The organism is Yoonia sp. (assembly GCF_965660735.1).
Taxonomy (GTDB): domain Bacteria; phylum Pseudomonadota; class Alphaproteobacteria; order Rhodobacterales; family Rhodobacteraceae; genus Yoonia.
In genome coordinates this window covers 92,777-145,608 of record NZ_CBFIBD010000003.1, presented here as the reverse complement: position 1 = coordinate 145,608, position 52,832 = coordinate 92,777, and the positions used below count along the sequence as shown (strand labels likewise).

Here is a 52,832-nt window from a genome sequence, read left to right as displayed (position 1 = left end):
TGGTTTTCCATGGCGGCACCGTGCCCAGCGTCGGCGTTTACGGGATCGAGGGATCAAAGCCCGGCGCGGCTGCGACAGCTGTTTATCTATCGCACGCGGTCATCCCGGCCGACCGCACCGGCTATGGGCGGCTCTTGGCCAAATGCATGTTCAATTCCAAGCGGTTCTACTGCGCGTTGCTGGCGGCATTCGACGCAAACGATGACGTCATCCTGACCCCGTTCCAGCGCCTGCCCGCCGAACGCGACGGCGGAACCCCAAGCGAGATCGCAGCGCAGCGCGCCATGATAGCCCGACAGATTGTTCCGGTCGCCGATGACCCGCTGGTGGAAAAACTGCTGCACGATCCCGAACTGATGACACTTTTCCAGCAACTTGGATCCGATCAGACGATCTGTGCCTATACGCTCAACTTCAGAACAGCAGATGGTATCAACCGCGATCTTGCACTGATGAACGCGCTGAACGACGCGGTTTTCAAGGCCCTGTCGGTACAGGAATTCGGCGGTGACAAAGTCCCCGACGCCCCGCTGTTCGTCACCGCCTCTGAGTTCGCGCCAGACACCTACGGGCAAGCGTTCGTTGACCACTACGTAACACGCTGCGGTGCCACGCCTGTGCCCGGCATGTCGGTCAAGTTCATCACCTCGACCCAGCAGAACCCTTTCATGACCTCGACAGCAGACGGCGACCTGACCCCCATGCTTGCCGAAACGCTCAGGCAAACGGCCAGCGATCTTGCCGGCCAACTGCGGCGCCGGCACGGGCTGCCGGACCCGACGTAACACACCCTTGATCCGATCCGTTCAGAAAGGACGCAGCAATGCCCCACCACGACACGACACACGGCAGCGGCAAACATCAGCGGCCCGCCAATTTCATTACGAACCATGCGCACCAGCACGCCTTTGTTTTGCTAGGGGACGCGACGATCTTTGCGGTGCACATGACGCAGTATCATCACGAAGAACATAAGTATCAGCTGGTCCTGAAATTATCGCTGCCGCCAGACGCCAAGTCGCAACTTGATGATCTGCGCACGCGGTTTCCATTGGATACATTCATTCTGTGCAATGGCGACGCCGATGACGACCTGTTCATGATCCCCGACCTTCCTGCCGGTCGTCGCCCCACGTTCAATGCCAACATCTTTCAGGGCCTGCCCGCCTTCAGCGCCACTGACGAGGCAGACCCACATTTCTTTCCGTGGGACAAGGCGCGCACGACCCCGGTCATTGTGGATGTCACGGTATCTGTGGAAAGGGTCGTCACCTTCCGCCCCTTTGCCCATCACGATACACAACCAGACTACGCGACCTATCTGCTGTGGGGCGAAGGCCAAGAGGCCCATATGACCAATCTTCAAACCGCACGACTTGCCTCGGGCAAGTTCGAACCGCCAATGTTCGGCCCCGATTTTGACCACGTCCTGAGCCTGCGCAAAGCCCCTTCATGGCTGGACGAGCCACTGCTGGAAGCCGGGGTCGTCGTCTCTGTCCCCGCATTGCGCCTGAACGATGCCAAGACCGGACTGCCCACAATACCCTGCGGCGCACCCTTCAATGACGGTCAGACGTTTAGCGTCCTTTATCGGGGAATGGGTGAGGGGCGGAACGTCGTCGCCGGCCGCACATTTCTTGCAGACACAGCCGTCTGCAACAGCGAGGGCATGGATGTCTGCCCACCGGAAGAATCACTTGTGATAAGTGCGACACCAAAGGAACTGATGAAATGAACACGTTGGCAGGCATGGGTGAATTCACCCGCGAAGACGGCAATGACGCACTGTGGTACCAGGTCTTTCAAGAAGGGCACCCGGTGCTGCTTGGCAAACAAAAACGGTTTTCCCTGCTACCGGGGGGATCACGCTGCAAGATGTGTTACGCACCATTGGCGGGCATCGGCGGATGGATCACCCGTCGGATGGGCCTTGAACCCTCATCGCGCAACCCGTTCTTCTGCAATGCCTGCGACGGTTTTCTAAAGGCCTATCCGGGTGGCGCAGAGGTTGACCTGTCGATCCTGTTTTGCGACCTGCGCGGTTCGGTATCCCTGTCGGCGTCGATGTCCCCAAGGGAATTCAAGCAACTCATCACGTTCATGCGCGAAACGATCATCCCAGTCCTGTGGCAGGCCGAGGGGTTTGTGCTTCAGTTCCAGGGGGATGCTGTCATTGGTGTCTGGCCCCCGGGTTTCAGCGGCAAGGATTACGCCAGCAAGGCGGTGAATGGCGGAATGAAACTGCCAAGGGCAATTGAACGGACACCTTTCAACGGAAGCGCCCTGCCCGTGGGAACCGCGATTCACACCGGACGGGCCTATCTGAGCACCGTCGCATCCCTGAACGGCGACATGCAGGAAGTGAGCGCCTTTGGCTTTGACGTCAATGTCGCAGCGCGGCTGGCATCCAGTGCAAAGGCCGGCGAAGTGCTGATCAGCGAGGCCGCACTCAAGGCGGCAGGCCGGACAATCGATGACGACGCCATGTGCAGCTATGAGCTCAAGGGGATTGATGAAAATATTCGCGCCACGCCGCTCAAGCTCCACTGACGGCTGCTGCTGGCGGATTCAGCTTGGCGCCGGATCCGCCAGGCGGGCAACAGTGACCACATTCCAATTCCAGACGAAAGTTCACTATGAATAGTTCCCTGACAGAGCCGCTTCTTCAAGGTGCCGGACTTGCGGGCGTCGTGCTCTATCTGGGATCTTATGCGCTTCTTCAAATTGGGCTGCTGCGGGGCAGTGGCTATGCCTATGCAACGCTCAACTTATGTGCGTCCAGCCTTGTTCTGCTTAGTCTGACCGTCGCGTTCAACTTGTCTTCCGCGATCATCCAGACATCGTGGATCATCATCAGTCTACTGGGGATTGCCCGCCTCGCATGGTTGAACAACCGTGTTCGGTTTTCAGACGAGGAATGGGATATGCTGCAAAAGATGTTCCCCGACATGCCGCGGCCGATGGCGCGGCGTTTTTTCAATCAGGGGAACTGGATCACGGCAGATAAGGGCACGACCCTTACCGAAGAAGGGCAACCGGTCGTAAATCTGTATTATCTTGCGAATGGGCAAGTGCAGGCTACGTCAGCCGGACAGGAAATTGCCGTCGTCAGCTCTGGTTTTCTGGGCGAAATGAACGTGCTGTCACGGGGGGCGGCGTCAGCAACGACGACGGTCGTTGCGGAATCGCGGCTGTTCGTGATCTCCGGCGTGGCCTTGCAACGCATGGCCGCGCGCGACTCTGATTTCCGTATCCTTCTGGAAGTCGGCATGAGCCGTGATACGGGCCGCAAACTGAAGCTGGCCAATCAGCGCCTGTCCACATCACCGGAGCAGATAACGTGACTGCGGGTGCTGTTATTCTGGCTCTCTGTCTGTTCCAGGTGAAACACTATCTGGCCGACTTTCAGTGGCAATCTGTTTGGATGGTCGAAACCAAGGGCCAATACGGCCATCGTGGCGGGTTGGCGCACGCAGGGCTGCATGGCGCGCTGTCGCTGCCTGTTCTCGTGGTGATTGCCGACTGGACGCCAGTGCTTTTCGCGGGCCTGTTGTTGTCTGAAATTATCCTGCACTACCACATTGACTGGCTCAAGGCGGGCGTTGTGGCGCGGCGAAACCTTGACGAACACGACGGTGCCTATTGGTATCTGCTGGGGCTGGATCAGGCGGCGCATCAGCTCACCTATCTTGCAATTCTCGCAGTGCTGGTCATGACGGGCGGCTGATGCCGTTCCACCAACTGCGCAAGGCGACCTTCATCCAGACAGTCGATCTGTCGAGAAAGCCAAACCCAAGATCTTTGCAGGTCATCAGCCCGAGCCGTTGAAATGTAGTGGCAAGGAATGCAAGGGGCTTGGCGGATGACAGGTCAGCCGGAAGGGACGTCATGGGAAACCGGATCTTCGGGAAAAGTGCGGAAAATCGCGCCGGTAGCGCGCTAGTTTGCATCCGTCGTCGATGCACAACCGCCGGCATGGTCGCAGGATACAGGATCAGCCTTCGGATTGCCCCGCGTCGTGCATGGGATCAAGGCGTGGATGGGTTGCCTCCATCGCGAGGACCAGCCAAAGCCCCGACAACGCCATTGCCGCACCAGTCAGCCAGAATCCGGCCTCCAGCATCCCGGACGCATCAGCGATCAGCCCCATGGCCAACGCACCAATGGCATAGCCCATATCGCGCCAAAAACGGTAAACACCTAGCGCCGACCCGCGCCAGGACGGGTGCGCGATGTCACCCATGGCAGCAATCAGCGTTGGATAAAGAAGAGCCATGCCAACACCGGTGACGGCGGCAGCTGCGGCCCAGCCTGTGATTCCGTCAAAAATCGGGAACGCGAGAACGCCGCCGGAACACAGGAAAAAGCCCACGACCGTGGGCCATTTGCGGCCCAATAGGTCCGACAGTGGCCCTGTCCACAGCTGGCTAGCGCCCCAGACAAACCCGTAAATGCCCGTGACCCAACCAATCTCGATCAGGCTTGCACCCTTCGCGACCATAAAGACCGGCACCAGTGCCCACATCAGCGCATCAACGAATTTTTCAATGCTGCCCGCCTGTGCCAGCACCATGAAGGTCCGATTTCGCCATGTGACAAGGGCGAATATCTGGCCGGTCGTCGGAACCTCGGGCCCATCAACGTAGCGCGGGCGCGGCCCCGTCGTCGTGCCCGACTTGTGCCGCGCCGCTTCGGCCCGGGCATAGGGAAGCGTCTCGGTAAAGGCCGCGATCCCGGACACCAACGCACAAAGGATCACGACGAGGCCAAAGACAAACAGGCTCAGTCGGGGATCGAAATAACTCGCCAGATAGCCCGTGACGAGACCGGCAAGCGCCACCCCGCCATAGCCCGCAAATTCATTGAAACCGGTGGCAATGCCCCGTTCCGTGCCTTTGACGATGTCCATCTTCGCTGTGACGGTCATCGACCAGGCAAAGCCCTGATTGATCCCCAATAGAATGTTCGCCGCCACGATCCAGCCCCATGACGGCGCCCAAAGGATCATGAACGGGATCGGCAGGGCCACAAGCCAGCCCCAGATCAGAACGCGGCGCCGCCCGACCCTCTCTGACAGGCGCCCCGAAACGAAGTTCATCGCCCCCTTTACGATCCCGAAGGACACGATGAACGCAAAGATTGCCGTCATCGAACCTTGAACAACACCAAACTCGGTTTCCGCCAATGCAGGAATCACGGTGCGTTGCACGCCGATGGTCAGGCCGACGAAGAAGACCTGCAATAGCTGTTCCAGAAACGGCCGCAGATTTTCGCGGATACCAAGGGCATAAGCCATAGCGTTGTGTGTTTCCCGGTGCTGTGCGAGTCAAGCGCATATCCCGGCGCAGACCGACAGCGCATTGAAAAGACGTCTGTCACGTGTTCGCGTGCCGACGCGGACTGTGCAGTTCTTCAGTTGATGGCGTCCAGGGTCAAGGTGCAATCCTGACGGCTGCGAAAGATCATTCAATTGGCCAGACCGGGCACATCAGGCACCCGGCATCAGTTCGGCCGCTGCAGCACCGGTCGCGATTTCCCTTGCCCGATCGCGCAAGGCGAATTTCTGGATCTTGCCTGTCGATGTTCGGGGAATATCCATAAAGATAAAGCGGCCGGGCACCTTGTAGGGTGCCAGTTGATCGCGGCACCACTGCCGCAACATATCGGCATCTACCTGCTGACCGGCGGCCAGCTCGATGAACGCACAGGGCGTTTCACCCCACTTTTCATGCGGCATTGCGACAACAGCGGCGACACCGACAGCCGGATGCCGGTAAAGCGCCTCTTCAACCTCGATGGAAGAAATGTTCTCCCCGCCCGAAATGATCACATCCTTTGATCTGTCCTTGAGCTGGATATAGCCGTCGGGGTGCATGACGCCCAGATCGCCGGAATGGAACCAGCCATCTGCAAAGGCATCTTGCGTCGCCTTGGGATTGCGAAAATATCCCTTCATCACGACATTGCCACGAAACATCACCTCGCCCATGGTCTTGCCGTCGCGCGGCACCGGCAGCATTGTTTCGGGGTCCAACACGTCCAACTGTTCCAACGGCAGATAGCGCACGCCCTGCCGCGATTTAAGCGCGGCCTGTTCGGCGGCGGGCAGATCAGACCAGTCCTGATGCCAGTCGTTGACGACCGCAGGGCCATAGGTTTCCGTCAGCCCGTAAAGATGGGTCACGTCGAAACCTGCGGTTTTCATGTCGGCCAACAGCTTTTCCGGAGGGGGGGCGGCGGCGGTAAAGAATTGCACGGTCCTGTCCAGATCGCGTTTCACATCGTCAGGCGCCGAGATCATCAGCGACATCACGATGGGCGCGCCGCACAGATGGGTCACGCCTTCGTCCGCAAGTGCGTTCCAGATTGGCGCAGCCCGCACCTGCCGTAGGCAGACATGGGTGCCGACAATAGCAGACATGGTCCACGGAAAGCACCAGCCGTTGCAGTGAAACATCGGCAAGGTCCACAGATAGACCGCGTGTTTCTGCATCGACGTTGTCAATGCATTGCCCTGCGCCAACAGATATGCGCCCCGGTGATGCGACACCACCCCCTTGGGGTCGCCAGTCGTGCCGGATGTATAGTTGATCGAAATCGCGTCCCATTCATCCAGTGGCATCAACCAGGCGAAATCGGGATCGCCGGTGGACAGAAACGCATCATAGTCGGCGGCCTCAAAGGGGGCGTGCGGTCCCGCAAATTCTGGGTCGTCATACTGGATCAGGACAGGCGTCACCGATGCAAGCGCCAGCGCCTCTTGGATCAGGGGCACAAATTCGCGATCCACGATCACCACCTTGGCCATGGCATGATCAAGCTGAAACGCGATGATGGCGGCATCAAGACGGGTGTTGATCGAATGCAGAACGGCACCGCACATCGGCACGCCGTAGTGGCATTCCAGCATCGCAGGTGTGTTCGCCAGCAGCGCCGAAACCGTATCACCCCGCCCGATGCCAATCTGTGCCAACGCCGAGCCAAGCTGCCGCGACCGGCGATAGAAATCGGCATAATTGCGTCGCATGCCCCCGTGAACCATCGCCGTATGATCGGGAAACACGCTGGCGGCGCGTTCCAGAAATGTCAGCGGTGTCAGCGGCTGATAGTTCGCGGGAGTGCGGTCCAGCCCGGTGTTATAGGGGTTCGTTTTCATCTGGTCAGGCATCCTGCCATTGCGGGGCGCGTTTTGCAATAAAGGCACCAATGCCTTCTTCGGCGTCATGTGCCAACATGTTGTCGACCATCACCCGCGCGGCATAGTCATAAGCATCAGGCAAGGTCATCTCGCATTGTTTATAGAACGCCCGTTTGCCGGTTGCGAGGGTCATGCTGGATTTTGACGCAATTTTGCGGGCCATGTCCATCACGGTATCCTGCAGGGTATCGACGGCAACGGCGCGATTGATCAACCCGATTTCAGCCGCACGGCTGGCGGGGATCATATCGCCCGTCAGCAGCATTTCCATCGCATGTTTGTCTGCGACATTGCGGGACAGGGCCACCATCGGGGTCGAGCAAAACAGGCCGATATGCACCCCAGGTGTGCTAAACCGTGCCGTATCGGCGGCAACTGCCAGATCGCAACTTGCCACGAGTTGACAGCCCGCTGCGGTCGCGACGCCCTTCACTTCTGCGATGACGGGTTTCGGACAATTCACGATCGCCTGCATGACACCGGAACATTGCGCCATGACATGCGCGAAATAGGCCTTGCCCCGATCAGCCCCGCTACGACCCGCAGTCATCTCCTTGAGGTCATGACCCGCACAAAAGGCCGGACCATGCCCCGCCAGAATGATGACCCGCACGCCGGGCTCGCCCCCTGCCGCGCCAAAGGCTGCACCAAGCTGTTTCAGCATCGCCTCGGACAGCGCATTGCGTCGCCCGGTGTCGTTCATGGTCAGACGCAAGATGCCTGCGTCATCCAGATCGCGCAGCAGAATATCGTCTTGTTGCATGCACTCTTCTCCTGTTCCGGAGTTAGCGGATATTGATTTCCACGTTATCAGCCAGCGTGTTGGCGATAAAACAATAGCGATGCGCGCGGTGCTGCATCTGATCCAATTCAGCAGCATCAACCGCAAAACCGGTATCAAAACGCACCACCGGATGCAGGTCGATGCGGGTCACCGACATTTGCCCTCTCACATTCTTGCCCAGATAGGCAACCGCGTGGTCGTGATAGCTGGCCACGGGCCAGCCGGCTTTGGCGGCGAGCGCAAGGTATGTCATCATGTGACAGCTCGACAGTGCCGCAGCAAGGGCCTGTTCGGGGTTCGTATGGTTCGGATCACCGCCCCAATCAGGGGCGGCATCCACTTGCATCTCATAGCTTTTGTTATACTGCACGGTATGGGCGTTTGTGTATTTGCCCGTTTGCAATACGGGTTCTGCGCGCTGCCAATGCAGTGCGATCGAAAGGTCGGACATCTGTCAGGTCTCTCTGGTTCGGGTGGTCAGGCGGCGGCGATTTGCTTTTTCGGATCATAGAACGGACGTTCCACGATCGTGGCCCGGGTGGGGCCATCGCTTGTCACGACTTCAACCTCGGCACCGATATGGGCGTATTCGACTGCAACCATGGCGAGTGCGATGTTCTGCCCAAGACGGGGTGAATACACCGCCGACGTGACCTTGCCCACGACATCCCCATTCTTGTTGATTGGCCAGAACCGTGTGTTCGGCCCCTTCAGCGGGGCACTGTCGATGATCAGGCCTATCTGCTTGCGGGTCGCGCCCTGTTCCTGGATGCGGCGCAATGCCGCCTTGCCGATGAAATCGGCCTCCATGTCGAGGTTCACAAGCCGGTCAAGCCCCAGTTCGTAGGGGTTCGTGTTGATGTCCGCGTCAGCATGATAGGACAGCATACCACCCTCGATCCTGCGGATGGATGAGGTGTGACCGGGTTTAAGCCCGTATGGCATCCCGGCCGCCATGATCCGTTCCCAAAGGGCGTCGCCTTGCGTGCCATCGCGCAGATAAAGCTCGTAACCCAACTCGCTTGACCAGCCGGTGCGCGACACGATCAGCGGGATCCCGTCAACCTCGACCTCGCGCAGCCAGTAATAGCGCAGGTCCATGATGCTTTCGCCAAACAGTTCCTGCATAATTTCACCTGACTTCGGGCCTTGCAGCTGCAGCGGCGACACGTCAGGTTCGCCGATCGTGACATCAAGGCCGGAATTCACCGCCACACCTTGCGCCCACAACAGAATGTCGCTGTCAGCCAGCGAAATCCAGAAATGGTTTTCGGCCAGACGCAGCAGGATCGGATCGTTCAGAATACCGCCAGCGGCATTGGTGATCAGAACATACTTGCACTGACCGACAGCCATCTTGGACAGATCGCGCGGCGTCAGCATCTGGACAAACTGTGCCGCGTTCGGGCCGGTGATTTCCACCTGACGTTCGACCGCTACGTCACACAGGATCGCGTCGTTCACCAGGTTCCAGAAATTCTGTTCCGGATCACCAAAGTCACGGGGGATATACATATGATTATAAACGGAAAACCCCTTGGCGCCCCACCGAACGGTCGCGTCAAAATAAGGAGATTTACGGATCTGTGTGCCAAACCCAAAGTCATCTGCTTGCATCATTTTTTCCACCCTTTCATGTCAAAGGCCAAACCGGCCATCGAGCGCCTCCGCCTGCCGTTCTTCTAGCAGCGTGACTGCACGTCATGCGGTCCGAAAAAGGGCAGGAAAACGCCTGAACGGACTATTTTTGGCCCATAGTCCAGTCTGTTCGGACGTGATGGATCACGCGCTGCCCTTTGCAGCCAGATGGGCCAGATTGGGCCGCGCCGACTTTACCGTCCGAGTCGCGATATATGTCATATAGCGGTCGATCCCCAATTCGGCGGCGACCATCGTTTCCATGAGGTTCTGAAACAACGCAAGACTGGGGCACACGGCCTTGATCACGTAATCCATCCCGCCGCCTGTCGCGATACATTCGATGATCTGGTCCTGATTTCTGACAAAACTTTCAAATCGGTCAAAATCCGCCCGCCGGTGATGGGTCAGCGATACCGTGACAACGACTTCGGTAAAGTCGCAAATTTTCTCGAGCGCAATGTCAGCGCGATATCCGCGGATAAAGCCCGCAGCCTTTAACCTGTCCAGCCGCGCCCAGCACGGCGTGGGCGAAATGTTGACGATTTCGGCCAGTTTGGTTTTGCTCAGTTGTCCGTATTGCTGCACCGCGCTGAGTATGCGGATATCAGCCGCATCAAGACCGAATTTTTTCATGCGTTGAAAGCCTTCACTGTGTCCTTGGCAACGGTGGCGATAGCAAATCGCAACTTGCGCCATCACCGCATTAATACGGTGCAAAATCCGAATGGGTGACTTGTTTTGCGACTACTTCTGCAACATCCGCGCCGATAACGCCCTTGCGGACTGCGCATGTCGCACGAACCCTCAGCCCGCTTGCGCAAAGCTGTGGTGCGCACGTTGGCACCGGGGATGGCCGCCGACGCCGGACAGCAATGACGATCAGGCGGTCCGGCGATACTGTCGCGGGTTCAATCCAGTTTTTCGCGCAACGCCTGGGCCAATTCCTCCAGGCTGTAGGGCTTGCGCAAAATTTTATGATGTGCTGCTTTCTCCATTTTGGTCGTCTGGATCCCTTTGGCGTACCCAGTGGCAAGAATGACCTTCAGGTTGGGGTTGATTTCGACCGCCCGATCGGCAAGATCGAAACCTGACATCCCACCCGGCATCACCACGTCCGACAGGACCAGATCAATGTCAGAGCGCGTGTTCAGTATCTTCATCGCCGCGAGGCCGTCTTCTGCGGCAATAACCTGATAGCCCAGTTCGTTCAGGCGGATCACCGTCAGGCGTCTGACAGACGGGTCATCCTCGACCACGAGGATCGTCTCGTTCTGGGACTTTGGGACCGTCGTGCGCACCTTGTCTATTTTTTCGGCGTCACAATTATCGACAATCGGCAGATAAATCGAAATCGTCGTGCCAAATCCGACCTCACTATAGATTGCAGCATGCCCACCCGATTGTTTGGCAAAACCGTAAACCATGCTTAACCCAAGTCCGGACCCCGCACCGGGGCCCTTGGTGGTGAAAAATGGCTCAAACGCACGATTGACGACATCTGGTGCCATGCCATGCCCTGTATCGGTCACGCAAAGCGCCACATAAGCCCCCGGCTTCACATCAACTTGGGTTGCAGTGTAATCCGCATCCAGGATCGCGTTGCGTGTCGCTATGCTGAGCGTGCCGCCGTCGGGCATCGCATCGCGGGCATTAAGGCCGAGATTCAGAATGGCGCTTTCGACCTGCCCCGGATCAGTCAGAGTCGGGCATAGATCATCGGCCAGATTTGTTTCAACCTTGATATTCTCGCCCAGCGTGCGCGCCAGAATAGGCAGCATGGCGGCCACCAGATCGTTCAGGTCGACAGGTTTCGGGGTCAGGGCCTGGTTGCTGGAAAATGCAAGCAACTGCGATGTCAGCTGTGCGCCAAGATTTGACGCCTCAAGCGCCTCGATGAGCAATTCGTGCTGTTGTCCTGTCTCCAGCTGCATTTCAAGCAATTCCAGATTGCCGATGATAATGGTCAACAGATTATTGAAATCATGCGCCATGCCGCCGGTCAACTGGCCGACAGCTTCCATTTTCTGGGCGCGGTTCAGGGCCTCGCGGCGTTTCATGTCTTCGGTCAGGTCGTGCAGGATCCCGGTGAAGAACCGATCGCCCTCGATCCACCATTCTGAAATCGTCAACCTGATCGGGATCTCGGCGCCATCACTGCGGCGCGCCTTCATTTCGCGGCTGACGCCAATGATCTTGCGCTCGCCCGTCCGAATATAATGGTCGATGTATCCGTCATGTTTGCTGTGGTCGGGTTCAGGCATCAGAACCTTGACGTTCTGGCCGATCATCTCTTCGGCAGCATAGCCAAGCATGACTTCTGCGGCAGGGCTGAAGCTGCCGATGATGCCATGTTCATCAATTGTAATGATTGCCTCGGGGGCGGCATCGACGATTGCCCGCAACCGGGCTTGCCGTTCTTCCAGATCATGCTGAACGGCCAGATACTCGGTCATGTCCTCAATCGCGAGAAGGATCAGATCGCCATCGTTGCTTTCTCCTTCAAGACGGCGGGCATTCAGGATCATCGTGCGCCGGCCCATCTTCGCCGTTTCGATCTGGATCTGATAGTTTTCAACTGTTGTCCTGTCGGGCAGCACCCGTTCAAGCAGTTGATGCAACTCGCGCTGATCCCACTGTCCTTCCTGCAAAACGAACAGGTTTTGTCCATCTGTCTGTTCTGCTGTCGTCTGGAACAGCCTGTGAAACGATCGGCTGGCCCGGACAATCTTGAAATGCTTGTCCAAGACCAGCATCGGTTCGCGCACGGTCGATACGATATTGTCAGAAAATCGCTGCGACCGCCTGTGTGCTTCCTGGATGTTCTTTATTTCGGTCACATCCGTAAAGGTGACGACAACCCCGTTGATCTGCCCGCTTTGCGTCTTGTAGGGCAGGATCCGCCGTATATACCAGCTGTCGTCCCGTGCTTTTACCTCCCGCTCGGACGGGGCCAGATCCGTCATGACCTGCCGGGCACTTTCCAACAGCGATGGATCGTCGATCTTGCCGGTAATATCGCTGATCGGTCGCCCCACGTCATTGGTGATCAGATTGAACAACTTGCGGGTTGCCGGCGTGAACAGCTTGATCTTGAGATCGCGATCAAGAAACAGCGTCGCAATACCCGAACTGGACAGCAGATTATTGAGATCGTCCGACACCGCGCGTTCTTCATCGACTTTCTGCTGTAACTGCGTATTCAGCGTCGTCAGCTCTTCGTTCAGCGATTGAAGCTCTTCCTTGGAGGTTTCAAGTTCTTCATTGGTCGATTGGAACTCTTCGTTCATCGACATGGCTTCTTCGTTGGCCGCTTTCAATTCCTCGGTGGAAAGTTCGAAATCCCGGATCGTGTTCTTAAGGTCTTGCCGCGTCGTTTCCAGTTCTGCTTCAAGCTGGCGATAGGCGGCACTGCCCTTTGAGACGTCATCGGGCGTCGCACTGCGTTCGATGAACGGCTGATCGGCAAACGCCACAAGAAAAAGCTGCGCGTCTTCGACAGCCATGGGATGTACGTCAATCTTGACCGGCACACTTTCCCCATCACGCGTGACGGCAGCGGTGCGCGTTACATCGGTATTTTGCTGGATAGCGGTGCGCACCGCACTGCCAAGCTGGGCCCGCATCCCGTCACGCGCCATCGCCAAAAGGTTCTGGTTCGCTTCGCCGATCGGCACCTTCAGATAGTCATCGGCAGGCCCTTGCACATAAAGACATTCCATTCGGGCATTGATCAGCACTGCCGCAGGCGCATAGCGCTCGATAAGAAGTTTCTGGCTAAGATCGGCAAGCTGCGGCCCGGAATGTTTTTCACGCGCGGGCAGGGCGGGCTCGATGGCGTCTTCATGCGGCCTGCGTTGCGACATGTAATCAAATGTCCGTTTGCGCAGCTCGCCGGCTCTTTCGTAAATACGGTATTTCTTGGATTTGGGACGGAAATACATTTCGTGATTATTAGCCGTTTCCGATGATCCCAAGAACAGAATACCGTGGTCGTTCAGCGCAAAGTGGAACATCTGGATAACCCGTTCCTGCGCCTTGGGGTTCAGATATATCAACATATTCCGGCAGGAAATCAGATCGATCTTTGAAAACGGCGCGTCGGCCAGAATGTTTTGATTGGCAAAGACGACTGTATCGCGCACCTCTGGAATGATCCGGTAGGTATGATCTTCCTTGATGAAAAACCGGTCCAGCCGTTCGGTGGCAACAGAATCCGCGATCGCATCAGGGTAAACGCCTGCGCGCGCGACCGACAGCGCCTTTTCATCCACGTCTGACGCAAAAACCTGTATCTTCACATCCTTGCGCAACTTCGAGACTTGTTCGAACAACAGGATCGTCAGCGAATAGGCTTCCTCGCCGGTCGCGCAGGCCGGCACCCAGACGCGGATCGGCTGCCCGGCAGGGTGGTTGGCCACCATATCGCGCAATACGTGCTGCTCCAGGTAATCAAACGCTTCCGGATCGCGAAAGAATGACGTGACACTGATCAGCATGTCGGTGCACAGCCGCTTGGCCTCGTCGGGGTTCTGTCGCAGTAACGCCAGATAATCAGCCGAATTATCCATGTGATGCAGGGCCATGCGCCGTTCGATCCGCCGCAACAGCGTGCCCTCCTTGTACATCTCGAAATTGATCGGTGTATAGGCGTTCAGCGTCTTGATGACATCCCGCAGCGATCCGCGGGCGCTTTCGCCCAAGGCCTTGGCGGCTCGGCCGTTGTCGATATAGGGGTGTCGCGCGTATTTCGCGATGAGCGCAGGCATATCGCCGACCTGCAGCACACGATCAACTGATCCGGTCTTGATCGCGCTGCGCGGCATGCCGTCATGGGATGCCTCGTGAGGGTCCTGCACCAGAACCAGGCCACCTTTTTCCTTGATGGTGCGGATCCCCTCGGACCCGTCGCTGCCGGTGCCGGACAGGATGATCGCAACAGCGTTGTGCTTTTGGTCCTCTGCAAGGGATCGCAGAAAAAAGTTGATCGGCAGCCGCAGGCCACGGCGTTCGCTTGGCGCGGTCAGGTATAATTTGCCATCCTGCACCCGCAAGAATTTATTGGGCGGAATGACATAGACATGATCCGGCTGGATCGGAGTGTTGTCGGCGGCAAAGGCGACAGACATTTTCGTCTGCTTCGCCAGCAAATCCACCATCAGGCTTTCATGGTCCGGGTCAGCATGGTGGATGACCACAAAGGCTGCACCGCTGCGCGGGGGCATCGCGTTGAAAAATCCGGTCAGCGCGTTCAACCCGCCAGCCGACGCCCCAAGCCCCACGACAGGCACGCCACGCATCGCAGATGTCTGGTGCTGGCCATCCGACCGAGCAGGTTCATTCTCGTTCTTTTGCGAGGGCTTGCCTTTGGGCTGCGCCTTGGATGTTTTCGCCATGCCGCCTGACCTTGGGGTTATCGGGTAAACGCCGGTCAACGATAGGCAGATTTTTCCACAGTTACCAGTTTGCAGATACCAGCGCCGGCACTTTGCACAAGGTACCGGTGCTTCATTCTTGCCATGTTCCAACCGGCAGTGCGCAGATCAAATGCCGATGCCCGCAAACCCCAGCACAAAAGTGCCTAAAGGGCGCCCCCGTCACCGCAGACCCCCAGTGCAACGGGCCCGGGTCGTGCCACGTCGATTGTCGTCTGCACATAGATCGGCGGGCGCGGCCCGGATTGAGAAAAGTCAACAAAGCCCCTCACTGCCTGCGCCACTGTGAAAAAGGCAAGGTGAACCCAGTTCTGCTGCCTCTTTTCGTCTGTGGCGGCCCGAAAGGATGTCATACAATGAAGAACCAGATCGTTCGCACAGCCATTTTCCCGGTCGCCGGTCTGGGCACACGGCTCTTGCCGGCAACCAAGGCGACGCCCAAGGAACTGTTGCCGGTCATCGACAAGCCCCTGATCCAATTCGCAATTGACGAGGTGCGCGCCGCCGGGATCGAACGGGTGATCTTTGTGACACATGCATCCAAGACAGCACTTTCGCGTTATCTGATGGATGATGCGCGTCTGCGCGAGCGCCTGATACGACAAGGCAAGCCGGGTCTGGCAGAGGTCTTGCGCGACACCGCGCTTGATCTGCACGACACCGACGTCATTTTCGTGACGCAACATGACCCCGACGGGTTGGGCGATGCGGTGCTGCGGGCGCGGGATTACGTGCTTGACGGCCCCGTCGCGGTCGTTCTGCCCGATGACCTGATCCTGGATGGCGCTGGCTGCCTGAGCGAGATGACAGCCGCCTATCCCGGCTGCGGGTGCGGGCACCTTGTCGCGACGATGCAAGTGCCAAAGGCGCAAACCGACAAATATGGTATCCTGTCCGTCACCCGGCAGGATGGCCGGATCGTTTATGCCCGCAGTGTCGTGGAAAAACCTGATCCCGAAAAGGCGCCGTCACAGATGGCTGCCGTCGGGCGGTATATCCTTGACCCGGCCATTTTTGATGCGTTGGCCCGTCAGGGCCCGGGCAAGGATGGCGAGGTCCAGCTGACCGATGCGATCACAAGCGGCGCGCCCACCGTCGGTATCGCGGGGTTTCGGTTTTCCGGGCGGCGGTTTGATTGCGGGTCAAAACGTGGCTTGCTTGCCGCGACGCTGTTTCGTGCAAGAGCTGACCCTGCCTACGCCGATATCATAGGCGAAGCCGCCCCGGTAACCAACTTCATCCCAGTCGGCTAGGATACCTGCACCCGGCGGATCTTGCCCTTGCCGGGGTAGGAAACGGTCGGCTTTTTCCAGGGCTTGCCATCCACGGTAACGCGTGCAGTTTCCTGCGCCGCCGCGCCACTTCCTGCAATCTCGATTTCGATCCGGCCACGCGGCCCGTCAAGCGTGACATGCGCCTGCGTCCATTTGTCTGGCAGGCAGGGGGTGATGCTGACCTCGCCGTTTCGGGGGCGGATCCCAAGGATGCCCGCAACGGCCAGTTGCCAGCTCCAGCCGGCGGCACCGGTATACCAGGACCATCCACCCTGTCCGATCCGCTCTCCCGCCCCTGACACGTCACCAGCCAGCACATATGGCTCGCGCATATAATGATCCGCAGCGGTCTTGCTTGCGGCGCGCCGGACCGGGATGATGATGTCGAAAACCTGATGTGCCTTGGTCCCGTCACCAAGGGCAACATAAGCCGCACCCAGCCACGTCGCCGCATGGGTATATTGCCCGCCGTTTTCACGGATGCCGGGGGGATAGGCCTGAATATAGCCGGGGTCGCGGTCGGTCCGATCAAATGGTGGGGTCAACAGCCGGACCAGGCGCGCCTCGGTGTCCACCAGATGATCTGCCGCTGATCGGATCGCCTTGCGTGCGCGGTCGTCAACCGGCCCGGTGTCCAGCACGGACCACGCCTGTGCAATCAGGTCGATCCGGCATTCCTCATTTTCAGCAGAACCCCATGGCACGCCTGCGTCGTCGATCGCCCGTAGATACCACGCCCCATCCCATGCGTGATCAGCGATGGCCCGGCGCAAACCCTTTGCATGATCCCGCCAGCGCGCCGCGTCCTGCGCAAGGCCCGCCGTTTCGGCCAACGGCGCAAAAAGCCCGATCGTCGCGATCTGGAACCACGCGAGCCACACGCTCTCGCCCTGGCCTTCGTCGCCGATCCGGTCCATCCCGTCATTCCAATCGCCAGCCCCCATCAGGGGCAACCCATGCGCACCGACAGTCATCATCCGGTCCAGCGCGCGCGCGCAGTGATCATACAGCGATGCCTGTTCGCCATGTGCGAACAGCGCATAGCGGTCATGTTCATCCGCCCGCAGTTCCGGCGCCTTCAGAAACGGGACCGTCGCGTTCAGTATATCCCTGTCGCCGGTGGCCTCGACATATCGGGCCGTGACATAAGCCAGCCAGATATAGTCATCTGAACAGCGCGTCCGCACGCCGCGCCCCTCTGGCGGATGCCACCAGTGCAACGCATCACCTGCTTCAAACTGATAGCTGGCCGCCAACAGAATATGTTCGCGCGCGCGGTCAGGGTCGCTGTGCAAAAGCGCCAGGACATCCTGCAACTGGTCCCGAAAACCATAGGCACCACCAGCCTGATAAAAGCCGGCGCGCGCCATGATCCGGCAGGCGCGGTTCTGATAGGGCAGCCAGCGATTGACCATCAGGTCGAACGCAGGATCGGGGGTCTTGACCTGCACGGACCCCAGCCGCTTGCCCCATGTGCCCTGCAATACCTGATAGGCGGTGTCGGCCTCGGCCGGATCCTTCCATCGCGACACGGCTGTTTCCAGGTCCCGCTGCTCCGCGACTTCGCCCAGCGCAAAAACCACTTCTGCGCTTTGGTCCGGACCGATGTCAAAATGCACCTGATAGGCGGCACAGGCATCGCTGCCGGGGGTAAACCGCCCGCCCAGATCCCAGCGCTGCAAGCCTTCGGGGGCATGGATGCTACCTTCGCGCCCCAGAAAATCATGCCGGTCGCCGCTGACACTATGCGCCTCGACCGAGGCAGTCAGAAAGGCCGCCCTTGATCCGAATTCGGGGTTCCACCGGTTCCGCCCGATGATCGCCTCCAGCGCCGGGTCAAAACGGCTGGTCACATGGGGCCCCGACACACTGCCCAATGCGCCCAGAATCCATTCCGCGTAATAGGTCGCAGACACCCGCCGCGCCCGGCCTGACCGGTTGGTCAGCCGAAGACGCACCAGCTTGACCGCAGCATCCACCGGCACAAAGGCACGCAATTCCTGTTCCAGACCGTGGCTGTTCTGCCGCCACGTCGTTTCCCCCGCCCCATGCCGGATCTCGCAGTCTTCACCATGGCCCAGCGGTGCCGGCGTCGTCGTCCAGACGGCCCCCGTGGCTTCGTCTCGCAGATACAGCACCTCGGACGGGATGTTGGCGACGGGATCATTTGACCAGGGTGTCAGGCGATGCTCTCCGCTGTTGCCGGCCCACGTCGCGCCAAAGCCGGCTTCGCTGACCAGACAGCCAAAATCATCATTGGCGATGACATTGCACCATGGCGCGGGCGTATGGGTGCCTGCCGACAGATGAATCACATAATCCCCGCTGTCGGGGTCAAAACCACCATAGCCGTTGTCAAACATCAGGTTATCTGGCCGTGATACCGGCGCAATGACATCCGCCGTCAGCGGCGCCCCCGAATCAAAGCGAGGCGGCATGACATGCGTTTCCAGCGCACGATCAAGCGTTTCGCGCAGCGAAGTGCCGTCATCGCGCAGCACCACATGGGCCGCTGCCTCCAGTCCGCAGCGCAGGTCAGCGTCGATCTGGTCGGCCGCCAGCAGATGGATGCCGCCGCGCTTGCCCAGCACGCTGTCGGCATGGGTGTCACGCATGATCGCAAGCACCCTTTCGCGTAGCGGCTCCTCATAGCCGGATACCGCGTCGCGCAATATGACCAGATCGATTTCAAGCCCCTTTGCCGCCCATAGCCGCTGCGCCCGGATCAGCAGATCAAGCAGGAACGCATCATCAGTCTGTCTGGCCTTCAAAAGCAGGATTGGCAGATCGCCAGAAATGCCAAAGCGCCATAACTCTGGTTGGCCGCCCCACGTCTGACCGTCATCAGGAGGGGCGCCACGCAGCGTGTGATTGAAATGTGACAAGAGCGACGACAGAACCTGCAATTTCGGCAGATGCACCGGATCAATGTCCAGTTTCTGCACCATGCGCCCGGTTTCGATCAGCGCATCACGAAACACGCGATCCACCGCCGTGGCAGGATAGCGGCTGGCGGTTTCCAGCACATCGGTCCGCGTTTGGCCGGTAATGGTCAAAAAGGACAGTTCTGTCACCTGCATCGGTTTCAATTGCACGCGGGTCTGGAGCGCCATGATCGGGTCAAGGGTCCAGCCGTCGCGCCGACCCAGCCCATCGGTCAGTGCTTTGGGCAAAGCGCCCGCGCGGTCGCGGCCCAGAAATCCGGCGCGATCCGTATCCCACGCGCGGAACGTGACGGCAGGATCATCTGACACGACCTTGTGCAACAGAACGGGTGGCCGGGTCTCGGGGCGGCGCGGGCGACGCTGAAACAGCAGGGCCTGATCCTCGGCCAGCCACGTGCTGTGAACGAACAGCTTGCTAAAGGCCGGGTGGCGTTCGTCTTCCAATGCGGGGGCAAGCACGACCTCGCCATAGGATGTCAGATCGACGGTGCGGTCCCGGTCGCTTTCGTTGATCAGCGTGACACGGCGAATTTCGACGTCGTCGTAGGGTGCCACAGTGATGTCCATCCGCGTGACGATCCCGTCGTGATGCCGCAGCAGTTCGACCATATGTTGATGAAAGACGCATTTCACCTCTGGGCTGTCACCGTCAGTTGGCGCCGCGCCAAGCGACCAGACGTGGCCTGTCCCGCTATCCCGGCAATAAATCCAGACGCCGTCAGAGGTGCGGGTGGGGTCGGCGCGCCACCGTGTCAACGCGTTGCCGTCCTGTGACAGCCCGCCACCCCCCGTCCCCGTCACCAGCGACGCCATGCGCCCGTTGCCCAGCACATGCACCTGCGGCACAGCGAAATCCGCCGATGGCACCCATGGTGCAAGCGACGGCACCGTGTCTGTCTGCGCAGGACGTTCCCATGCCTCATCCGCGCGCCCCCGTTCAAGCGGCACATCCCACGGCACACGTTCCTGCAACAAAAGATCCATCGCCTGCGCCGGTTTTTCGCGCAGGAACCTATGGATCATGACGTCACCCGCCGTTGCATTGACGATGGCCGCCAGCAGCATCCCCTGATGATGCGCCATATAGGTCTTGACAGGAACAAAGGGCAGGACCGGCGTTGTGCGGTCTGGCGTGTAATCCAGCGCGTCATAAAAGCCGTAACGCGTCATCGCGCCAAGCTCTGCCAGCCGGGCAAGGTTGTCCGCCGCGGCCTCGGGCCAGCCGCAAAGCGCAAGCGCTGAGCTATAGGGCGCGATGACAAGATCTTCGGTCAAGCCGCGCCTGATGCCCAGACCAGGCACGCCAAAGGCCTTGTACTGATAGGTGCCATGCGCATCCGTGGCCCCGAAAGCCGATTCCGATATCCCCCAAGGCACCCCACGCTCGCGGGCATAGGCGCGTTGGAAATCCACCGCCGTCAGTTCACTTTCGCCCAGCAGGGTGTCGCGGTAACTGGGCAGGAACAGGGGCGGCATAAGGTATTCGAACATCGACCCGTTCCAGGACAGGATCGACGGCTTGCCCTGCAACCGTGTCACCGGGCGGCTGAACGAAAACCAGTGCTCGATCGGCGCATCATGTTTGGCAATGGCGAAATAGCTCGCAAGCCGGGCCTCTGTCGCCAGCAGATCGTAATGGCTGTGGTCCATTTCGCCCAGACTGTGATTATAGCCGATGCGAAACAGCCGGACACCAGGGTCGTAAAGAAAGCTGAAGTCCATCCCATAGGCGATATGCTCTGCCTCTTCGGCCAGCGCGATCAGGCCCGCGCGCACCGCCGCCTGTTCGGCCAGACCATCCTCGATCGCGCGCCGCAGCGCCTGAAGCCAGTCGCGCGATGAATCGTCCTGTCTGTCCACGTCCGATTGGCGGGCCTCCAGCAGGGTCAGCACATCGCCCCCGGCGATCTGGTCGTCAAAGGGGCGGTCGCTGGGATGCAGGGCTGCGGCGGCATCCGCTGCAAACGCGGCCATACCCCTTGGCGGTTCTGCAAGCAAAGGCAGCCATGGCATGAAGGTATCAATGTCCCGCGCGATCCGGTGCAGGTCGTGATGATAGCGGTCCAGCCAGACGGTGACGTCTTTCAGGTCCGCTTCCGGCGCTTGCGGCGCAGCGGCGATGGCATCGCGCACCAGTTCTTCCAATGCGTGCCAATGGGGGCCGTCCAGCGCGGCAAGGGTCTGCTGCCAGACCAGGGGCGATTGCCCGGCCGCGTCGATCAGGTTGCGGATTGCCTGCTCGGTCTGTGTCAGGCGGGGTGCATCATGATCCGGCAGCACCCGGATCGCGCCCGCCAGCAGGTCCAGCGTCGTGCCAAGGCAGCCGAAACAGGCGCGGCCAACAGATGCTTTCGCGGCCAGTTCCAGACACCCTTGTCGCAACACGATCAGCGATACCGCCAGATTGCCGCTATCCACGGTCGAGACATACTGCGGTTCAAGCGGTTCAAGCGTGCGGGTGTCATACCAGTTCAGGATATGACCGCGAAAGGTGCGGACACGACCCAGCGTCTCGACCGTATTGCGCACACGGATCAGAAAATCGCTGGTACTGATGAACCCCATGTCCCGTGCGCCCAGCGCCGACACCAGAAACATTCCAATATTGGTGGGCGATGTGCGATGTGCGATCGCGTCCTCGTCGCGGTGCTGGTAATTGTCAGGGGGCAGCCAGTTGTCATTCGGCCCGACGAAGGTTTCAAAGAAATGCCAGGTCCGGCGGGCCACCAGAACCAGAAACCGCCGCTGTGCATCTGTCAGCGACTGGCTGCGAAACCGACGGCGGCCTGCGCTCCAGACTGAAATCTCGGGGGCGACAAGCCACAGCAGCAGGACAGGTGCCGCAGCCCAGAAATCCTGCGGATCACGGGCCAGCAAGTAAAACCCGAGCGCCAGCGCCAGCGCCGTTGACGGCCACATGAGACGCCAGGACGCGGTTCGGATATCCACCCGCGAGAACACCGTCGCGGCATGGGCAGCTGATGTCCATTCAAGGCGTTTGCGCCCGCTTACCCCCATGCGCCACAGCGTCCGACCGATGGCGTCCAGTGCGTTGTGCGTGTCAGTGACCAGAAACACGATCGAAAAGAACCAGCGCCCACCCTGCGTCTTGATCTGATGAATGACTCGGCCCGCGATGCCCCGCCGGATACCGCCCGTCGCGATCGCAAACACCTCTCCGATCAGGTAACTTCCGGGTGCGGCGATGGCCAGAAAGGTCCAGACAAGTGCGCTGCCCGGCAGCGCCAGCCAGGCACCGAAAAAAAACAGAAGCAGCGCTGGCGGCACCAGACTGCGGCGCAGATTGTCGGCGATTTTCCAGCGATCCAATGCGGATAGCTCGTTTGTGGCGGTGCGTCCCTGCGCAGACGGCACCCGGTGCCAAAGCCATGGCAAGAGTTGCCAGTCCCCGCGCATCCAGCGATGCTGGCGATGCGCGAATTCCGGATAGGTGCCTGGCAGATCCTCGTATAGCACGACATTGGTCGCAAGCGCCGCACGGGCGTGCAGGCCTTCGAACAGATCATGACTCAATATCCGGTTTTCCGGAATACGCCCTGCGATACTGGTTTGCAGGCCGGCGATATCGTAGATCCCCTTGCCAACGAAAATGCCGGTGCCGAACAGGTCCTGATAAACATCCGAAACAGCCCGGCTATAGATATCGACAGCGGTGTCGCCCCCGTAAAGATGGGCGAAATGGGTTTCCTTGCCCAGTTTCGGTAAAATTTCGATCCGGGGCTGGATGATGGCATGGCCACGTGTGACACGCCGGGTTTCAGGGTCAAGCATCGGTCGGTTCAACGGATGGGCCATGATCCCGATCAGGCGCGCAGCAGACCCCGGCGGCATTTGGGTATCGGCATCCAGCGTGATGGCAAATCGCAGTTTGCGCAACACCGCCTGTGGGCCGATCACCACTGAAAAGGCATCCGTCTGTTCACCAAGAACCAGATGGTTGAAATCTTCCAGCTTGCCGCGCTTGCGTTCACGCGCCATCCAGCAGCCTTCGGTCGGGGCGAATATGCGCGGCCGGTGAAGCAAGAAGAAAGGGTCGTCACCGCTTGATCCATAGCGCTGGTTCAGTTCCGCCACCTTTCCGCTTAGTGCGTTGACGATCTTTGCATCGTCGGGCAGCGTCTGCACCGAGGCATCCACCGGATCGGACAGAACCACAAAGCGCAAAGCAGGGTCAGGGTTCGCCAGCCGCAGGATTTCCAATTTTTCCGCGATCTGGTTCACCTCTGCTATTGCCCCCAGAATGACTGGCAGCACGATTGCCGTTGGATAGTCGGGGGGAATGGACTCTGACAGGTCAAGCTCGGCCAGCGGCTCTGGCCGCGTCAGTCGGGTGATGATCCAATGCACCACCCAGACGCTGAGGATCGTGGCAGGCAGCAACGATAGCGCCGCCCCGACAAGCAATTGCAGCCACGTGGCATCGTGAGAAAGCAGATAGACCAGCGGCACCGCCATTGCCGCCAGCACCCCAGAAATCAGGCCTCCGGCGTAAAGCAAGCCACGATAGCGGGCCAGCCATCTGCGCAGGGCAAGCCCGCTATCAGCGCGATAGCCTACCTGTGCTTCAAGTGCGCGTAGCCCGTCACCCACCAGCCAATACCCCACATGGGTTTGCACCGCGTCATCGACATGATCGCGCGCGAATGCGATCGCCGCCTGTGCAACCGCGCGTTCGGACAAATCGGACCTTCGCGCCAGCCTTTCGACCGCCTTGCGGAAACGGTCGCGCGTCTCGAATGTCATATCGGGATAGATCCCGGCGGGATCAGTGCAAAGGGTGGCTTCGATCAGACTGGTCCGATCTACAAAATCTTCCCATTTTATATCGTGGATTGCGATCAGATTGGTGATTGCGCGGGCCGTGCGGGCAACCGGATCGGGATCGGACTGATCGACGTGGGATAGATCAAAAGCAGGGCGCAGATCCGGCCACATTTCGGCAAAGGCATCAACTAGCTGTGCGATACTGGCAAGCCGCAACATCGACGGCAGCGCCCACAGCTCGGCGTTGGTCAGTTCGGCACTCTGTTGAAAGTCCCGCACCGCGTCAACCAGGCTGGCAAAGGAAATCTGCGGGTGCAGGATGTCGCACAGCGTCTGCGCCAGTACATAAACACGCGGCTTGCCCGCCCCGTGCGCATCACGAAGCGCAGGCAGCAGGCGGTAATAGCTGGCAGGCAGGTCATCGCTCAGGCGACGCATGGCGCGGGCGACATGATAATCATTGTCCTGCAACCAGTCAGCCGCCCTGATATGGGCCGGGGCCGGATCTGCGCAGGCATCGCGCGCAGCGGCAAGCCAGTCATCCAGCGCCGGCAGAGCCCGGTAGATTTCGACCAGCACAGGGCTGCGCGCTGTGAAGACCTGGCGCTGTGCAAGTTCTTGCAAGCGATCGTACTGGGGGGATGACGGGGCAGCGGTTTGGGTCATTCGTCAGTGCCGACCGGTTGCCGGGCACCCTCTGATCTGGCCTTTTCAAAAGCGTGGTTTTCGGCGCGTCCGACCCGGTGGCGCACCAGCAAAACCGGCACATGCGCCCGGTCCAGCACGAAACTAGCCACCTTGCCCATCGGCACATCGCGGTGACCGCTTTCGCCGTGGGTCGCCATCACCACAAAATCTGCCGACTGATCCGTTATCGTATCGACAAGAGCGCGGCGCACATCGCCTTGCGCGACGATACAGGTCGAAATCTTCAGGTCATGATGGGCCAGCCGGTTCTTGATCCGGGCCAGATGGGTCTGGCCTGCCTGCGTGTTCCGGCGTGTCACCTCGCTGCGCAGCTTGGTGGCTTCGGGGTCCATTGTCCCGAATGCGCTTAACCCCGGCTCCGGTGCAATGTAGCACAGGACCAGTTCGGCACCTTCGGTCTTGGCCAATGTCGCGGCACTTGGCAGAGCATTTTCCGACCTGACAGAGCCATCGAGCGGCACAAGAATCCGTTGATAGGTATCCGACATCTTGATTGTCGATGCCTGCGGGATCATCAGGATCGCGGCGCTGCGCGATGCCATCACACCGCAAGCTGTGTCACGCATCCGCCAATTGTCTTGCCCATTCGCGCGCAGCACGGCAGCAATATCATCCTGACGGCCTTCCAGATGGGATTCTATTTGCGCGATACAGGGCCCTTCAAGTAGTTCGACAGTCGCCGCGCGGCGCGGATCATCATCAAGTCCGCCTGCCAGCCCGGCCAGCCATTTCCGCCTTGTCTGTTTGCGAATGTCCCAATCCACCGGATCAACGGGACCACCTTCGGCGGGATGCGGCTGCATCACGTGCACCAGAACAACATGCCCGCCAAACGCCTTGGCGACCTTTTGCGCGTGCCGGATCGCACCTGACTCCTTCTGCTCTGGTTCCACGAACACGAGGACATCCGATTGATGATGAATTGGTCCGTTCAGCGGAACACCGTTTTGTGCATCAACATGTGTGGGGCGCCTTTGTCGCTGCGATGCTTTCGCCATCAAATCTGCCTCCTGCGGGTGGGTCGGGCCGCATCCGACGACGGCGCCACGCACGCAGGCGGCACCGGGATGCAGATGTCAGGGTATCATTGCAGCCGCCCGCCCGATTGATGGATATCAAGCGTCCGCCGCGTCGGACTGATCGGCGTAAAACTGCATGCAGGCGGCTTCGTGCCCGCGAATGACGCGCTTGCCGGACAATGGGCCACGCAGTTCGGTCACAACCGTGCACTGGCCTTCGCCAGCCGTCCCTTTGTCGAACCGGATCACCACCCAATCACGGGTACGGCCCAATTGGTGCGCCCGCTGTGTATTCGAATAAAGCGCGGTGAAATGCCACCCGTCCCGTTCGGCGTGCAGGATCGGCAACCATGCCGCCCTTTCGGGATTGAACCTTTTGGGTGCAATCACCGGCAGCGATCCTTCCAATGCGCGCATTCGGTATTCTTCATCCACATCCAGAACCTCTGGCACCGGCGGCGGCAGTTGACCGACCCGTGGGCCAATCCTTCGACGCCGCGCAAGCAGCTTTTCAAGCGCGTATTGAATCCCGCGCACCCGGCGCGGCCCGAACCCCGAAAGGGCGGCCAGTCTGCCGTCGTTCGCGGCCGCTTCCAGATCCTCCAGCGTGTCGATCCCCAGTTTTTCATGAATGGCCGCAGCGAGCGTGGGGCCAATCGTCGGCACTGTCTGAAACAGCTTTTCAGGGTCCAGATCACCACGCAGCGTGTGCAATAGCCGCAAATCACCGGTTTGCAGAATTTCAGTGATAGCGGCACCAATGGACGAACCGATTGTCGGCAAGGCTTCCAGTGCGGGCGGGCCGCCCTTGGCTAAAATCGCGCTGACCGGCTGCGGCAGCCCTTGCAAGTAGGTGGCGGCGTCGCGATAGGCCCTGACCCGGAATGCGTTCCCGTTTTGATGCTCCAACAGGTCCGCCACCGCACTCAGCTTCTGCGCGACGTCTTTATTTTCCGTCGTTTGAACGGGGATGGCACGGGACATGACAGAACCTTTCAGTAACCCGTCTGTCTGGCGGCAAAACCGCTGGCGGTTTTTGATTTTGCTCAATTCGGCCACCTGGCAATTTGGTAAACCCGACCGTGTTCAACTCATGCAAAGGAGCACTTTCCATGTCTTATCAAGATTTCCTGCCGGCCAGTTGGCTCAGGGGGCGCAGCCGCACGGACAACCCGCTTGTGACTTTGCGCAAGGAGGTGGACAGCCTGTTTGATAATTTTGGGAACGACATCTTTCCGGCTGCATCCGATGTGTCGATCCGTTCGAACGTCAGCGAAACCGATCAGGAATTTTGCGTCACCGCAGAATTGCCCGGCCTGACCGAAGCTGACGTGGATGTATCCGTCACCGGCGACCGGATCGTCATCAAGGGCGAAAAGAAATCCGAAAAGGAAGACCGAATGGCTGAAGAGGGGCGCCAGTTCCATCGGATCGAACGGACCTCTGGTGCGTTCGAACGGATGATGGTGCTGCCATTCAGCATCGACCCCGACACGGTCGAGGCGGTCGTCAAGGACGGCGTGTTGACAGTGACGATCCCGAAACCGCCAGAGGCCGTCGCACAGACCACAAAGATCAAAGTGTCCCACGCGACCTGATCGGCAATCGGGCCCGCGTCCCAGCGCGTGCCGAATCCAAAGGATGAACCCATGTGGCAAGAGGTGCTGGATCGCATGCTGCGCACGATGCTGACGGATGGCACCATGACGGTTGTCATGCCCAATGGCCGCCAGCACACCTATGGCCGACAGAGCCGCCCGTTAGTTACCGTGCGTCTGCATGATCTCGCAACCGTGCGGCATCTGGTCATGGACCCCGAACTGGCTTTGGGCGAATCTTACATGAACGGAACACTGACGATTGACGACGATGACCTGCAAGGGTTTCTGGCGTTGATCGTGCAAAACATCCAGCATGCGCCGCGCGTCTGGTGGCAAAAGCCGCTGGGCAAGCTGCGGACCACCCTGCGCAGACTGACACAGAACAATGTCGCGCACCGCTCCCGGCGCAACGTGGCGCATCATTATGACCTGTCGGGGCAGCTTTATGACCTCTTTCTGGATACGGACAAGCAATATTCCTGTGGCTATTTCCGCCACCCCAGCGACACGCTAGAACAGGCGCAAGTCCAGAAAAAGGATCACATTGCCCGCAAACTGCTGATTGAACCGGGGATGCGGGTGCTTGACATCGGCTGTGGCTGGGGCGGGATGGCCCTGACGCTGGCGCGCAACTATGGCGCACAGGTTGTCGGCGTCACGCTGTCAGAGGAACAATACGCCTGCGCCACACAGCGCGCCGCCCAGGAGGGGTTGTCACATCGGGTCAGTTTTCGGCTTTGCGACTATCGCGATGTGCAAGGCGCGTTTGACCGGATCGTTTCCGTCGGCATGTTCGAACACGTCGGGCTGCCGCATTACGACGCTTATTTCAACGCGGTGCGCAATCTGCTGACACCGGACGGTATCGCCCTGATCCACACGATCGGCTGGACCGCGCCACCGTCGGCCACGAACCCGTGGATCAAGAAATACATCTTTCCCGGCGGCTATGTTCCCACATTGTCCGAGACGATGGGCAGCGTCGAGCATGCACGCCTGTGGCCTGCGGATGTGGAATGCTGGCGCCTGCATTATGCCTATACACTGCGCCACTGGTTTGATCGGTTCAACGCAAACAGCGATGACGTGCGTGCGCTTTATGACGACCGGTTCGTGCGCATGTGGCGGTTCTATCTGGCTGCATCGGAACAGACTTTTCGGCATGGCCATCAGGCGGTGTTTCAATTGCAGCTGTCGCGCAAGATCGACGCCGTTCCCGTGACCCGCGACTACCTTTACACCCCCACTTTGGGTCACGCCACACAACGGGCCGCCGAGTAACACGGCGCACACCGCATTGACCCGCATCAATTATTCGCCGGTCAGACCCGCTACCATCGGATTGAACGGACAGACACGAAGGTGCAGCGCGATGATCGGCAAGATACTGATGGCATACGACGGATCCGACAATGGGCGACGCGCATTGGACGTCGCAGCAGAGTTGGCACACAAAATGGATGCGGAATTGATGATCGCCCATGTGCTCATGCACGGACGCCCTGCCAAGGAATTGGCCCGCATGGCGGAAATCGAACACATGGTCAAAGTCGCAGAGGGTGCCGGAACCACCGGTTTTGTGCCCAGTGGTGCAAGCCCCTATGAACTGCTGGCAGCTGGCGCATCAGAGGGAAACTCACTGCGCCTGACAACGGCAATCGGCGAACAGTTGACCGCATATGCCAAGGACCGCAGCAAGGAAATGGGCGCGCGCAAGGTCGAAACCATTATGCTGGATGGCGACTATGCAGATGAAATCATGGACGCCGCCGATGATTACAGTGCCGATATGATCGTGATCGGATCGCGCGGCCTTGGCACTGTCAGGGGCACCATTCTGGGCAGCGTGTCGCAAAAGGTCGTGCACCACGCCGCGCAGATTGTCGCGACTGTCAAATAGCCACCTGCCCCAGCGTCATGCAGGAATGTTCCAAATCTCGCGCAACTGGCTGATGCAGCGGCATGGCACACGGAAATACCTAGCGATGTCATCGTCTGTCATGCTGAGATCGACAAGCGTTTCCAGCGTGTTTTTGGGTGCCGGGCCCAGTGCCGCGATATACTTGCGCAGCTCGGCCGGAATTTCCGGGCGGCAGGACAACTGCCGCTGTCGCGGGACGTCATCACCGCAGGCCAGTTTTTGCAGATGAAGGGCGTGGTCAAAAATCATGTGCGGCGTTCCTTTTCAATGGAATGTTGCGCTGTGACTTGATGGACACTGTCTGCAATCAATCCGCATTTGGATTGATCGGGATCAATCGGCACAGATTGCAGCCAGCCGTCGGCAAAACACCGCTGGGCAGTAATCTGCCTGACATCGTCGACCGACTTGAGCAAAATCAATCGCCCGCACCAGCCCGATGTCATCTTGCACGTATGGATGAACATTTTCTCAAATTTGCGGATCGCACGGATGCTGGACAGCAGCTTGCCGAAAGGCTTGCCGACATGGACTTGCGGGATCCCGTTGTCTTTGCCCTGCCACGGGGTGGTGTCCCCGTCGGCGCAGAAGTAGCGCGCAAACTTGGTGCGCCACTTGATTTGATCCTTGTGCGCAAGATCGGGGCGCCGGGCAACCCCGAGGTCGCGCTGGGTGCCATCGCCGAAGGGGCGGCCGATAATATCCTGATGAATGAAGACGTCCGGCGTCTGTCAGGCGCTAGCGACGCCTTCATTCAACGTGCGCACACCGAGCAGCGTGCCGAACTTGAACGCCGCAAGAAACGCTATCTGGGAAAGCGCGCGCGCGTTGATCCCGCCGGTTGCACTGCGATCGTGATTGACGACGGGCTGGCCACGGGCGCAACCATGAAGGCAGCTTTGCAGTCTTTGAAGGACAACGGTGCAAGCCGCATTGTCGTGGCCCTGCCTGTCGCCCCGGAAAGCGCGCTGGCGGAACTGACCGGCCTTGCCGACGATGTCGTCTGCCTGCTGCGCGCGACCACCTTTCGCGGCGTCGGGGCGTTTTACCGGGATTTCGGACAGTTGTCGGACGAAGAGGTCATACGTCAGCTTGCCCGGGTGACCCAGGTGCAGGACCGGCCCGACGACCGTATCAGTCAGCGGCAGGTATCCATCCCGCCTGTCGCACTGGCTGGCGAACTGTCCGTGCCACAGAATGCCCAAGCCATTATTGTGTTTGTGCACGGCAGTGGTTCCAGCCGGCTGAGCCCGCGCAACCAGCGTGTTGCAGACGATCTGAACGCCCGCGGCTTTGCAACGCTCTTGTTCGATCTGCTGACAGAAGAAGAGGCGCAAGACAGGCGCAATGTCTTTGACATCCCTCTTCTTGCAGAACGCGTGATCGAAGCGATGGTCTGGATCGGATCGGAACCGGATGTCGCAGACCTGCCCGTGGGGCTGTTCGGCGCCAGCACAGGGGCCGCTGCGGCGCTGGTCGCCGCTGCCGAATTGCGCGGCAGGGTTGGTGCCATCGTATCGCGCGGGGGACGGCCTGATCTGGCGCAACCCTATCTGCCACAGGTGCAATCCCCCACGCTCTTGATTGTCGGCAGTCTTGATCACGATGTGATTGCGTTGAATGAACAGGCCCTTGCCGCACTGGACTGCGACAAGAAATTGCAGATCGTTCCGGGTGCGGGGCATCTGTTCGAAGAACCCGGGACGCTGGACCTTGCGATCGGCCATGCGGGCGACTGGTTCGTGTCGCATCTGGCATCGGCCGAAGTGCGCAGTGCCGCGCCTGCGCAACCGGCGGGCACCACCGACCGGTCGATCCTGCGGAACGCCGCTGAAACGCTGCCCGACATCAATGACCCCGCCTTTGTGGCCGCATTCGACCGGTTCGGATCGCATCGGATCGTGCTTTTGGGTGAATCCAGCCACGGCACATCAGAATTTTATCGCGCAAGGGCCGCCATCACACGAAGGTTGGTTGAAAAACACGGGTTCTCCATCGTGGCGCTAGAGGCCGACTGGCCCGATGCCGCAATGCTGAACCGCCAGATCCGGCAAACGGGACCACGTGGCGATCGCCCTGCCCCGTTCGCACGTTTTCCCACATGGATGTGGCGCAATCAGGAATTTGAAACGTTTATCCAGCAACTGCGCGATATCAATAGCGCAAGAGAGCCCGCCGACCGCGTCGGTCTTTACGGGCTGGACCTTTACAACATGAATGCCGCCATAGCTGAGGTCTTGCGCTATTTGGATCGCGTTGACAGTGCAGCGGCGGACATCGCGCGCAGCCGCTATGGCTGCCTGACACCCTGGTCGCGCGAACCGGCGGCCTATGGGCGCGCGGCCCTGACCAAGGGCTATGCGATGTGTGAAAAACCCGTCATCGACATGCTTGTCGATCTGCTGAAAAAAGAACTCGACTACAGCGCGAAAGATGGCGAACGGTTTTTCGATGCCAAGCAGAATGCCCGGCTGGTGGCCAATGCCGAACGATACTATCGGGCGATGTATTTCGGATCGCACCTGTCGTGGAACCTGCGCGACCGGCATATGTTTGAAACGCTACGCGAACTTCTCAACCACGGCGGACCAGATACAAAGGCAGTCGTCTGGGCACATAATTCGCACATCGGCGATGCCCGTCAGACCGATATGGGCCGGGCGCGCGGAGAATTGAACATTGGCCAGTTGTGCCGCGAAGAATACGGTGACGAAGCCGCATTGATCGGGTTCGGCACCGCATCGGGCACAGTCGCCGCCGCATCGGAATGGGATGCACCGATGGAAATCAAAACCATCCGCCCCCCCTTGCCCGGCAGTATCGAGGCCTTGTGCCACGCCGTCGACATGGAAAGGTTCCTGTTTGATTTCCGCGCGCCCGGCAACCAGGCAATGCGCCGAGTGCTGTCAGAGCCGCGGCTTGAACGCTATATCGGCGTCATTTACCGCCCCGAAACTGAAAGATGGAGCCATTACAGCCCGGCCAGCCTATCAGAACAATACGATGCCTTTGTCTGGTGTGACGACACACAGGCAGTCACGCCGTCGCAGGTGCTGGCCGGCAGGGGTGAAGACGAAACTTTTCCTTTCGGACTGTAGGCAAGGTCAAAACTGTTCCCTTTTGATTATGGCGGTGTTAGCATTCACAAAACGGAATATGAGGATGCCATGAAACTGACACGCCGCACTTTGCTGCAAGGTTCTGCCGCCACTGCACTTCCCTTTGCATTGCCGCAAATGGTCTGGAGCCAAAGCACCCTGTCTGGCGCCGGGCGCAGGCTTGACACGCTCAGCGACGGAAACCTTGTGCTGCCCAAATCCTTTGCGTTGGGTGACATGCCGCCGGACAGGGCGGATGACATTCTGGCGAAATACGGGATCACCGGCGATACGATGGAACCCGATTGCAACGTCACGCTTTTGCGCACCGATGACCGGGTTGTACTATTTGATGTGGGTGCCGGCCCCGATTTCATGCCAACGGCGGGCAAGCTGGCGGATGCGTTCGACACGCTGGAGGTGGACCCTTTCGATGTAACCGACGTGGTGTTTACCCATGCCCATCCCGATCACCTTTGGGGTTTGCTAGATGATTTCGGCGATCTGAATTTCCCCGATGCCAACTATTACATGGGGCAGGCGGAATGGGATTACTGGACCGACCCCGATACCGTGGATACCATCGACGCGGGTCGCCTGACCTTTGCCGTTGGCGCAGCCAGCCGTCTTGCCGAACTGTCGGACCGGATCAACCTGTTCACCGACGGGACCGAGGTTGTGCCGGGCGTGGGCGCACGTGCCACATTCGGGCACACGCCGGGGCATATGGCGTTCGAGGTGCGCATCGACAATGAAAGCGTGATGATCGTGGGCGACAGTATCGTAAACCACCATCTGGCGTTCGAGCGGCCCGGCTGGTTGTCGGGGTCCGACCAGGATGGTGCGATGGCGGCCCAAACCCGCCTGTCCCTGCTGGACCAGCTGGCGACCGACCAGATGCGGCTGATCGGCTATCACCTGCCGCATGGCGGGCTTGGCCGTGCCGAAAGACAGGGCGACGGATATGTCTTTGTAAGCGAGGATGCATGATGCGACTGACAGCCCTTTTCACCCTGATGGCCAGCACGGCATTCGCCAATGAAAACATCGCAGACCAATACCCTGCATCACTTCTTTACAGTGCGCCGGTTGAATTTATCCCCGGCGTATTTTCCGCCATCGGCGCGACGGCACCTGCCACCTACGAAAACGCCGGCCATAACAACAACCTGAGCTTTATCATCACCGGCGAGGGCGTCGTGGTGATGAATGCTGGCGCGTCATATGGATTGGCCGCCGCCCTGCACGAAGAGATCAAGGCGCGCACCGACGAACCGGTGGTTGCCGTGTTCAATGAAAACGGTCAGGGCCACGCGATGCTGGGCAATTCCTATTGGGCCGAACAGGGCGTTCCGATCATCGCCCATGTCGATGCCGCCGCCGCCTTTGCAGACCGTGGGTATCAAAGCCTGCAAGCGGCTGAACAAGTCGTCAAGGATCGCAACGCGGGCACGACCATTGTACCGCCGACCGAAACCTTCACCGATGAATACACGCTGGACCTGGGCGATTACCGGATCGAGGCCCGCTATCTGGGCCCGGCCCACAGCCCCGGCGATATCGTTGTCTGGCTGCCCAACCAAAGCCTCGTGATTTCCGGCGACATGGCGTTTCACGAACGGATGCTGCCAATTTTCGAAGATACCTATACCCGCGACTGGCTGGAAACATGGGACAATGAATTCGAGCCACTGAACGCGACTTATGTCATTCCCGGCCACGGGCACCCTACCAACATGGATCAGGTCCGGCTTTATACAAAAGGGTATCTGGAATACCTGCGCGCACAGATCGCGGAGCTGATCGATGAAGGCGGCGGTCTGGCTGAGGCATATTATGTGGATCAATCCGCATATACCCATCTGGACACATTCGAAGAACTGGCCACAAAGAATGCAGGACGGGTCTATGAACAGATGGAATTTGAATAGGTCAGGCTGTTTGCCTTTGGGGGGCGTGTAACAGGATCTGATGCGTCACCATCGCGCCGATCCACATCGCCCCCACCGCGACCCATGCCGTCAGCGCAAAAATCGCCCCACCCGACATGCCCGCCCCGACAGCACAGCCACCAGCCAGCATGCTGCCGAACCCCATCAGGGCCGCGCCGATCAGGTAATACTCCATCGGGCTGTCCGGGCCGAACCGCTGTATCCGTGCCTCGCCCATGATCAGGGCCATGCCACCGGCCCCAACAAAGACGCCGGGTACCAACCCGACGCCAAAGACCAGCGGCAGATCGGGACTATTGATCAGCCCCATCAGTGTATCGGTGGACGGGCCGGTGAATGTGATCGACGAAATCGCCACCACCTCGAATGAATTCATGGCCACGGCATAGGTGGCAAGCCAGCCCAACGCGACGGCCAACCCGACGCCTGCCGCTGCCGCGATATGGCTGGTCCTGATACCTTTGCTGGCGGCAAACACCAACGCCGCAACAAGGACAACCGCCCCGATCAGCGCCATCGCGCCGGATGTCAGCCCAAGTTGCGCCAACAAATCGCGCGCGACTCCACCAGGCACCGACCAAAGCCGGGCCAATGTTTCACGCGCAGGCGACAATGCCCCACGCAGGGCCGATTGCGCGACAAGCGTCAGCACCAGCCCCGTCACAATGGCCCGCAGGTTTCCGGTGGCCGATAAAACCAGTAGCCGGCTGGCGCATCCGCGCGCCAGGATCATTCCGACGCCAAACATCAACCCGCCAATAATCGCGCCTGACATGCTGCCGGTGGTGGCCAGTTGTCGGCTTTGGCTGACGTCAAGCCAGCCCGCCCAGATCGCTGATTGCACCGCCACAACCCCGGCAGAAAACGCAACCAGCCAGACCGCCAGACGCGGGCCGAAATGCCCCTCGGCCAACTCGACCGTGGCGGCACGCAGGCAGAACCGCGAATGTTGCGCCGCAGCACCGAAAAAGGCCCCGACCAGCGCGCCAAACGCAACCAGAACAGGGCCTTCGCCATAGGATTCTATCAGTTGTTCCAACATGCCTGAACGCTTACTCCCAAGGTGCCAAGCATGCCTTGACGTGGATCAAGCCTATTGCGCGGCCATCGGCATCCGCGCCAGTTGGCACTGCGCCCACAGCGTTTCCAACGCACCGATCAGATTGTCGATATCCGCCTGACTATGCACAGGCGACGGGGTGATGCGCAGCCTTTCGGTGCCTTTGGGAACAGTCGGATAGTTGATCGGCTGAATATAGATGCCGTATTCCGCCATCAGGATATCGGACAGATATTTGCACTTGACCGGATCGCCGACCATCACCGGGATGATATGGCTGGGGTTGTCGATATGGGGAATGCCGATCGCCTCGAGCCGGGCGCGAACCTCGGCGACCTTTTCCTTTTGCGCGTCACGTTCTGCACGGCTGGCTTTCAGGTGCTTGATCGATGCAGTTGCACCAGCGGCGACCGCAGGCGGCAACGCCGTGGTAAAAATGAAACCACTGGCAAAGGAGCGTACGAAATCGCACAAGCCCGCCGATGCGGCGATATAGCCGCCCATGACACCAAAAGCCTTGCCCAGCGTGCCCTCAATCACGTCGATACGGTGCATCAGGCCTTCGCGTTCTGCGATACCGCCACCGCGAGGGCCATAAAGGCCCACGGCGTGCACCTCGTCCAGATAGGTCATGGCATTGTATTTATCGGCCAGATCACAGATTTCCGCGATGGGCGAGATATCGCCATCCATCGAATAAACGCTTTCAAAGGCGATCAGCTTGGGCCGGTCCAGTGGTTGCGCGGCCAACAGCGCCTCAAGATGATCCAGATCGTTGTGCCGCCATATCTGGCGTTCAGCCTTGGAATGGCGGATGCCCTCGATCATGCTGGCATGGTTCAGCGCATCCGACAGCACCAGACAGTCCGGAATTTTCGATGCCAGCGTCCCAAGCGCCGCCCAGTTCGACACGTAGCCGGATGTGAACAGCAAAGCGGCTTCTTTGCCGTGAAGATCGGCCAGTTCGGCCTCTAGCAACACATGGTTGTGCGTGGTGCCAGAGATATTGCGCGTGCCACCGGCACCCGCACCAACCTGATCCAGCGCACCATGCATCGCAGCAATCACATCAGGATGCTGCCCCATGCCCAGGTAATCGTTCGAGCACCAGATCGTCACTTCACGGGTCTTGTCGCCGCGATTGGTGGCGCGCGGAAACGCGCCACGATGACGTTCGAGATCGGCAAAAACCCGGTAATTGCCCTCGTCATGCAGCCGGGTTAATGCGGCCTCGAAAAAATCGTTATAGTTCATATCGTTCCTATTCGCCGACGGCCTCGCGTGTGATCTCATCCAGGAGTGCCTGGACCTTTTGCATCTCGCCCTCGGGATAGTTCCGATATCCGACCATGACGTCACCGTCGCGGTCCGCGACGAAGATGCCATAAGGACAATGGGCGATGTTCATGGGGTCGGTCTCCATCACTTCACGCGATAGCTGAGCCGAGCAAAACAAAAAGATATCGGCGGCCTCGAAAATGGTGACTTCACTGCCCACATCGGCGGCGGTGCGATTCAGCATTTCACCGGTATGACTGACATAGTCAATCACCAACCCCTTGCCGATAATGGCATTCTCGACGGCAAAAGTGGCATCATCAAAGCTGCCTTCAAAGGGATAGGTGGTCGCCTCTTGCGCGGTCGCAGCACCGGCCAGCAACGCAAAAGCCGTGGGAATCAAAAACTTGGTCATCTGTAGTCCTCCTGAATTCACCGAAACATTAGCCGCGCAGACATGTCCGAGCCCTGATCTGGATCAAGGCCCGGCTTAGTTTCAGCCGAACATGTCCGACGTTATCCCGTCATACCAACCGAGGGATTCGCGGTAGGTCGCCGCGCGCACCTCGGCGCTTTCGCCGGTTGCACTGACAAAGCCATCGACGGTGGCGATCTTTTCAGGGGTCGCTTCATAAGTTGCACCAACCTTGATGCCGTTTTCCGTATCGATCAGCGACCAGCAAGTATTGGCATACCGCGCCGGGAACACGGTTGACCCGGTCAGCGCGCCGCGGACGGCATTGGCACAAACCTTGGCCTGGCTGTTCGCCGAAAACCCTGATTTGGGCATATCACCCTGTGCCGCAGAATCGCCCAGCACATAGATATTGGCATCAATTCTGGACGACATGTCAGTCGAATTCACTGGTGCCCAGTTACCATCGGTGACGCCAGCGATTTCCGCGATCCGCCCCGCTTTCATGGCCGGAATCACATTGCAAACGTCCACATTGTTCACGTCACCATCAATCGAAAGGGTCATCGCCGCAGGATCAACCGCGACATTTGCACCGCCGAAATCCGGCCCGATCCGTTCGATCATACCCGCATAGTTGTTGTTCCAGCCTTCTTCAAAAAGGCCTTGTTTGGAAAAACCGGGTTTAGGATCGGCAATCAGGATTTTCGCGGTCGGGTTCACCTCTTTCAGCAGGTGGGCGACCATCGACACACGCTCGTATGGTCCAGGCGGGCAGCGATACGGGTTTGGCGGTGCAACCATTGCAAAGGTGCCGCCTTCGGGCATCGCCAGGATCTGCGCCTTGAGCAGTTCAGTCTGCGATCCCGCCTTGTAGGCATGCGGCATCGCGTTCTGCGCCGATACATCCCAGCCGGGCACCGCACCATCGACGAAATCAATCCCGGGTGACAGGATCAGCCGGTCATAAGGCAACATGTCACCACCGGCCAACGTGACCGTCCTTGCGTCGCGGTCAACACCAACGGCCCAATCATGGACTACGTTGATCCCGTAATCGGACGCCAGTGTGCCATAGGAATGTGCCAGTGAATCGATCTCGCGGAAGCCCCCAAGATAAAGGTTGGAGAAAAAGCAGGTGTAGTAGGCGCGGGTTGGTTCCACCAAAGTGACGTCGATTGCGCCGTCGCTGTCCTTGGCGATATAACGTGCGGCGGTCGCACCACCGGCCCCCCCACCAATCACGACGACCCGTGGCCGCCCCTGCGCAGCCACCATCGGTGCTGCCAGAATGCCGGATGTTGCGGCGACCGAGCCTATGAATGTTCTTCTGTTCAAAGTCATTTTTCTACTTCCTCCCGTTTTTGAATACGTCAATTTATTGATTCAAAGTACGCGGCGAGTGCGGCGATTTCTTCGTCCGACAAACGCCCTGCCATCATCTGCATGACCGGATGTGCCCGCACGCCATCCTTGTAGGCATGCATGGCAATGACGAAATCCTCTGCCGGCCAGTTCGTGATCGACGGAATTCCCGCGCTGGCACCGCTGGCCTGATGGCAGGATGTACATTCACCTGACAGATACTCACCATAAGCCGGATCACCGACAATAGCGAGAACCTCTGGCGCGACCGAATGATCGACGGCGCGCGCCGTGGGTGCCGCCTCGGGGATGTCGCGTGGGTTGTCGGAAAAACTGCGCAGATAGGCGACCAGATCGTCGCGGTCCTGCTGATCAGGCATCCCGCGATAGCTCATCCGGGTTTTGGACACCAAAGTGCGCGGGTTTTGGATGAAGGCATCAAGCGTGTCATGATTCCAGACCAGACCACCGGCTGCCGCGCGCCGAAAACCATCGGAGTATCGAAAGCCTTCGACCGCACCTGCGGGCCGGTCGAAGATATGATTCAGTTGCGGGCCAATCGCGTTGACGGCCCCTTCACCAATCTGGTGACACCCGGAACACTGCTGAAACAATTCCCTGCCACGGGCCGGATCGCCGCCCGGCGCTGCTGCGACCTGCGTCGCAGCCCCAAGGCACAAAAGTGCAGTCGCAATGCACCGGGTCAGCGCCATCAGTCTGCGAAGCTTTCCAGATAGGCGATCAGCGCAGCGATTTCTTCATCATCGCGAACCCCGCGGAACGACATCCGCGTGCCTGACATGGCCTCTCGCGGATTGGCCAGAAATTCGGCAAGCCGTTCCTCTGTCCAGACCTCGCCGGCGTCGGCAGCATCTTCAAACACATTGGAATACCGGAAACCATCAACCGATCCGATCGTTTTACCCAGCACACCATTCAGTACTGGCCCGGTACGGTTCACGGCATCTTCGCCAACCTGGTGGCAGGCCTGGCATTGCCGGAATGCGGCCTCGCCTGCGGCGATCAGTTCGGGATCAGCTGCAACTGGCGCATCGTCCGCTTCGGTCACGGCTGTTTCAGGTTCTGCCACTGGCGCGGGTTCCGTCACCGCAGCTTCGGTGGTGTCTGCCTCGGCCTCTTCGGTTTCCGGTGTCACGTCCAGCACACTGGCGTGCATTGTGATTTCAACGCTGTCCTTGCAGTTTTCCATACAGACATCGGATGAAACGAAAAGCGGCAGCTCTGTTTCTTCCCGATCATCCATAAAGAAATTCCCGGCGTTCGGCATTTCAACTTCGCTAAAGTTTTCGTTGCTCAGTTCGAAATCATCATCGACGATATCGTTCAGATACAGAAGATAGGCGGTAATGGCATACACCTCATCCGGTTCAAGCGACTGTGCCTCGCCAAACGGCATTGCCCGATAGACATAATCATAAACCGTTGAAAGGTAGGGCCAATATGACCCGATCGTCTTGACCGGATCGTCGCGTGTCAGGGTGTTCATTCCGCCGGCAAGCTGTGGCCAACGGCCGCGTGCCTCGCCAAAGTCACCATGACAGACCGAACATTTTTCGATATATATTTCCTCGCCGGTAAACACATCACCGCTGCCGACAGGCAGGCCCTGCCCATCGGGACGCACGTCGATGTTCCAGGCTGCGACCTCTTCGGGCAGTGCTTCGCGGCCCAGTCCCAATCCGCCTTCGGGAAGGCTGGCCTGCTGCTGCTCAGCCGCCACAGGTGTTTCAGCGTCCTGCGCCTGCGCAGGCTGGACAAAGGCGCCGCGCACAGGTGCGGGCATATCCACAACAAACTGATCCGCCAGAAAATAGGCCATCGTCAGGACCGATGCGGCCCCTGCACTTGCCGGTGCGAAAATCTTAAGAAATTTCGACATTTTCAGCCACCCCTTGTTCGTCCACGGCCCAGGTCTGAATGCCGTTGTTGTGATAGATCGAGTTTTCGCCACGGATCGCGCGCAGCTGTTCCTTGGTGGGCTGCACATAGCCGGTGCTGTCATGTGCGCGGCTTTGCAGCAGCATCGGTTTGCCGTCCCACTGAATATCCAGATAGAAACGGTGCATGGATTTATCGAGCGACGGCCCGGACATGCGGGCCTGTTGCCATGTGATGCCGCCATCGGTGGTCACATCCACCCGCGGGATCGTGCCACGGCCGGACCACGCCACACCTGTGATGGTCAGCGGACCAGGGCCATGGGTGATCGGCATCTGCGGGCTGGGGCTGGTGATGACTGATTTCGCATCCATTTCCCATGTAAACCGGCGCGCCTGACCATTTGCCAAAAGGTCAGTATACTTGCTGGTTTCCTCGCGGTGGTGCCATGGTTCATCGCCAACTTCGATACGGCGCAGCCATTTCACCCACATGTTGCCTTCCCAACCGGGCACGACCAGGCGAACGGGATAGCCCTGTTCGGGGCGCAAAGCCTCTCCATTCATCTTGAACGCGACAAGGCAGTCATCCAGCGCCTTTTCCATCGGGATGGACCGGGTCATGCCGGCGGCATCGGCCCCTTCGGGCAGCAGCCATTTGCCGTTGGTTTTCACGCCGGCCTCGGCCAGTAGCAGCCGAAGCGGCACACCGGTATACATCACGTTATGGATCATGCCGTGGGTGAACTGGCAGCCGTTCAACTGCGAACCGGCCCATTCCATGCCCGTGTTGGCGGCACATTCTAGGAAATAGACGTGGTTTTCACGCGGAAAGCGCATCAGGTCCTGCATGGTAAAGACCAGCGGCCTGTCGACCAGACCGTTGATCATCAGGCGATGTTCTGCGGGGTCAACTTCTGCCACGCCCGAGTGGTGCCGTTCAAAGCACAGACCATTGGGCGTGATGATCCCGTCCAGTTCATGCAGCGGGGTAAAGTTGATCGAACTGACAGGATCAGCCGTCAGCCATGGCACGTTCTGGCGACGCACATGCGCCTCGAACTTGGATGGCATCCCGTATGGGGCTTCGTCCACGCCGGCACCCAAAAACTGGTTCCACGGCTGTTTTTCGACGATTGCCGGGTCTGGCGTATCCTGGGCCCCGGCCCGACCGGCGACGGCTGCGACAGGTGCGGCAGCAGCAGCCTTCAGGAAATTGCGGCGGCTTGGCTTCATTCCCTTTGACTTGATCAGCATTTCCATTTTCTCCTTGTTCGGTCAGACCAGACCCGCCGGATTGCAGCGGTCAGGGCCGGACGTAAGCATAACCTTGTTCTTGTAATTCAATCAGACGAATGACCCCCGAAGGGACGACTTCGGCTTCTGGCATCAACACAATGTCCTTGCCAGCCTTGGCCGTCATGGCGCGAATGGTGTTCGCGCAGGCCGCAAAGCGCAGCCCCTCGACTTCAAGTGCCATCGCCGAGATCCGTTCAGCGACTGGGCTGGTATCCGTGCGGAACATGTGAACGCCGGGACCATATGCCACCAATTCCACGATCACATCGTCGCCTATGCTTTCGTAGTAATTAGACACGTTCTGCACATTATTCAGCGCCATATTGATGGTGTGCGGATCATTTTGGTTCACGTGAACCGCAACGTAATGGGTTTCACCTTCCGCAAACGCCGGCAGCGCCAGCGCCCCCGTCAGAACTGCCATCGAAATTACTTTACGCATCCCATTTCTCTCCATTTGATATTCAGGCACCAACGACCTGAACAGACGTATTTGGGGCAACAGATACCGTGCCCTTTCCGCGAATGTGGTCTTCAACAACATCCCAGATCGGCGGACCTTCGGTGCCTTCGTTCACGCTCGCCCAGCCGGCGACAATGTATGTCCTGGCGGGGTCGATTGCCTCGCCTGTGCTGAGCAATGTCATATCGGAAATCCGTTCCCCGATGGGTTTGGTGACATCGATCCGGTAGCCCATGCCACCGACACGCACCATATCGCCGCCCTGCTGATAATAAGGGTCGGGGTTGAACAGGTTATCGGCCACGTCTTCCATGATGGTATGGATGAATTCGCCGGTCATTTCGGTGCGGTAGGCATTGGGATAGGTCATCGAGGTGACGTTCCAGATATCTTCGCGCGTGATGTCCTGACCGGGCATCATTGACGGCCCCCACCGCACGCCGGGCGACATGGAAATTTCGGCGTTACGCTGTTCAAGCAGCGCCTCGCAGATCAGATCATCCCATGATCCGTTAAAGTTGCCACGGCGATAAAGCACGGTATCGTCAGCCGTCTTGCCAATCACTTCGCTCAGGGCGTCCGCAAATGGTGCGCGCTCTGCGTCGATTGCGGCGGCCACCTCTGGATCGGGTGCGATCACGTCCGAAAAGATCGGGATCAGCTTGTGGCGGAATCCCATCATGCGGCCATCGCGCACATCCAGATCAACGCGGCTGACGAACTTGCCGTTCGACCCCGATGCGATGATGATCGTATCCCCCACCAGCACAGGTTCGGGCAGCGCATCGTGGGTGTGCCCCGCAAGGATAACGTCAATGCCGGTGACACGTTCGGCCATCTTTTTATCCACATCGAATCCGTTGTGCGACAGGCAGACAACCAGTTCGGCACCCATGCTGCGGACTTCATCCACCATTTCCTGCATGCGCTGGTCGCGAATACCGAATGAATATTCCGGGAACATCCAGCCGGGGTTGGCGATCGGCATATAGGGAAAGGCCTGCCCGATCACGGCGATATTCACGCCACCGCGTTCAAAGAACTTGTAGGGCGCGAAATCTTCGGCGGGTTCGTCCCATTCGGCGTCAAAGATATTCTGGCCGAGGGCCGCAAACGGCAGATCGTTCACGATATCACGCACCCGGTCAGACCCAAGGGTGAATTCCCAGTGAAATGTCATCGCATCGGGCTTCAGCAGGTTCATGACGTTGACCACATCCTGCCCTTCGGTCTGATAGCAGCCATACGACCCGTGCCAAGTATCGCCACCATCCAACAGCAACGCATCGGGGCGCGCGGCTCGGATGCTGTTGATCACGGTTGCAACCCGGTCCATCCCGCCCATCTTGCCATAAGCCTGCCCAAGGGCGGCAAAATCATCATAGGTCAGCGCGTAGTGCGACGGGCTGCCGTCTTCGATGCCGTAAAGCCTGCGGAAATCAGCGCCCGTAACATGGGGCACTTCGCCCTTGTTCGGGCCGACCCCGAGGTTGATTTCCGGTTCGCGGAACCAGATCGGTTTTAGCTGCGCGTGGATATCGGTGATATGGACAAGCGACACATTCCCGAAGGTATCAAAATCAAGCAGCTGGTCCTGGCTCAGGGCCTGTTGTGCGGCCAGTCGGCCCCAGTTGCCAAAGCCGGAAGCCCCGACAATGGCTGATGCAGCCATGCTGGCCTGCAGGAAATCACGACGCGAAATCATTGGTTTTGCCCCATTCTTCAGCCATCATATGCGAAAAACTGAATGTTTTCAGATAGTCAAAGCCCGCTGCCGGATACCGGCAGCGGGCTTTGCAGAGTGTTTAGTTGCGGACGGACGGCCCTTCTACTGACAGACCGTTGCCACGAGATGCCACGTATAGTTCAAGCGCGATGAATTCTTCCGAACCCACGGCATAAGTCTCCGCACGTGTATCGCGGATGCACCCGCGGAAGCGCGACTGCACACCGTTCAGCTTGGCGTTTTTCAGACGATATGTCGGAAAACCATTGATCTGGCCCTGGCTAAGGTGGTCTGCGCGAATGTTGTTGCCATAGTTGTCTTCATGGCAATTCGCGCAGGACAGGTCCAGCTGTCCGGTGCGGGTGTAATACAGCTCTTTGCCAAGCTCGTATGTCGCCGCGACCGGGCCATCAATGGCTACATTGACCGGGTTGCCCCGGGCCACGGACGCAAGCAGGGCTTCCATGTTCAACATTTCCGTCCCGTCGTATTTCCAGGCTTCGGCGCCCATCTGTTCGGTCCGGCAGCCGTTGACCTGCATCGCCAGTGTGCGAACCTCCTCGGCTTCGTCATTCCATTTGGGGAATGTGCCGCGGGCGTCAGCCAGCGAGTCCGGGTCCCCGTGGCAATCAGCACAGGATTTGCCTTCGCTGCCTTCTGCGATATTCCACGCGTCCCGTGCATCGTCGGCAAAGATCATACCGGGATTTTCGAAATCATCCATCTGCAAGGCTTGCGTTTCATCCGACCGGAAAACCCAGCCGGAATAGATGGTACGCAATCCGTCCACATGCTCGGGCGCATCCGTCCGGACTGTAATCTCGATTTCTTCGTTGATGATCAGGTTGGCATCTTCATCAGCCTGAACAGCCCCTGCGGCGAACAGCGCGATTGCGGCGGCTCCTGCCTTGATAAACGTCTTCATATACATTGACCCTCCCCGGCAATGTTGCGGCCTTTAGCTGACCGCAATCTCTTTGGTTTCGGTGTAGACGCTGCCATCGTCATCGTACCATGTGAACTCGAAGGAGCCTGATTCCGGCACAACCGCTTCGAATTCGAAATACGGGTTGGTGGAAATCGCGGGCTCCAGCTTGACGTCGATGACGGTCTCGCCATTGAACTCACAGGTAAAGCGGTTGATGATCGAACGCGGGATAACGTTGCCTTCACTATCCTTGCGCTGACCGGATTCCATCGGGTGACTGATCAGAGTCTTGATCGTGATCACCTCTCCTGCGGTCGCATCACGGGGGACGCGGACGCGGGGTTTAACATTCTCTGCCATTTCTTTCGATCCTCTAGGTTAGCCGCCGCAGCCGCCAATTGTGACTTTCACTTCCTGGCTGGCCTGCACAAAGCTGCCATCAGGCATACGGGCAATCGCGATCACATCCTGCGTCCCGGCAAGACGGACACGCGTCGCTGCGTGCTGTGCCGCAGCCAAGGGGCCAAAGTTGAAGGTTGCGACAGCCGGTGTCGGGTTGCCAGCAGCCAGCACCATGATCGCTTCGGCACCAGGTGCGTTCACTTCGATCGGTACAGTGTTGCCATTTTCAGCAATTTCAGGGGCAATCAGCGTGATGCCTTCGGTCCCGACGGATGCGCCGCCGGTAAAGGCCGCGATGGCATCTTCTGCGGCGGCGGATGCCCGCAAGGGCAGCATTGCAGCAGCAGCCGAACCCATCGCCAGCATCAGCGTGTGTCTACGCGTCAGTTTCATGGTTTCTCCTATCAATAATGGGCCTTGGTCACTCAGACAGCGTCTGAAGGTAGGCCACGACATCTTCGATTTCTTGTGCAGTCAGCAGTGGCTCAAGCGGGCCCTCTGCTGCTTTCCCGGTAAACGCATTGCCGGGGCGGGTGAATCCGCTGACCTTGTAAAAGGCTGGCATGATCGTGCCGTCATACGTCATCTTGGCATTCGCCACGATACCGCGCAGTTCAGCCTCGGACCAACGTTCGGCGACGCCGTCCAGCGTTGGGCCGACCTCACCATGGAAAGGGTATTCTTCAAGTGCGGTCACCTGATGGCAGGCAATGCAATTGCCCTTGCCACGCGCCACCATGATTTCCTTGCCGAAAACCGGATTGCCCGGCGCACCGGTCAGCGATGTCTCGATCGCGCCGTATTCGGAATATTCAACTTCGTCTGGTGAAACATCGGCCGCCACAACCATCGTGGCAAAAACCGAAACTGCTGTTGCAGTCATTATACGTTTCATGGTCCCTCCCTGGATCACAAACTCTTGGCGTATACCGTAGCGCACAGTTCCAGATTCTCGCAACAACAAAATCGCATTTTTGAATGTTTTGCCGCGAGCATTTGAATTCATTCGGTTATTTCTCTCTCTTGTAGGATGCGCGCGTGGTATTTCTGGAACGGCTCGTCACCCAGATACCCTTCTTCCTGAATCCAGCTTAGCAGATTCCGCGTCGTCCAGATACCAAAGGCACCAGGCATGACCGCGACTGCGGCCTGATTTGCGCGCGCGTCCTCGGCGACCTGCTCGGGAAAGAACATCATCGTGGGGGTGAACAGTGCGTTCCAGCGCCGGACCATGTCTTTTTCAGGCAAGGTCGTGCCGTCAAAATCAGTCACCTCTACATCGCCGAACATATTGATCTGAACGACAAAGAAGTCTTCGTTCAGCGCCGCATCGATGGCCGGATCAGGAAACACCTCTTCATGCATCTTCTTGCAATAAATGCAGCCGCGCTGCTCGATAATGATCATCAGGCGTTTGCCTTCGGCGTTCGCCTCTTCCAGATCCTCGCGCAGATCCTTGAAGGTATCGCGCATCCAGTCGGCCTTGTGCAGGCCATCATCGCCCATCGTTGCCGCAAAGACCGGCATCGCGAGAACCAGTGCAAGACCGGTCAGTAAATTCCTTAGCATCATCGTATCCTCCTATCCCAGATTGCCGAATGCCGGCATGATTTCAATCATCCATTGCGCGATGTAGTTCACCGCATTGGTCGCGATCAGCACCGCGAAAACGATCAGCATCGCGCCCATGATCTTTTCCACATGCGCCAGATACCGGCGATTGCGCTGCAACCACGCCAGAAACGGGCGCGCGAACAAGGCGGCGACCACAAAGGGTGCAGTCATGGCCGCCCCATACACGAATAACAAAAGCCCGCCCCGCCAGATATCGCCCATGCCGCTGGCCACCATCAGGATGGCGGCAAGGGCAGGACCGACGCATGGCGTCCAGCCAAACCCGAATGCCAGACCCATCACATAGGCACCGGCAATCGTTGTGGGTGCGACACTGCTTTCCACCCGCGCCTCGCGGTACAAAAGCGGAATGCGCACAACGCCAAGAAAGTGCAGGCCAAAGGCAAAAAGAACCGCAGCAGCAGCATAGCGCAAAACATCGCGCCATTCAGCAAAGACCTGCCCAACCGCCGTTGCCCCCATCCCCAACAAGACAAAGATCGTGGTAACGCCCAATGCGAAAAACACTGCCGAGACGATTAGTTGCCGCTGCACCGCCTTGGGAATTACTGTATCTTCACGTAGCGCATCCATGGACATTCCGGCCATGTAACATAGGTAGAACGGGACCATGGGCAGCACACAAGGCGTAAAAAATGACAGCAGACCTGCAACAGCAGCGCCAAGATAAGATATGTCCAGCATCGCAGATTCCTTGCCTCATCGGGATTCTCATATTATGGATATTGAATGTATAAGCTCTTGACCATCCTTATTGCACCATTCGTCGCACTGATGATCGCGGCTGCACCGACCACGGCTGTGGCCGAGGTGCGCCTGATGATGGCCGAAGAACCCGGGTGCGTCTGGTGCGCACGCTGGAATGCCCAGATCGCGCCGATCTACCCCAAAACTGCCGAAGGCGCTGCGGCCCCCTTGCTGCGGATCAACATCAAAGAACCGCTGCCAGATGACATCACGCTGCGGCGGACAATCAATTTTACACCTACTTTCGTGTTGCTTGTCGACGGGATGGAAGTCAGCCGGATCGAAGGTTATCCAGGCGAAGATTTCTTTTGGGGCCTGTTGGGCCGGATGCTCGAACAAGGGGACATCTATTTTGACAATCAATCATGATTCCACACACCGGATGGACCGGTGAACAGCGGTAACGGCACAGGACAGGCCGGCGCGCCCGTCAAATATGTTGACCCCGGACAAGTCTCGGGTCAGGAAGCCGCAGCGCCGATACATAGACAGGACCAGTGCTGATGGAATTTCCGGTGTTTGACAGCAACCTTGGTGAAGATCAGCTTGATCAGATGATGGACAACGCCACCGCGGCGACCAACTATCTCAAGGCGATCAGCCACGAAGGCCGGTTGATGATCCTGTGCCATCTGGCGACCGGCGAAAAATCCGTGACCGAACTGGAAGAGCTGCTATCGGCCCGTCAGGCTGCGGTATCCCAGCAACTCGGCCGCTTGCGGATGGAAGGGCTGGTCACGCCACGCCGTGAAGGCAAAACCATATATTACAGCTTGGCAGATGATCGTTCCCAGCGCATCATCGGGCTGGTGTACGAATTGTTCTGCAATTCGCGCTGAGCGGATCGCTGTCAACGGGTGATCGCAAATAGCCAGGGGGGGCAACTTATGCTTGAGGCATGGGGGGATGAAAATGTGGCCGCAGTCGTCGGGCTGGGCGGCGGCATTCTGTTGGGGCTGGCGGCGCGGCTGGGCCGTTTCTGCACACTTGGCGCGATCGAAGATTTTCTTTACGGCAACAACGACCTGCGTCTGCGCAGGTGGGGGCTTGCCATTGCAACGGCGATCATCGGATCATTCGGCCTGATGGCGGCGGGGGCATTCGACCCTACAGAATCCTTTTATATCAGCGGCGCATGGTCCCCTGCTGCCAGCATTATCGGCGGGCTGATCTTTGGTTACGGCATGGCGATTGCGGGCAACTGTGGTTTTGGTGCGCTGGCGCGTCTGGGTGGAGGTGACCTGCGGTCATTTGTGATCGTTCTGGTCATGGGCATGGCGGCCTATGCAACAATTTCGGGCCCGCTGGCCCCCTTGCGGCTGGCTGTTTTCGGAAACGGAGGCGTCGCAACCGAACCGACAGGCATCGCACATCTGATCGGGGGCGCCACAGGCATATCCATTCCCCTGGCCGGGCTGCTGATCGGACTGGCCATCGCGCTGGCTGTGCTGGCAAATGCCGATTTCATCAAGGACAAGCGCGCCGTGTTCTGGTCGGCAGTCGTCGGGCTGGCGGTAGTGATGGGCTGGGCTGGCATGCAGTTTATCCATGACACCGGGTTTTCTGACCTACCCATCGTCGGCCACACGTTTTCCGCCCCCTTGGGCGAGGCGATCCTTTACGGCATGACATCCAGCGCACGTACCCTGTCATTCGGCATCGGGTCGGTCGCGGGTGTCTGGATCGGCGCCTTTATCGGCAGCCTGATCAAGGGGCATTTCCGCTGGGAAGCCTGCGAAGACCCCCGCGAACTGCGCCGCCAGATCTTTGGCGCGGGCATGATGGGTGTTGGCGCCGTGATCGCGCTGGGGTGCAGCATCGGACAGGGGCTGTCGGCGTTTTCGATCCTCGCATTCAGCGCGCCTGTCACGTTTGCCGCGATCTTTGCTGGCGCAGCCGTTGGCCTGCGCCATATCATCATGGGTTTCGCCCCTGCGGAATGAACCTAGCGGGCAGGCACCTGTTCCAACATGTTGCGGATCAGGCGCATCCCCATATCGTTCTTGCTGGTGATGATGGATTCAGGGTGAAACTGCACTGTCTGGATCGGCAGATCGCGGTGCGAAATGCCCATGACCACGCCGTCAACAGACCGGGCTGTCACTGTCAGACAATCAGGGATCGCGCCGTCCAGCGCATAAAGCGAGTGATATCGCGCCACGCTGATATCCTGCGGCAGACCGGCAAAGACGCCGGTGTTTTCATGGGTCACGGTTGTCGGCACACCGTGGCGGGGTTCGTCAAGTATCCCCAACGTGCCGCCAAAATATTCGACCACAGCCTGCAACCCCAGACAAACACCAAAGACCGGAATGCCAAGGCTGACCGCCTTTTCGATCGTCGCGTTGGTGTTGAAATCCGCAGGCCGGCCTGGGCCGGGCGACAACACGACAAGATCAATGTCCTTGGTCAGTTTCGATAGCGCGGTATGCGCGCGATAGGTCTTCAGGCTAGGCTCGAACGCCTTGATATAGTTGGATAACATGTTCACGAAACTGTCTTCGTGATCGACCATCAGAATATTCAGTCCGCGTGAAACGTAACCTTCACTGGCCCGTCCGGCCTTGGGAGTGGCGGCAAAATCCTTACCGTTTCCGCTTCCGTCTTCCTCCATCAGCGCGCTTAGAAATGCCGATGCCTTCAGACGGGTTTCACGTTCCTCGGACGCCGGATCGGAATAATAGAGCGTCGTCGCCCCTGCACGCACACTGGCCATTCCGTTGCGCACCTGCACCATACGGATGCTCAGCGCAGTATTGACCGCCCCGTCGGACGTCAGCCCGCCCAGCGCACCGGCATACCAGCGGCGGGGGGATTTTTCGTTGGCTTCCAGAAACTTGATTGCCCAGGCCTTGGGCGCACCAGTAACGGTCACGGCCCACATATGCGAAATGAACGCATCCAGTCCGTCATAGCCATCGGCCAGTTCACCGACAACGTGATCGACGGTGTGGATGACGCGGGAATAAAACTCGATCTGGCGGCGACCCTTGACCTCGATGCTACCGGGCACACAGATCCGGGCCTTGTCGTTGCGGTCCACGTCGGTGCACATGGTCAGCTCTGCCTCTTCCTTGGCAGAGGACAAGAGTTTCAGCACCTGTTCGGCATCCTCCATCGGGTCAGCCCCGCGGGTGATGGTGCCTGAAATCGGGCAGGTTTCAATCTTGCGGCCCGTTGACCGAAGATACATTTCCGGCGAGGCGCCGATCAGGAATTCATCCTGATCAAGGTTCATCAAAAAGGCGAACGGCGACGGATTTGTCTGCATCAGGCGGCGAAAGACCGTGGCAGGCGTGCTGCGCAGTGCAGTGGTAAAGGATTGCCCCGGCACTGCCTCGAACAGGTTGCCCGCCAGAAACTCGCCGCGCGCGCGGTCCACGACCGCTTCGTATTCGCCGGGCGCGTGATCGCACCGGATGTCGGACCAGCCGTTGTCATTGCGCTTGAACGCCGCAGGCACGGCCACGCGCGGATGGTCGGCAGATGCGTGATCACCATAGGTAAATTCGTAATTGGTAACGAATCCCACCTCGCTGCCCACCGTGCTTTTGAATAGACGATCAGGGATGAACAGCACGACATCACGCTGGTCGTCCTCCCGGGTCATTCGTTTGGCGATATCCTCGAAATCCAGCACCAGATCATAGCCAAAGGCACCATAAAGCCCGAAATCACCAAGTGCCGGATGCTGCAACGCCTGCCACATCGCCCTCACCACGGTAAAGATCGACAGCTTGCGGGTGCGGTCCTCTTCGGCAAAATCGGCATCGGCGGGCAGCGGATCGACCACGCCGGAAAAGCCCATGCCGTCCAACGCTTCGACGCTCAGTTCCGGCAGTGCTGACAGCACGTCATGCATGAACGCCAGCACACCGCGGCCCCGCTCTGACAGCGCCTTGACTATAAAGCTGCGGTCGGTGGATTGGAACATCAGCACAGGGTTGGTGAACCCGAAATTCCAGATCGAATAGCGCGACGGATATTCGTAGTTCGACGCGAGCGCGAGCCCCAGCACATCATCCAGATCGGTCACGATCCTGTCGAACTGATCGTCGCGGGCCACGTCTGTCCAGGCGGCCACACGCAGGTTGTGGCCCGAAGGCCCGATCAGATCAATCGTGTCGTGGTGTTCGGTGCTGTCCATATGACTGCCTGCTTTCCAAATGCGCGCAGGCCTCTTTACCGTCCGGCCCCGCCGGTGTCTAGCGATGCGCCGCTACACCGGCACGTTGAAAGATGCCTTGATCCGGTCCATCACAACAGTCGTCTTGAACCCCCTTATGTCGGGATTATTATACAGGAAATCCCGCGTGAAACCTTCGTAGTCGGCCATATCCTCGGCGGTGACGATCAGCACGAAATCAGTCTCGCCTGTCACGTAATAGGCGCTCATCACTTCGGGGCGGGCGCGCACGGATCGTTTGAACCGGTCGATGATGTCGGACCGTTCGCGCGCCAGCTCCACCGCTACCAGCATCGTCAGCGGGCGGCCCACGGCGGCGGGGGACACCACGGCGATGTCCGCAGTGATCACCCTGTCAGCGCGCAACCGTTGCAGGCGGCGTTGCACAGACGTGGGCGACAGACCGACAAGATCTGACAAGGCCGCACTGGTCAGTTGGTTATTACGCTGCACATGATGCAGCAATTTGCGGTCTATGTGATCCATGAGCGATGAATAACGCATCATATTTCAAATTTCGATGAAAACCTGCATTACTGTCAAAGTATTTGCAGCAAATCCTCGGCCGAAGAATCTATCATCCTGAAAGTTTCCAGTTAAGGCCAATCCCCATGCCAGATCTTCCCTTTACCCGCGACGAATATGATGCGCGGCTGACGAAAACCCGTGCCGCGATGGCGGCACGCGGACTAGACGCAATCTTTGTGACCGACCCGTCAAACATGGCGTGGTTGACCGGCTATGACGGCTGGTCATTTTATGTCCACCAAGGTGTGCTGCTGACGCATGAGGGCGAACCTGTCTGGTGGGGCCGTGCGATGGATGCAGTGGGCGCGGAACGGACAACCTATTTGCTGCAAACCAACATCATCGGCTATGATGACACTTATGTGCAGAACCCCGCCAAGCACCCGATGGAAACGCTCGCCGCGCTGATGCGGGATCGCGGGCTGGAAAAGGCGCGGATCGGCTGTGAATTCGACAACTACTATTTTACGGCATCTGCCCTGCTGTCCTTGCAGAAAAATTTGCCCGATGCGCGGATCAGCGATGCGACCGGGCTGGTCAACTG

Annotated in this window: 43 protein-coding genes and 1 pseudogene; 16 read left to right on the top strand and 28 right to left on the bottom strand. The window is 59.0% G+C overall.

The window, feature by feature from the left end; all coding sequences use genetic code 11:
• The 5 genes from ACTG4B_RS03105 to ACTG4B_RS03085 all read left to right on the top strand — a co-directional run.
• Window positions 1-785 (top strand): hypothetical protein (locus ACTG4B_RS03105; RefSeq protein ID WP_439154216.1); only part of this gene is annotated, 785 nt, incomplete at its 5' end.
• A 38-nt stretch (window positions 786-823) separates the two neighbouring features.
• Window positions 824-1,735, top strand: coding sequence for a hypothetical protein (locus ACTG4B_RS03100; RefSeq protein ID WP_439154215.1), 912 nt, complete (start codon window positions 824-826; stop codon window positions 1,733-1,735).
• A complete protein-coding gene (locus ACTG4B_RS03095; protein ID WP_439154214.1) occupies window positions 1,732-2,550 on the top strand; it encodes an adenylate/guanylate cyclase domain-containing protein in 819 nt (272 codons plus the stop codon). Before ACTG4B_RS03100 ends, ACTG4B_RS03095 begins: the two co-directional genes overlap by 4 nt.
• Before the next feature lie 86 nt (window positions 2,551-2,636).
• Window positions 2,637-3,344, top strand: coding sequence for a Crp/Fnr family transcriptional regulator (locus ACTG4B_RS03090; protein ID WP_439154213.1), 708 nt, complete (start codon window positions 2,637-2,639; stop codon window positions 3,342-3,344).
• The gene (locus tag ACTG4B_RS03085) at window positions 3,341-3,727 is read left to right on the top strand and encodes a DUF3307 domain-containing protein (RefSeq protein ID WP_439154212.1); all 387 of its coding nucleotides are present in this window, start codon (window positions 3,341-3,343) and stop codon (window positions 3,725-3,727) included. Before ACTG4B_RS03090 ends, ACTG4B_RS03085 begins: the two co-directional genes overlap by 4 nt.
• 267 nt (window positions 3,728-3,994) lie before the next feature.
• Here ACTG4B_RS03085 and ACTG4B_RS03080 read toward each other — a convergent pair whose 3' ends face one another.
• The 7 genes from ACTG4B_RS03080 to ACTG4B_RS03050 all read right to left on the bottom strand — a co-directional run bounded on the left by ACTG4B_RS03080 (window position 3,995) and on the right by ACTG4B_RS03050 (window position 15,016).
• A complete protein-coding gene (locus tag ACTG4B_RS03080) occupies window positions 3,995-5,296 on the bottom strand; it encodes an MFS transporter (protein ID WP_439154211.1) in 1,302 nt (433 codons plus the stop codon).
• Window positions 5,297-5,488: 192 nt separating this feature from the next.
• Window positions 5,489-7,156 (bottom strand): acyl-CoA synthetase, encoded by a 1,668-nt coding sequence (locus ACTG4B_RS03075; protein ID WP_439154210.1) that lies wholly within the window; start codon window positions 7,154-7,156, stop codon window positions 5,489-5,491.
• Window positions 7,157-7,160: 4 nt separating this feature from the next.
• Window positions 7,161-7,961 carry an enoyl-CoA hydratase gene (locus tag ACTG4B_RS03070; protein WP_439154209.1) on the bottom strand — a complete coding sequence of 267 codons (801 nt, stop codon included), beginning with the start codon at window positions 7,959-7,961 and terminating at the stop codon, window positions 7,161-7,163.
• Between the two features lie 22 nt (window positions 7,962-7,983).
• Window positions 7,984-8,433 carry an OsmC family protein gene (locus ACTG4B_RS03065; protein ID WP_439154208.1) on the bottom strand — a complete coding sequence of 150 codons (450 nt, stop codon included), beginning with the start codon at window positions 8,431-8,433 and terminating at the stop codon, window positions 7,984-7,986.
• Window positions 8,434-8,459: 26 nt separating this feature from the next.
• Window positions 8,460-9,602, bottom strand: a complete 1,143-nt coding sequence (locus ACTG4B_RS03060; RefSeq protein WP_439154207.1) for a glycine cleavage T C-terminal barrel domain-containing protein — start codon at window positions 9,600-9,602, stop codon at window positions 8,460-8,462.
• Window positions 9,603-9,764: 162 nt separating this feature from the next.
• Entirely contained in the window at window positions 9,765-10,256 is a 492-nt protein-coding gene (locus tag ACTG4B_RS03055) for an Lrp/AsnC family transcriptional regulator (RefSeq protein WP_439154206.1), read from the bottom strand.
• A gap of 275 nt (window positions 10,257-10,531) precedes the next feature.
• Window positions 10,532-15,016: a chemotaxis protein CheB gene (locus tag ACTG4B_RS03050; protein ID WP_439154205.1), complete on the bottom strand. Its 4,485-nt coding sequence runs from the start codon at window positions 15,014-15,016 to the stop codon at window positions 10,532-10,534.
• 395 nt (window positions 15,017-15,411) lie between these two features.
• Here ACTG4B_RS03050 and ACTG4B_RS03045 point away from each other — a divergent pair, with 395 nt between their 5' ends.
• Window positions 15,412-16,308: a UTP--glucose-1-phosphate uridylyltransferase gene (locus ACTG4B_RS03045; protein ID WP_439154204.1), complete on the top strand. Its 897-nt coding sequence runs from the start codon at window positions 15,412-15,414 to the stop codon at window positions 16,306-16,308.
• On the opposite strand, the gene ACTG4B_RS03040 is transcribed toward ACTG4B_RS03045, so the two are convergent.
• The 3 genes from ACTG4B_RS03040 to ACTG4B_RS03030 all read right to left on the bottom strand — a co-directional run bounded on the left by ACTG4B_RS03040 (window position 16,305) and on the right by ACTG4B_RS03030 (window position 26,770).
• Window positions 16,305-24,725 carry a GH36-type glycosyl hydrolase domain-containing protein gene (locus tag ACTG4B_RS03040; protein ID WP_439154203.1) on the bottom strand — a complete coding sequence of 2,807 codons (8,421 nt, stop codon included), beginning with the start codon at window positions 24,723-24,725 and terminating at the stop codon, window positions 16,305-16,307. The genes ACTG4B_RS03045 and ACTG4B_RS03040 overlap by 4 nt on opposite strands.
• Window positions 24,722-25,765 (bottom strand): universal stress protein, encoded by a 1,044-nt coding sequence (locus ACTG4B_RS03035; protein ID WP_439154202.1) that lies wholly within the window; start codon window positions 25,763-25,765, stop codon window positions 24,722-24,724. Before ACTG4B_RS03035 ends, ACTG4B_RS03040 begins: the two co-directional genes overlap by 4 nt.
• A gap of 117 nt (window positions 25,766-25,882) precedes the next feature.
• Entirely contained in the window at window positions 25,883-26,770 is an 888-nt protein-coding gene (locus tag ACTG4B_RS03030; RefSeq protein WP_439154201.1) for a helix-hairpin-helix domain-containing protein, read from the bottom strand.
• Window positions 26,771-26,898: 128 nt separating this feature from the next.
• Between ACTG4B_RS03030 and ACTG4B_RS03025 the strand changes: the two genes are divergently transcribed.
• The 3 genes from ACTG4B_RS03025 (at window position 26,899) to ACTG4B_RS03015 (ending at window position 29,287) form a co-directional block, all read left to right on the top strand.
• Window positions 26,899-27,384, top strand: coding sequence for an Hsp20/alpha crystallin family protein (locus tag ACTG4B_RS03025; protein WP_439154200.1), 486 nt, complete (start codon window positions 26,899-26,901; stop codon window positions 27,382-27,384).
• 51 nt (window positions 27,385-27,435) lie between these two features.
• The gene (locus ACTG4B_RS03020) at window positions 27,436-28,668 is read left to right on the top strand and encodes a class I SAM-dependent methyltransferase (protein ID WP_439154199.1); all 1,233 of its coding nucleotides are present in this window, start codon (window positions 27,436-27,438) and stop codon (window positions 28,666-28,668) included.
• Window positions 28,669-28,759: 91 nt separating this feature from the next.
• A complete protein-coding gene (locus ACTG4B_RS03015; protein WP_439154198.1) occupies window positions 28,760-29,287 on the top strand; it encodes a universal stress protein in 528 nt (175 codons plus the stop codon).
• A 15-nt stretch (window positions 29,288-29,302) separates the two neighbouring features.
• Here the strand turns inward: ACTG4B_RS03015 and ACTG4B_RS03010 are convergent, their stop codons facing one another.
• Window positions 29,303-29,557: a hypothetical protein gene (locus ACTG4B_RS03010; RefSeq protein WP_439154197.1), complete on the bottom strand. Its 255-nt coding sequence runs from the start codon at window positions 29,555-29,557 to the stop codon at window positions 29,303-29,305.
• A 206-nt stretch (window positions 29,558-29,763) separates the two neighbouring features.
• Here ACTG4B_RS03010 and ACTG4B_RS03005 point away from each other — a divergent pair, with 206 nt between their 5' ends.
• The 3 genes from ACTG4B_RS03005 to ACTG4B_RS02995 all read left to right on the top strand — a co-directional run bounded on the left by ACTG4B_RS03005 (window position 29,764) and on the right by ACTG4B_RS02995 (window position 34,337).
• The gene (locus tag ACTG4B_RS03005; protein WP_439154196.1) at window positions 29,764-32,406 is read left to right on the top strand and encodes an erythromycin esterase family protein; all 2,643 of its coding nucleotides are present in this window, start codon (window positions 29,764-29,766) and stop codon (window positions 32,404-32,406) included.
• A gap of 69 nt (window positions 32,407-32,475) precedes the next feature.
• Complete coding sequence (locus ACTG4B_RS03000) at window positions 32,476-33,396, top strand: MBL fold metallo-hydrolase (RefSeq protein WP_439154195.1); 921 nt, start codon at window positions 32,476-32,478, stop codon at window positions 33,394-33,396.
• Complete coding sequence (locus ACTG4B_RS02995; protein ID WP_439154194.1) at window positions 33,393-34,337, top strand: MBL fold metallo-hydrolase; 945 nt, start codon at window positions 33,393-33,395, stop codon at window positions 34,335-34,337. The genes ACTG4B_RS03000 and ACTG4B_RS02995 overlap by 4 nt, the downstream gene beginning before the upstream one ends.
• Window position 34,338: 1 nt before the next feature.
• Here ACTG4B_RS02995 and ACTG4B_RS02990 read toward each other — a convergent pair whose 3' ends face one another.
• From ACTG4B_RS02990 to ACTG4B_RS02920, 15 genes are all read right to left on the bottom strand, one after another.
• Window positions 34,339-35,400, bottom strand: coding sequence for a YeeE/YedE family protein (locus tag ACTG4B_RS02990; RefSeq protein WP_439154193.1), 1,062 nt, complete (start codon window positions 35,398-35,400; stop codon window positions 34,339-34,341).
• Window positions 35,401-35,451: 51 nt separating this feature from the next.
• Complete coding sequence (hemA, locus tag ACTG4B_RS02985) at window positions 35,452-36,672, bottom strand: 5-aminolevulinate synthase (protein WP_439154192.1); 1,221 nt, start codon at window positions 36,670-36,672, stop codon at window positions 35,452-35,454.
• Between the two features lie 7 nt (window positions 36,673-36,679).
• On the bottom strand, window positions 36,680-37,111 hold the full coding sequence (locus ACTG4B_RS02980) for a DUF302 domain-containing protein (protein WP_439154191.1): 432 nt from the start codon (window positions 37,109-37,111) through the stop codon (window positions 36,680-36,682).
• Window positions 37,112-37,192: 81 nt separating this feature from the next.
• Window positions 37,193-38,455, bottom strand: a complete 1,263-nt coding sequence (locus tag ACTG4B_RS02975; RefSeq protein WP_439154190.1) for an FCSD flavin-binding domain-containing protein — start codon at window positions 38,453-38,455, stop codon at window positions 37,193-37,195.
• A gap of 29 nt (window positions 38,456-38,484) precedes the next feature.
• A complete protein-coding gene (locus tag ACTG4B_RS02970; RefSeq protein ID WP_439154189.1) occupies window positions 38,485-39,189 on the bottom strand; it encodes a c-type cytochrome in 705 nt (234 codons plus the stop codon).
• Window positions 39,189-40,376 carry a c-type cytochrome gene (locus ACTG4B_RS02965; RefSeq protein ID WP_439154188.1) on the bottom strand — a complete coding sequence of 396 codons (1,188 nt, stop codon included), beginning with the start codon at window positions 40,374-40,376 and terminating at the stop codon, window positions 39,189-39,191. Before ACTG4B_RS02965 ends, ACTG4B_RS02970 begins: the two co-directional genes overlap by 1 nt.
• Window positions 40,360-41,631: a sulfite dehydrogenase gene (gene soxC / locus ACTG4B_RS02960; protein ID WP_439154187.1), complete on the bottom strand. Its 1,272-nt coding sequence runs from the start codon at window positions 41,629-41,631 to the stop codon at window positions 40,360-40,362. The genes ACTG4B_RS02965 and soxC overlap by 17 nt, the downstream gene beginning before the upstream one ends.
• Before the next feature lie 49 nt (window positions 41,632-41,680).
• Window positions 41,681-42,145, bottom strand: coding sequence for a DsrE family protein (locus ACTG4B_RS02955; RefSeq protein ID WP_439154186.1), 465 nt, complete (start codon window positions 42,143-42,145; stop codon window positions 41,681-41,683).
• Window positions 42,138-43,841 (bottom strand): thiosulfohydrolase SoxB, encoded by a 1,704-nt coding sequence (soxB, locus tag ACTG4B_RS02950; protein ID WP_439154185.1) that lies wholly within the window; start codon window positions 43,839-43,841, stop codon window positions 42,138-42,140. Before soxB ends, ACTG4B_RS02955 begins: the two co-directional genes overlap by 8 nt.
• A 100-nt stretch (window positions 43,842-43,941) precedes the next feature.
• Complete coding sequence (gene soxA / locus ACTG4B_RS02945; RefSeq protein ID WP_439154223.1) at window positions 43,942-44,787, bottom strand: sulfur oxidation c-type cytochrome SoxA; 846 nt, start codon at window positions 44,785-44,787, stop codon at window positions 43,942-43,944.
• Window positions 44,788-44,820: 33 nt separating this feature from the next.
• Window positions 44,821-45,150 carry a thiosulfate oxidation carrier complex protein SoxZ gene (soxZ, locus tag ACTG4B_RS02940; RefSeq protein ID WP_439154184.1) on the bottom strand — a complete coding sequence of 110 codons (330 nt, stop codon included), beginning with the start codon at window positions 45,148-45,150 and terminating at the stop codon, window positions 44,821-44,823.
• An 18-nt stretch (window positions 45,151-45,168) separates the two neighbouring features.
• Window positions 45,169-45,585 (bottom strand): thiosulfate oxidation carrier protein SoxY, encoded by a 417-nt coding sequence (soxY, locus tag ACTG4B_RS02935; protein WP_439154183.1) that lies wholly within the window; start codon window positions 45,583-45,585, stop codon window positions 45,169-45,171.
• A 28-nt stretch (window positions 45,586-45,613) separates the two neighbouring features.
• On the bottom strand, window positions 45,614-46,087 hold the full coding sequence (gene soxX / locus ACTG4B_RS02930) for a sulfur oxidation c-type cytochrome SoxX (RefSeq protein ID WP_439154182.1): 474 nt from the start codon (window positions 46,085-46,087) through the stop codon (window positions 45,614-45,616).
• A gap of 107 nt (window positions 46,088-46,194) precedes the next feature.
• Complete coding sequence (locus ACTG4B_RS02925) at window positions 46,195-46,761, bottom strand: thioredoxin family protein (RefSeq protein ID WP_439154222.1); 567 nt, start codon at window positions 46,759-46,761, stop codon at window positions 46,195-46,197.
• 12 nt (window positions 46,762-46,773) lie between these two features.
• The gene (locus ACTG4B_RS02920; protein ID WP_439154181.1) at window positions 46,774-47,511 is read right to left on the bottom strand and encodes a cytochrome c biogenesis CcdA family protein; all 738 of its coding nucleotides are present in this window, start codon (window positions 47,509-47,511) and stop codon (window positions 46,774-46,776) included.
• Window positions 47,512-47,556: 45 nt separating this feature from the next.
• Here ACTG4B_RS02920 and ACTG4B_RS02915 point away from each other — a divergent pair, with 45 nt between their 5' ends.
• The 3 genes from ACTG4B_RS02915 to ACTG4B_RS02905 all read left to right on the top strand — a co-directional run bounded on the left by ACTG4B_RS02915 (window position 47,557) and on the right by ACTG4B_RS02905 (window position 49,517).
• Complete coding sequence (locus tag ACTG4B_RS02915; RefSeq protein ID WP_439154180.1) at window positions 47,557-47,943, top strand: hypothetical protein; 387 nt, start codon at window positions 47,557-47,559, stop codon at window positions 47,941-47,943.
• Between the two features lie 134 nt (window positions 47,944-48,077).
• The gene (locus tag ACTG4B_RS02910; protein WP_439154179.1) at window positions 48,078-48,413 is read left to right on the top strand and encodes an ArsR/SmtB family transcription factor; all 336 of its coding nucleotides are present in this window, start codon (window positions 48,078-48,080) and stop codon (window positions 48,411-48,413) included.
• Window positions 48,414-48,461: 48 nt separating this feature from the next.
• Window positions 48,462-49,517, top strand: a complete 1,056-nt coding sequence (locus ACTG4B_RS02905; RefSeq protein WP_439154178.1) for a YeeE/YedE family protein — start codon at window positions 48,462-48,464, stop codon at window positions 49,515-49,517.
• 2 nt (window positions 49,518-49,519) lie between these two features.
• On the opposite strand, the gene ACTG4B_RS02900 is transcribed toward ACTG4B_RS02905, so the two are convergent.
• On the bottom strand, window positions 49,520-51,721 hold the full coding sequence (locus ACTG4B_RS02900; RefSeq protein WP_439154177.1) for an anthranilate synthase component I: 2,202 nt from the start codon (window positions 51,719-51,721) through the stop codon (window positions 49,520-49,522).
• 72 nt (window positions 51,722-51,793) lie between these two features.
• On the bottom strand, window positions 51,794-52,267 hold the full coding sequence (locus tag ACTG4B_RS02895) for an Lrp/AsnC family transcriptional regulator (RefSeq protein ID WP_439154176.1): 474 nt from the start codon (window positions 52,265-52,267) through the stop codon (window positions 51,794-51,796).
• A gap of 104 nt (window positions 52,268-52,371) precedes the next feature.
• On the opposite strand from ACTG4B_RS02895, the pseudogene ACTG4B_RS02890 reads away from it, so the two are divergent.
• Window positions 52,372-52,832 (top strand): annotated as a pseudogene (locus ACTG4B_RS02890) (aminopeptidase P family N-terminal domain-containing protein); the annotation flags it as partial.

Bases quoted from the DNA above. Each gene is read 5' to 3' on its own strand.
- ACTG4B_RS03100 (WP_439154215.1), top strand. From the start codon at position 824: ATGCCCCACCACGACACGACACACGGCAGCGGCAAACATCAGCGGCCC.
- ACTG4B_RS03095 (WP_439154214.1), top strand. From the start codon at position 1,732: ATGAACACGTTGGCAGGCATGGGTGAATTCACCCGCGAAGACGGCAAT.
- ACTG4B_RS03090 (WP_439154213.1), top strand. From the start codon at position 2,637: ATGAATAGTTCCCTGACAGAGCCGCTTCTTCAAGGTGCCGGACTTGCG.
- ACTG4B_RS03080 (WP_439154211.1), bottom strand. From the start codon at position 5,296: ATGGCTTATGCCCTTGGTATCCGCGAAAATCTGCGGCCGTTTCTGGAA.
- ACTG4B_RS03075 (WP_439154210.1), bottom strand. From the start codon at position 7,156: ATGAAAACGAACCCCTATAACACCGGGCTGGACCGCACTCCCGCGAAC.
- ACTG4B_RS03070 (WP_439154209.1), bottom strand. From the start codon at position 7,961: ATGCAACAAGACGATATTCTGCTGCGCGATCTGGATGACGCAGGCATC.
- ACTG4B_RS03065 (WP_439154208.1), bottom strand. From the start codon at position 8,433: ATGTCCGACCTTTCGATCGCACTGCATTGGCAGCGCGCAGAACCCGTA.
- ACTG4B_RS03060 (WP_439154207.1), bottom strand. From the start codon at position 9,602: ATGATGCAAGCAGATGACTTTGGGTTTGGCACACAGATCCGTAAATCT.
- ACTG4B_RS03055 (WP_439154206.1), bottom strand. From the start codon at position 10,256: ATGAAAAAATTCGGTCTTGATGCGGCTGATATCCGCATACTCAGCGCG.
- ACTG4B_RS03050 (WP_439154205.1), bottom strand. From the start codon at position 15,016: ATGGCGAAAACATCCAAGGCGCAGCCCAAAGGCAAGCCCTCGCAAAAG.
- ACTG4B_RS03045 (WP_439154204.1), top strand. From the start codon at position 15,412: ATGAAGAACCAGATCGTTCGCACAGCCATTTTCCCGGTCGCCGGTCTG.
- ACTG4B_RS03040 (WP_439154203.1), bottom strand. From the start codon at position 24,725: ATGACCCAAACCGCTGCCCCGTCATCCCCCCAGTACGATCGCTTGCAA.
- ACTG4B_RS03035 (WP_439154202.1), bottom strand. From the start codon at position 25,765: ATGGCGAAAGCATCGCAGCGACAAAGGCGCCCCACACATGTTGATGCA.
- ACTG4B_RS03030 (WP_439154201.1), bottom strand. From the start codon at position 26,770: ATGTCCCGTGCCATCCCCGTTCAAACGACGGAAAATAAAGACGTCGCG.
- ACTG4B_RS03025 (WP_439154200.1), top strand. From the start codon at position 26,899: ATGTCTTATCAAGATTTCCTGCCGGCCAGTTGGCTCAGGGGGCGCAGC.
- ACTG4B_RS03020 (WP_439154199.1), top strand. From the start codon at position 27,436: ATGTGGCAAGAGGTGCTGGATCGCATGCTGCGCACGATGCTGACGGAT.
- ACTG4B_RS03015 (WP_439154198.1), top strand. From the start codon at position 28,760: ATGATCGGCAAGATACTGATGGCATACGACGGATCCGACAATGGGCGA.
- ACTG4B_RS03010 (WP_439154197.1), bottom strand. From the start codon at position 29,557: ATGATTTTTGACCACGCCCTTCATCTGCAAAAACTGGCCTGCGGTGAT.
- ACTG4B_RS03005 (WP_439154196.1), top strand. From the start codon at position 29,764: ATGGATGAACATTTTCTCAAATTTGCGGATCGCACGGATGCTGGACAG.
- ACTG4B_RS03000 (WP_439154195.1), top strand. From the start codon at position 32,476: ATGAAACTGACACGCCGCACTTTGCTGCAAGGTTCTGCCGCCACTGCA.
- ACTG4B_RS02995 (WP_439154194.1), top strand. From the start codon at position 33,393: ATGATGCGACTGACAGCCCTTTTCACCCTGATGGCCAGCACGGCATTC.
- ACTG4B_RS02990 (WP_439154193.1), bottom strand. From the start codon at position 35,400: ATGTTGGAACAACTGATAGAATCCTATGGCGAAGGCCCTGTTCTGGTT.
- hemA (WP_439154192.1), bottom strand. From the start codon at position 36,672: ATGAACTATAACGATTTTTTCGAGGCCGCATTAACCCGGCTGCATGAC.
- ACTG4B_RS02980 (WP_439154191.1), bottom strand. From the start codon at position 37,111: ATGACCAAGTTTTTGATTCCCACGGCTTTTGCGTTGCTGGCCGGTGCT.
- ACTG4B_RS02975 (WP_439154190.1), bottom strand. From the start codon at position 38,455: ATGACTTTGAACAGAAGAACATTCATAGGCTCGGTCGCCGCAACATCC.
- ACTG4B_RS02970 (WP_439154189.1), bottom strand. From the start codon at position 39,189: ATGGCGCTGACCCGGTGCATTGCGACTGCACTTTTGTGCCTTGGGGCT.
- ACTG4B_RS02965 (WP_439154188.1), bottom strand. From the start codon at position 40,376: ATGTCGAAATTTCTTAAGATTTTCGCACCGGCAAGTGCAGGGGCCGCA.
- soxC (WP_439154187.1), bottom strand. From the start codon at position 41,631: ATGCTGATCAAGTCAAAGGGAATGAAGCCAAGCCGCCGCAATTTCCTG.
- soxB (WP_439154185.1), bottom strand. From the start codon at position 43,841: ATGATTTCGCGTCGTGATTTCCTGCAGGCCAGCATGGCTGCATCAGCC.
- soxA (WP_439154223.1), bottom strand. From the start codon at position 44,787: ATGAAGACGTTTATCAAGGCAGGAGCCGCCGCAATCGCGCTGTTCGCC.
- soxZ (WP_439154184.1), bottom strand. From the start codon at position 45,150: ATGGCAGAGAATGTTAAACCCCGCGTCCGCGTCCCCCGTGATGCGACC.
- soxY (WP_439154183.1), bottom strand. From the start codon at position 45,585: ATGAAACTGACGCGTAGACACACGCTGATGCTGGCGATGGGTTCGGCT.
- soxX (WP_439154182.1), bottom strand. From the start codon at position 46,087: ATGAAACGTATAATGACTGCAACAGCAGTTTCGGTTTTTGCCACGATG.
- ACTG4B_RS02925 (WP_439154222.1), bottom strand. From the start codon at position 46,761: ATGCTAAGGAATTTACTGACCGGTCTTGCACTGGTTCTCGCGATGCCG.
- ACTG4B_RS02920 (WP_439154181.1), bottom strand. From the start codon at position 47,511: ATGCTGGACATATCTTATCTTGGCGCTGCTGTTGCAGGTCTGCTGTCA.
- ACTG4B_RS02915 (WP_439154180.1), top strand. From the start codon at position 47,557: ATGTATAAGCTCTTGACCATCCTTATTGCACCATTCGTCGCACTGATG.
- ACTG4B_RS02910 (WP_439154179.1), top strand. From the start codon at position 48,078: ATGGAATTTCCGGTGTTTGACAGCAACCTTGGTGAAGATCAGCTTGAT.
- ACTG4B_RS02905 (WP_439154178.1), top strand. From the start codon at position 48,462: ATGCTTGAGGCATGGGGGGATGAAAATGTGGCCGCAGTCGTCGGGCTG.
- ACTG4B_RS02900 (WP_439154177.1), bottom strand. From the start codon at position 51,721: ATGGACAGCACCGAACACCACGACACGATTGATCTGATCGGGCCTTCG.
- ACTG4B_RS02895 (WP_439154176.1), bottom strand. From the start codon at position 52,267: ATGATGCGTTATTCATCGCTCATGGATCACATAGACCGCAAATTGCTG.